This window comes from Flexivirga caeni, assembly GCF_003724155.1.
Taxonomy (GTDB): Bacteria; Actinomycetota; Actinomycetes; order Actinomycetales; family Dermatophilaceae; genus Flexivirga; species Flexivirga caeni.
Genome location: NZ_RJJQ01000005.1, coordinates 113,864 through 169,367 on the forward strand (window position 1 = coordinate 113,864; position 55,504 = coordinate 169,367).

Below are 55,504 nucleotides of genomic sequence, written 5' to 3' on the forward strand. Positions count from 1 at the left end.
CGAGCGCCGTCGCACGCACGCAGTAGTCCGTCGCGATGCCGACGACGTCCACATCAGTCACGTCGTGGCGACGCAGCCAGTCGGCGAGGGTGCTCCCGTCGTCGGCCGCACCTTCGAAACCGCTGTATGCCGCTTCGTACTGGCCCTTGCGGAAGATCGCGGCGGCATTCGCGATCACCGGCTGCACCTCCACCCGGAAGTCGGCCCCCGGGGTGCCGACCTGGCAATGCACCGGCCAGCTGTGCACGAAATCGGGGTCAGATGACCAGTGGTCGCCGGGGTCGATGTGCCAGTCGGCGGTCGCCACGATCTGGGCGTAGTCGCCGGCGTGCCCGACGGCATACGCGGCGATGCGCTCGGCGACCGCGATGCCGCCGGCGACAGCGAGCGATCCGCCCTCGCAGAAGTCGTTCTGAACATCGACGACGACCAGTGCGCGAGTCATGCCCGCAGCCTACGACGAGCCGGGCAGGCGCAGCCCCATCACCCGGCGTTCGGCGTCCAGCAGGCCGAGGGTCTGCCAGCCACGCGATCGGTAGAGCGCGACAGCCGGATCGGTGTCGATGCGCACGATCGCTCAGGGGAGGGGCAGGTAGGCGCCCATGACCTGGCGGTTGTTGTGCAGGTGCCCGAGCGTGCTCCAGCCGCGTGCCTGATAGAGGCACAGCGCCGGGTCGCTTGCCGCGAGGGTGGTCCCGAGCAGTGCCCGGCCGGTCAGCCCCTCCAGCAGGGTGTCGTGCAGGCCGCCGCCGATGCCCTGGCGCCGGTAGTCGGGGTCGACGACCAGCTCGACCAGCTCGAAGTGGTCGCGCAGCCACTCACCCGGCAACTCCGGCAGGGTGCGGGCCACCAGGTCCGGCCAGGCCTGCCCGCGGTCGCCGCGGTAGCCCCATGCGAATCCGACGACGCGCTCGCCGTCGAGCGCGAGCGCGAGGCGGAAACCGGGCCGGGCCCGGTCGCGGTCGAAGAGCTGGGTGCGCCAGTTGGTCTTGTCGGGGATGCGGCCGATCACCTCGTCGTAGAGGTCGAACATGCGGTCGGCATACGGCTCGGCTGCTGGCGCGTCGAGCAACTCGATGCTCGTCATCGGGCATTCTCCTTCTGGTCACGCTCGTACAAGGTCGGTATGACGGGCTCGCCCCGCGACATCTGTCGTGCCGTCGGCGGTAGTTCGGCGCGTGCGGTGGTATGGCGCTCGCGGGCGTCGTCCAGGGTGCCGGCGAAGACGCGTTCCCCGTGCTCCACGAGCGGAACGAGCAGTGCGCGGTCATTGGTTTCGCCGGCTGGCTCCGAGCCGACGCCGATGACCTCGGCCTCGGCGATGCCGGATGCGGAGCGGCGCCGGAGCGCATACTTGCGCCCGCCGACCGACAGCTTGTCCTTGCTCTTCTTGGCGACGCCTTCGAGGCGGCCGGCGGAGTTCTCCCGGGCCACCAGCTTGTAGACCAAACCGGCTGTGGGAGCACCGGATCCGGTCACCAACTGGGTCCCCACCCCGTAGCCGTCGACCGGTCCGGCCTGCAGCGCGGCAATGGCGAACTCGTCCAGGTCGGAGGTCACCACGATCCTGGTCTGGGTCGCCCCGAGCCGGTCCAGCTGCGCCCGGACCTCGCGGGCCTGCTGCAGCAGATCGCCGGAGTCGAGGCGCACGCCGCCGAGTTCGGTCCCCGCCACCTCGATGGCGAGGTTGACGGCGTTGGTCACGTCGTAGGTGTCGACGAGCAGCGTCGTTCCCGGCCCGAACGTGTCGACCTGTGACTGGAAGGCCGCGCGTTCGTCGTCGTGCAGCAGCGTGAACGCGTGGGCTGCGGTGCCCGTGGTCGGCACGCCATACCTGCGGCCGGCCTCGAGGTTGGAGGTCGTCGCGAAGCCGGCGATGTATGCCGCCCGCGCCGCCGCGACCGCGGCCTCCTCGTGGGTGCGCCGCGAACCCATCTCGATGCAGGGACGATCCTCGGCGGCTGACGTCATCCGGCTCGCTGCGGACGCAATTGCACTGTCGTGGTTGAGGATCGACAGCACCAGTGTCTCGAGAACCACGGCCTCGGCGAAGCCGGCTTCGACCACCAGCATGGGGGAGCCGGGGAAGTAGATCTCGCCCTCGGCATACCCCCAGATGTCCCCGGTGAAGCGGTATGACGCGAGCCAGTCGAGTGTCGGCTCGTCGACCACGCGGTGGTCGCGCAGGTGGGCGAGTTCGGCGTCGCCGAAGCGGAAGTCGGCCAGGGCATCGAGCAGGCGGCCGGTGCCGGCCACGACGCCGTAGCGACGCCCGTCGGGCAGCCGGCGGCCGAACGCCTCGAACACGCAGCGGCGTTCGGCGGTGCCGTCGCGCAGCGCGGCGCTGAGCATGGTGAGCTCGTAGTGGTCGGTCAGCAGGGCCGTGGACTGGCCGGCGGATGTCCTCACCTGCGTCACTGTAGGGCAGCGTCGCCACGGAGGGCGCCGGTTGCCTATCGTTGAGGTCGTGTCTGTTGCACCCCCGGAGCATGCGTCGCCCGATGTCGACCTCGACAGCGCCGCGAAGGAGCAGACCGACCGGCCCTGGGTGACGATCGTCTGGAACGACCCGGTGAACCTCATGTCGTATGTCGCGTGGGTGTTCCGCACCTACTTCGGCTATTCGGAGGCGAAGGCGGAGAAGCTGATGCTGGCGGTGCACCAGGAGGGGAAGGCAGTGGTCTCCTCGGGGCCGCGGGAGCGGATGGAGACCGACACCGAGGCGATGCAGGGCTACGGCCTCTGGGCGACGTTCGAAAAGGACACTTGAGATGGCGACCGCGTTCCGGCGCAAGGGATCTCGCGTGGTGGCGAAGCTCGACGGCAACGAGCGGGCGATCGTGCGCGAACTGCTTGATCAGACCCGTCAGCTGCTGGCACCCAGCGGTGGCACGGGTGACCCGGTCGAGGATCTCTTCGCGGGGCTCGGCGAGACACCCGACCCGGACGAGCTCGCTCACCGGGATCCCGCACTGGCACGGCTGCTGCCTGACGGACACCGCGACGATCCGGAGGTCGCGGCCGAGTTCCGGGCACTGACCGAAAACGGGCTGCGGCAGCGCAAGACCGCCAACCTGTCCACCGCGATCGAGGCACTCGACCAGCCGGCGACGCGCGACAAGCTCGAACTGGACCTGGGCCAGGCGCAGGCACTGCTCATCGGGCTGTCGGACGTTCGTCTCGCGCTGGGGGAGCGCCTCGGCCTGCGCACCGACGAGGACAGTGAGCAGCTGCAACAGGATCTCGCTGCGGCAGGTGCAGCCGGGGCGGACGATCCCCAGCTGGTCATCGGGCTCTACTACGACTTCCTCACCTGGCTGCAGGAGTCCCTGGCGCTCGCGCTGCGGTAAGAGCACATACGATCGAGGCACCATGAGCACCGCAGCCTCCGACTCCATCCGCACTCCCCGCCTCCGTGTCGCACCGTCGCCCACCGGCGACCCGCACGTCGGCACGGCATACGTCTCGATCTTCGACCTGGCGTTCGCGCGCCAGCAAGGCGGCAGCTTCATCCTGCGGATCGAGGACACCGACCGGACGCGTTTTCAGGCCGACAGCGAGCAGCAGCTCTACGACACGCTGCACTGGCTCGGCCTCGACTGGGACGAGGGCCCGGACAAGGGCGGGCCGTTCGCGCCATACAAGCAGTCCGAGCGACTGGATACCTATCAGCCGTATGTCGAGCAGCTCCTCGCCGACGGGCACGCCTACTACTGCTGGTGTTCCAGCGAGCGGCTGAAGGAGATGCGCGAGGTCCAGCAGAAGACCAAGCAGCCGACCGGCTACGACCGGATGTGCCTGGGCAAGACCAAGGAGGAGCGGTCGCGGCTGCCCGGCTTCACCGAGACCCCGGTCGTGCGCATGCAGATCCCCGAGGACGTGCCGCTGGAGTTCGACGACCTGATCATGGGTCGCACGAAGGCGCCGCGGCCGGACGACCAGGTGATCCTGAAGGCCGACGGCTTCCCGACCTACCACTTGGCCGTCGTCGTCGACGACCACCTGATGGAGATCACCCACGTTGTGCGAGGGCAGGAGTGGATCTCCTCCACCCCGAAGCACCTCCTGCTCTACGGGTGGCTCGGCTGGGAGACGCCACAGTTCGCGCACATCCCGCTGCTGCGCGACGAGAAGAAGGCCAAGATCTCCAAGCGCAAGAGCCCGTGGGCGAAGCTCACTTGGTTCCAGGAGCAAGGCTACTTGCCGGAAGCACTGGTGAATTTCCTTGCATTGCAAGGGCATCCGCCGATCTTCGAAGAAGATGGCACCGAGCGCGAGACCTTCACCTTCGAGGAGTTCAGCCAGCACTTCGACTGGCACAAGATCAACCCGGCGGGTGCGGTCTTCAACCTCGACAAGCTGCACTGGCTCAACGGGCACTACCTCCGGGAGCTGTCCGAGAGCGACCTGGTGCAACGGCTGCTGCCCTTTCTGCAGGACGCCGGGGCCGTCCCGGAGCCCGGGTCGGAGCCTGCACTGGGCCGGCTGCAGGAGATCGTGCCGCTCATCCAGACCCGCATCAACCTGCTCACCGACGCGGCGCCGCTGGTGGCGCCGTTCTACGTCGCCGACGACCAGCTGGAGATCGCGGACGACGCGCGTGCGCAACTGAAGGAGACCGCGCCCGGGGTGCTGGATGCGGCCGTCGCGGCGCTCGACCCGATCAGCGGGGCCGCCAGCGACGCGGACGACACGGGCCACGGGTGGACCGCGGCGAATCTCGAAGCAGCGCTGCGGGCCGCGATCGTCGACGGACTGGGCATCAAGCCGCGGCTGGCGTTCGGCCCGATCCGCACCGCCATCTCCGGCCAGCGGATCTCCCCGCCGCTCTTCGAGTCGATGGAGATCCTCGGCAAGGCGTCGACGTTGCGGCGGCTGAAGGCGCTGCGTGCGTCGCTCTGAGTCGCTCGCTCCGCCGGGAGGTTTCCGGTTGCCGGTGCGCGCCGTCCTGCTCGACGTCGACAACACCTTGCTCGACAACACGACGGCGATGCTGGCTGCAGGCCTGGCCGCGATGGCGGCGCTGTGGCCGCAGTTCACAGCGGAGCAGCACGTGGCGATGGCCGAGCGCTACCGGCTGGACCCTGGCGGCGCATTCGAGCGATACATGCGCGGCGACAACGACTACCGGGTGATGCGGGCCGAGCGACTGCGTGACGTCGCCGCCGCGTATGGCGTGCCCGTCCCGGATGATGCGCTCGAGATCTACGAGAGTGCGTTCCGGCCGGTGTTCGCGCAGGAGCAGCGCACGTTCGAGGACGTCATACCGTTCGCCGAGCGGTGTGCCGAGGCGGGCCTGCGGGTCGCGGTGCTCACCAACTCGTCCGACGAGCTCACCGCGGAGAAGTTCGAGCGGACGGGGCTCACCGGGCGGCTCGGATCGATCACGACGCGGGACACGCTCGGCTTCGGCAAGCCGGACCCGCGGGTGTTCCGGCATGCTTGCGCCGGGCTCGGTGTGGAGCCGGGTGACACGGCATACATCGGCGACGAGTGGGCGGCAGACGTTGAGGGTTCACGCGCTGCCGGACTGCAGCCGATTTGGATCACGCGAGGTGGTAGAGCCGCAGCTCCCGAGGCTGACCCGGTGCCGGTCATCGCGTCGCTCGACCAGTTGCGGGTCGGGGAGCGCGGGCTGGAGGTGCTCGATTTGGGCCGGGCGGCTCCGACCGGGTAAGGTCTCACCTCGGTTCACCTCGTCGGGGCGGTCTTTCGCGCAGACGAAGTGATACCCCCTTGGGGTATGGTGTAATTGGCAGCACGACTGATTCTGGTTCAGTTAGTCTAGGTTCGAGTCCTGGTACCCCAGCCATCGGCGAAACTCGCCGATTCGGTGGAATCCCAACCTTTCCGGTAAGGTTCTACCAGCCGCGGCCCCATCGTATAGCGGCCTAGTACGTCGCCCTCTCACGGCGGTAACGCGGGTTCGAATCCCGCTGGGGTCACCAGCACGAAAGCCCCCCGGGTCATCCCGGGGGTTTTCGCATTCCTGCGAGTGGCGCCGGGGCGGCGGAACGACGGGGCGGACCCGGGTGGGATGGTCAGTCGCCGGGCCAGGTGACGTATTCGCGTCCGGAGGGGCTGGTCCAGGTGCAGACGCCGGTGCGGGTCATTACGACTTGCCAGCCGCCTTCGTGTTTGGCGCGGTGGTGGTGGCGGCACAGGCATTGCAGGTTCCAGATGGCGGTCGGTCCGTCGGGGAAGCGGGTGACGTGGTCGACGTCGCAGCGGACCGCGGGCGTGGTGCAGCCGGGGAAGCGGCAGTGCACGTCGCGTCGGGTGACGAATCGGCGTGCCCGGGTGCTGGGGCGGTAGGTTTCGTCGGCGGTTTCCAGGGTTGCCCCGGTTCGCAGGTCGATCAGGGCGCGGGTGAGGGTGGTGCCGAGCTGGTGGCATAGCTGGGTGAGTATTCCGGCGGGGATGACGCCGACTCCTTCGATGACTGTGTCACCGACCCGCCACCCGGAGCCGGGTGACCGGGCTTGTTCGGCTGTTCTCGCGGCGTGGCGTAATGCTTTGCGGTACGTGGCGGGCAGGTGTTGCCGGTCGTCAGGGGTGCGCCAGCTCCAGTCCACCCGGGCCAGGGCGCTCGGACCGGCTGTGGCGCCTTCAGGCGAGCCCGGCGCACCCAGCCCGCCAGCAGATCGAGGCCTTCGCGGGAACTGGACCGCAGCAACTCCCGCATGCGGGGCTCGACCGACGACGACACCAGTGCAGGCGCCTTCACCGGGCCGCCGCAGGAGAACCCACCCGCCGCGCCGGCCAGCACCATCGACACCCGCCCTGGCGCCGGAACCGCGCCCGACGCCTTGGGCGTGAACCCCGCCACCCCGAGCCCAGGGCCGGCGCCGTGCCCGGTGGGGATGACGGGGATCCGCAGCACGCATGTCGTGTCCACCGTGACATTCCCCAGGAACAGCTCGGTGAACGCATCCACCCGGCACTCATCGAGGCTTTTGCTGGTGGTGGTGTCCTGGTGCAAGTGACCCGCCAACTCGTTGACGCCGGCCAGGACCCGCATGGCGTCGTAAGTGGGTAGGACGGCACGCAGCACGCTTAGCCCTGGTTCGTCGTGTGGGTACACCTGCACCCCCAGGGCGTGCGCCCGCCGTGTCGCGGCCGACTCCTCCGCCTCCGCGGGCGCCACCTGCGCCAACAAACGCCGGGCACGCCGCACCAGTTTCGTCGACGTCAGCGGCACCGGGGCTGGGACACTCGGTTCCTCACCGGTCGTGGCGTCTTGGTCGTCACCGCCACTGGCGTCCTGGCCGGGGTTCTCGTCGTCGTGGCTGGCTTGGTTGATCACGGTCAGCAGCCCGGCTTCGACTTGTCGGATCGCGTTCGGGGTGGCGCTACAGAGGACGTCGGTGACCGCGGAGACTTTGCGGGCATCCAGTACCCCGGCGGTCGCGAGGTCGAATAACCCTGGGGTGCACCTGATGACTTGAATTGCTTCGGTGAGCCGGTTGGTGGCGCCGGTCCGACCACCCCAACCGGGTGGCGACCTCCGCGGGCAACCACTCGTCCTGGTGGGCGCCGATCGGGTGCCGCACCTCCCGCGCCCCCTCACCAGAGATCATGACTTCTTCGATGGCCGCGACCTGCGCCAACCGCACTGACTGCACCGACCACGCCGTGTTCTGCACCTGCTGGCAGGCGACCGCCTGATCGATCAACACTCCGCGAGGAACATCCCGGGTCCCCTCCCGCACCTTGCCAGCAGCTGCCACCAGCAGTGCGTGCGCGGTCTCCAGCAACGCGCCCACGGGTGCACCGGTGATGACCTCACCGGGGACCAGGAATTGCTGCTTCGACATGCTCCCATCATACATTCGTACGACTCCCAGGTCAATCCCAGAATCACCGAATTCTCATATTTCCCAACACGATTCGCCCCACCCAGCGTGGGCACAGAAGCACCTGAAGAGTATCGGCTGCCACCGACACCACCCGTCCTTCACCCACCCCTGCGGGGTGTGCGTCAGGTTGTGCGGCGGCGGCAGAACCGAATCCCGCGGGCACCTCGTGTGCGGTGTGGCGCCACGAACCCGCACGCCGTCAGAGATGATCGGGGGATGCACTCGCCGGTCTGGTATGCCGCCTACGGCTCCAACCTGTGCGCCGAACGGTTCGCCTGTTACCTCGCTGGCGGCCGTCCCGAGGGAGCGTCGCGCACCTACACCGGCTGCCGTGACACAAGCGCGCCGACCGGGATCCGACCGGTCCTGTTGCCAGGCAGCGTGTTCTTCGGCGGCGTCTCGCGCGTGTGGGGCGGCGGTATGGCGTTCTACGACCCGGCGCTGCCCGGCCCGGCATACGCCGCGGCATACCGCATCAAGGCGGAGCAGTTCGCCGACGTGTGGTGCCAGGAGCGGCACCAGCCCGTGGGTGCCTTGCTGCCGCTGGACACGATTGTCGCGGAAGGGGATTGGCGTGCCGGCGAAGGTCGCTACGACCGCGTTCTCGTGGTCGGGTTCATCAACAGGGAGCCGGTGCTGACCTTCACCTTCGGCGGTCTCCGGCCACCAGCGAACCCGCCCGCGCCGGCGTACGCCGCGATGATCGCGCGTGGCTTGTCCCATGCTTACGGACTTGGTCCAGGGGCGGCGGTCACGCGTCAGCGAGCTCGGCGCTGAGAGCTTGCTGGGCCAGGCGACGCAGGGTGAGGATCAATGGGTCGGTGAGGACCGTGCCAATGGCTACCTGCCGGATGGCTGCGTCCGGATTCCCGGGCACGCTCGAGATGTCGATGTTCGCGAGCTGATCGGCAGCCTGCGCGTATCTCTCCAGGGTGTCCTGGTCGTCCCACGCGATGCCAGCCGCGACGATCGCGCGCAGTTGGTCTCCGAGTAGCGTCAGCAACGGGTCGTCAGGCTCGATCTCCCAGCCGTGCTGGGTCGCGAACTTCCTTGCGAATTCAGTCCATTCGGCGTCCGGGTGCTCCGGCAGGGCGGGTGTGATCGCACGTTGCGCGGCCCCCAGCAGGTCGTGCCTGTCGACATTCGGGCCGTCCAGGGTCTCCAGCACCTGCCGCACCCGGGCGATCGACAGACCACCCGGCTCCAGTAGGGCGCGGATGAGGCGCACGCGATCCAGATGGCTCTCGTCATACGTCGCCTGGGTGCGGCTGGTCGCGGTGCCCGAATGCAGCAGGCCCTCGCGCAGGTAGTACTTCAACGTTGCGACGGGCACATGGGTCTGGGCTGACACTTCGGAGATCCGCATGGCACAGATCTTGACATTGGATAGCGCTACTCGCCAATAATGGTGAGTGCCACTATCCAATTGACGAAGGATCACCGACGTGAAGATCACCATGACGACACACGCACACGAGGGCGACCTGGTCGTCTTCCTGATCGGGATGACGGTCCGCAAGCCGTGGCGCGTCGATCACTGGTCGCGGGTCGCCCGCGCAATGGTCGGAATGCAGCAGGAACTGCACCGCAACAAGGCTCGGTCCGAGGCCGGAGATGAAGAATGGCTGGGCTTCCTCGGCGGCTACAACTGTCTGGGACAGCGGGGTCCGGTGTCGGTGCAATATTGGCGCAGCACCGACGACCTCTACGGCTACGCCAACAATCCGGACCGAACGCACCGGCCGGCGTGGCTGAAGTATTACGAGCGCGCCCACAATCTGGCCGGCAGCGACGGCATCGGCATCTGGCACGAGACGTATGCCGTGCCCGCCGGGGGACACGAGTCGGCATACGGCAACCTCACCGACTGGGGACTCGCCGGTGCGACCGGCACCATCCCGCTGTCTCGGCGCGGTCGCACTGCACGGGAACGGCTCGCTTCGTCGGCCGCACCGCTCGCCGGCTGACGAGAGGGTCGCTCAGGCCGACTCGCCGCGCCGTTGCGTCGCGGCATGCGCCCGCGCCAGCACCTCGGTCAGCTTGTTGGCTCCGGCGACGACGGTGCCCGCGTGCAGCCGGCCCGGCTGACGGGACACCCGCTCGATCGGGCCGGAGATGGACACCGCGGCGATTACCCGGCCGGACGGGCCGCGCACCGGCGCGGACACCGAGGCGACGCCCTGCTCGCGCTCGCTGACGCTCTGCGCCCAGCCGCGCCGCCGGACCGCGGACAGCATGGTCGCGGTGAACTTCGCGCCGTGCAGACCGCGGTGCAGCCGGTCGGGCTCCTCCCAGGCGAGCAGGATCTGTGCTGCCGAACCCGCCTGCATGGTCAGTGTCGCGCCGACCGGGATCGAGTCCCGCAGGCCCATCGGGCGGTCCGCGGCCGCCACGCAGATGCGCTGGTCGCCCTGCCGGCGGTAGAGCTGCGCGCTCTCGCCGCAATGGTCGCGCAGTGCCCCCAGCACCGGCCCGGCCGCAGCGAGCAGCCTGTCTTCGCCTGCCGCGGAGGCGAGTTCGCTCAGCCGTGGGCCGAGGATGAATCGTCCCTGCATGTCGCGTGCGACCAGCCGGTGGTGCTCCAGCGCAACGGCCAGCCGGTGCGCCGTAGGCCGGGCCAAGCCGGTGTGCGCGACGAGCTGCGCGAGGGTCGATGGTCCTGCTTCGAGAGCGGAAAGAACCACGGCGGCCTTGTCCAGCACGCCGACTCCGCTAGAGTTGTCCATGCACTGATACTGACGTCTCAGCACGCGAGACGCAAGTCCTTGGCCGGAAATCGCGGTCCAGGCTCTGTTCGGTGGCAAGCGAACCGGGCGCGACGACGGCCCGGGGGTGACTCGATGAAGGAGGGTCCGGCGTGGGAAGCACGTTGGCGCAAAAGGTTTGGGAACAGCACGTCGTGCGTCGTGCGGACGGCGAGCCGGATCTGCTCTACATCGACCTCCATCTCATCCACGAAGTGACCAGTCCACAAGCCTTCGACGGTCTGCGGCTCGCCGGTCGCAGCATCCGCCGACCGGACCTGACCGTCGCGACCGAGGACCACAACGTGCCGACCACGCCGGGCCCGATCTCGGACCCGGTGAGCCGCACCCAGGTGGACACGCTGCGCACGAACTGCGCGGAGTTCGGCGTGCGGCTCTTTCCGATGGGCGACGCCGAGCAGGGCATCGTCCACATCATCGGGCCGCAGCTGGGCCTGACCCAGCCAGGTATGACGGTGGTCTGCGGCGATAGCCACACCTCGACGCACGGGGCCTTCGGTGCGCTGTCGTTCGGCATCGGCACCAGCGAGGTCGAGCACGTCCTGGCCACCCAGACGCTGCCGCTGAACCCCTTCAAGACCATGGCGATCAACATTGATGGCGAACTCCCCGACGGGGTCACGTCCAAGGACATCATCCTGGCCGTCATCGCCAAGATCGGCACCGGCGGGGGACAGGGCTACGTGCTCGAATACCGCGGCTCGGCAGTGCGCAACATGTCGATGGAAGCCCGAATGACCATGTGCAACATGTCGATCGAGGCCGGTGCCCGCGCCGGTATGGTCGCACCCGACCAGACCACCTTCGACTATCTCAAGGGCCGCGAGCACGCACCGACCGGTGCCGACTGGGACGCCGCGGTCGAAGCGTGGTCGCAGTTGCAGACCGACGACGACGCGGTCTTCGACGAGGAGGTCCACCTCGACGCGAGCCGGCTGACGCCATTCGTCACCTGGGGCACCAACCCCGGGCAGGGTCTGCCGCTGTCGGCGAATGTCCCTGACCCCGAGGAGTTCTCGGGCGAGAACGAGAAGGCCGCCGCGCAGCGCGCCATCGACTACATGGGCCTCACCCCGGGCACCCCGCTGCGGGACATCACCGTCGACACCGTGTTCCTCGGCTCCTGCACCAACGGCCGCATCGAGGACCTGCGTGCGGCCGCGGAGGTCATCAAGGGCCGCAAGGTCGCCGACGGCGTCCGCATGCTCGTGGTGCCCGGATCGGCGAAGGTGCGCTTGCAGGCCGAGTCCGAAGGCCTGGACAGGGTTTTCGCCGACGCCGGTGCCGAATGGCGCCTCGCGGGCTGCTCGATGTGCCTGGGCATGAACCCCGATCAGCTGGCCGTGGGGGAACGCAGCGCGTCGACCTCCAACCGCAACTTCGAAGGGCGCCAGGGCAAGGGCGGCCGCACCCATCTGGTCAGTCCGCTGGTCGCCGCCGCCACCGCAGTCCGGGGCACGCTGTCCAGCCCGGCCGACCTGACGCCTTCGGCCTGACCGGCTGAGAGCGAGGAGAACACATCATGGAGAAGTTCACGCAGCACACCGGCGTCGGAGTTCCGTTGCGGCGCAGCAATGTCGACACCGACCAGATCATCCCGGCGGTCTATCTGAAGCGGGTCACCCGCACTGGATTTGAGGACGGCCTCTTCGCGGCCTGGCGCGGCGACGAGACCTTCGTGCTGAACAACCCTGCGTTCGCGTCCGGTTCGGTGCTCGTCGCCGGCCCCGACTTCGGCACCGGCTCGTCCCGTGAGCACGCGGTGTGGGCGTTGATGGACTACGGCTTCCGCGTCGTGCTCTCGTCGCGCTTCGCCGACATCTTCCGTGGCAACTCGGGCAAGGCCGGTTTGCTTGCCGCGCAACTGCGGCAGGAGGACATCGAGTTGTTGTGGAAGCTGCTGGAGAACGAACCCGGCATGCAGATCACGGTCGATCTTGAGCAGCGAACCGTGACCGCGGGGGAGCACGTCTTCGGATTCCAGGTCGATGACTACATCCGGTGGCGGCTGCTCGAGGGCCTCGACGACATCAGTCTGACGCTGCGACACGCGGATGACATCACAAATTTCGAAGCCGCTCGTCCGAGCTGGAAACCCACGACGCAAACCGCCTGACGCGGACCTTCGATTGACCTCTCGCGCAGGCGCCTCCACCGGGCGCCTGCGCGAATTGTATTGTGCCCCAGTGCATTCCAGCGTATGGCGGCACGCAGCCGCCCGCATCCAGGCGCTCACGTGGGCGCCTGCGTGGCCCGCCACGGCGCGCCTGCAGACCACCAAAGCTGTTGTGCCGTGGGCAAATCGAGTGGCGTTGCTGGTTGCCGAGTCGCCGCAGTGGGCATACCGTCTGTCTCAATCGAGCGTCAGCTTGAGGACTTGCAACCGGACGCCCGGTCGAACGCCGGCACCACCCGAAGGGGAACAGACCCATGAACAAGGCAGAACTCATCGAGAGCCTGGAGACTCGTCTCGGCAGCAAGAAGGCTGCGAGTGACGCGCTGGAGGCTGTCGTGGATGCGATCATCCGCGAGGTCGCCAAGGGCAACAAGGTCGGCATCACCGGCTTCGGCACGTTCGAGAAGGTCGCGCGTGCTGCCCGCACCGGACGTAACCCGCGCACCGGCACGACCGTCCGCATCAAGAAGACCTCGGTGCCGAAGTTCAAGCCGGGCACCGCCTTCAAGACCGTTGTGGCCAACCCGCGTTCGCTGCCGAAGACCGGCAACGCCGGCGGCCGTGCGTCGAGTGCCGCCGCGCCGGCCAAGGCTGCGGCGAAGACGACGACCGCCAAGAAGACTGCGGCCAAGAAGTCCGCCGCCAAGAAGGCGGCCCCGGCCAAGGCCGCGGCGAAGACGACCACCGCGAAGAAGTCCGCCGCCACGAAGGCGACCCCGGCCAAGGCCGCGGCGAAGACGACCACCACGGCAAAGAAGGCCCCGGCCAAGAAGACGACGGCCAAGAAGACGACGGCCAAGCGCGCCGCACGTCGCTGAGATCTCGCACGTCATACGGCGGCGGTCCACCCGAGGGGTGGGCCGCCGTTCGCGTGCGGTCAGCGAATCCGCTGGCCCGGACCGATGCCGTCGATCCACAGCCGGGTGACGCCACTGCCGCCGACCTCAATGCTGACTCGCTGACCGACCCGGAGATGCCGCAACGACGAAGCGGCGAACGTCGCCGCGTCGACGGTGATCAATCGTCCGTTGTCGGTCAGCACACTGCCGGAGCCGGTGGATTCGTCGAAGGCGTGCACGGTTGCCTGCATGGCGACAACTGTACGGGGCGGTGCCCCTCCGGTGGCGGGCCGACGACCCGGCTCAGCGGTCGGTGCCCAGCACCCCGGCCGTGTGCGCCCCGACGCCGAGTTCGACCGCGCGCGCAAGGGATTCGTCGTCGTCCACGTCCGTGCGCAGGCGGGGCAGATCGAGTTCCAGGACCGTCGCCGACCGTGCGTGCCGCGCGGCGGATCCAGAGCCGAAGCGCGGCACCAGGCGTGCCGCGTCGTGGTGGCTGATGAGCACCGTTCCGGTGTCGTCGTGGTCCGGCACGACGGCTGCCTCGACCGCCGCGCAGGCGGCCAGGCCCTCGGCGAGCGTGTCCGGTGTGAGCGCCGGGAGATCACCCAGCAGGACGGCAGCCGGGACGTGCGGTGTTGTGCTGCGGACGGTGTCGATCCCCGCGACGATCGCCGGGTTGAGGCCACGGCCCGGATCGTCGGTGAGGACGGCTCCTCGGCGCTCCAGGTGCCCGCGGACCTCGGGATCGGACGTCACGACCACGACCTGTGCAGCCGGCACAACCTGCAGCGCAGCGTCAAGCGTGTCCAGCGCGATGGCGAGCGCGAGTTCCTGGCGCCGGATGCCGGCGGGCGTGCGCAACCTGGACTTGCCGTGCGCGCTGTGCTTCACCGGAACGATCACGTGCCAGGTCGAGGTGACTGCGGACTCCACGAGATGATGCTCTCAGACCGCACGACACGCACGTCGGGGCGGTTCGCTTCCGCGGCAGGGTCGCGGTGGGATTAGATACCAGCATCCCTCCCCGCGCAGGTCGCGGGAGCACTGCCCGTGCGGGCCGCAGGTTAGGAGCAAGCACTCGTGTCGCGTCCCCCGATGAGCGAGCACATCGAGCCGATGTACTCCAAGGTGATCTCGACGCTCTACCCGGTGCTGCAGCGCATCACGTTCCGGGACTGGGCGGGTATGGCGAACATCCCCACGGAGGGGGGCTTCGTCGCGGCGTCCAACCACATCTCGAACATGGACCACTTCCCGCTCGCGCACTACCTGGTGTCCGTCGGCCGTGCCCCGCACTACCTGGCCAAGTCGTCGCTGTTCAAACCACCCGGCGTGCGGCAGATCATGCAGGGCACCGGGCAGATCCCGGTCTATCGCGGGACGGCACAGGCGACCTCGGCCCTGGCCGCGGCGACCGAGGCACTGCAGCGCGGCGCGTGCGTGTGCGTCTACCCCGAGGGCACCATCACTCGTGAACCCGATTTCTGGCCAATGGTCGGCAAATCGGGCGCTGCGCGACTGGCGCTGGAGAGCAACGTCCCCTTGGTGCCCATGGCGATCTGGGGCACCCGCGAGATGATGTGGCCATACCGCGACAAGCTGCCGAAACTGTTGCCGCGCAAGCTGGTCCACGTGACAGCGGGCCCGGCGATTGATCTGGACGACCTGCGGGATGGCCCGATCGACGCCCAGAAACTGCGCACCGCGACCACTCGGCTGATGGCCGAGATCACCCGCTTGCTCGAAGGCATTCGTCACGAGCAGGCACCCGCGACACCCTTCGATCCCCGCAACCAGCCGCCGGCTCGTGACGGAGACACGGGCACCGCGCCGGCCGAGGAGACCCGATGACCCAGGTCGCGATGCTCGGCGGGGGCAACTGGGGCACGGCATACGCCGCCATCATGGCTGACGCCGGCTGCTCGGTGCGCTTGTGGGCGCGCCGGCAGGACGTCGTCGACGAGATCAACACCAGCCGCGTCAACTCCGGCTACCTGCCGGATCGACAGCTCCCGGAGTCGCTTTCGGCAACGACGTCGTATGCCGAGGCGCTCGACGGCGCGGAGATCGTCGTGCTCGCCGTGCCGTCGCAGACCCTGCGGGCCAACCTCACCGATTGGTGCGAGCTGCTTCCGCACGATGCGCCGGTCGTGTCCCTGATGAAGGGCATCGAGCTGGGCACCGGCGAACGCATGAGTCAGGTGATCGCCGAAGCCGGGCAGGTCGAACCCGACCGCATCGTCGTCGTGTCCGGCCCGAACCTCGCGACCGAGATCGCCGCGCGGCAGCCGGCGGCAGCGGTCGTGGCCGCGTCGAGCCCGCGCATGCGTGCGAAGGTCGCGGAGGCGAGCGCCACGGCATACTTCCGCCCCTACCTGGGCACCGACGTCATCGGCACCGAGATCGCCGGCGCGACCAAGAACGTCATCGCGCTCGCGGTCGGCATGGCGTCCGGGATGGGCATGGGCGACAACACGATGGCGAGTCTGCTCACCCGCGGACTGGCCGAAACCGCCCGGCTGGGAACGGCTCTCGGCGCCGACCCGCAGACCTTCCTCGGCCTTGCCGGGGTCGGTGATCTCGTCGCGACCTGCGCCTCATCCCTGTCGCGCAACCGCACCTTCGGCTACCGCCTCGGCACGGGTATGTCGCTCGCCGAGGTCGTGGAAAGCACCAAGCAGACGGCGGAGGGCGTCAAGTCGTGCGAGTCGATCCTGCAGCTCGCCGAGAGTGTGGACGTCGAGGTCCCGATCGTGGAGAACGTTGCAGCGGTCGTCCACGAGGGACGGGACCCGCGAGCCGTCGTCGGCGCCCTCATGTCGCGCTCGCGCAAGCTGGAGAACTAACCGAGCGCGGCGGCCAGGTCGGCCCAGAGGTCCTCGACGTCCTCGATGCCGACGGACAGCCGCACGAGCGCTTCGGGCACGCTGGCCGGCTCGCCGGCATGCCGGCGGCGGCGTTCGAGCGACGACTCCACGCCACCGAGACTGGTCGCGGGCAGCCACAGCCGAACGTCCCGCTCGAGCCGCTCAGCGGCGGCCCGGCCGCCCTTCGGCTCCAGGCAGATGATCGCGCCGAACCCCGGATAGCGCACCTGGGACACCGCGCCGTGCGCCGTCAGTCGGCTCACGAGCTCGGCGGCGGTCGCGCAGGCCCGCTCCATCCGCAGGTGCAGCGTGCGCATGCCGCGCAATGCCAGCCACGTCCCGTGCGGTCCGGGGATGGCGCCACGCAGGGTGCGGTGCCCGCGCAGGCGTTCGTGCAGTGCGTCATCGGTGGTGACGACGGCGCCCAGCACGACGTCCGAGTGGCCGGACAGATATTTGGTGACCGAGTGCACCACCAGGTCGGCACCGACCTCGAGTGGGCGGGCCAGCAGCGGGGTGTTGAAGGTGTTGTCGACGATCGAGAGCACCTCCCGGTCGCGTGCGGCGGCCAGCACCGTGGGCAGGTCACAGACCTCCAGCATGGGGTTGGTGGGGGATTCGAGCCAGATCGTGTCCGCGCCGTCCAGAGCCGCGACAGTGGCCGCGGTATCGGTCGGGTCGACCCGGCGCACGGACAGCCGGCCCTCGGCGGCCAATTGGTCGAGCAGCGTCGTGGTGCCGTTGTAGACGTGCTGCGGGACCACGACCATCCCGCCCGGAGGGGTGAGCAGGATGCACGCGCTGATGGCCGCCATACCGCTGGAGAACGCGAGTGCGCGGCCGCCCTCGAGGTCGCCGAGCACCTGCTCGAAGCTGGACCAGGTGCGGTTGCCGAACCTGCCGTACGTCGGGCCGGCGCCCGCGACATACGTCGAGCTCAGTTCGATGCCCGGCCCGACCGGCGCACCTGGAGTGCGCGCGGGGCGGCCGGCGGTGACCACACGGGTTGCGGCGGAGTATGCCGCGGCGTTCTCGGTGTCCATGACGACACCTTGGCACGCCGACGCATCACGGAGCACGAGCGTCCACGCCCGCGCGGTTAGGCTTACGGCAATGAGCGAGAGTTCTCCGGCGGGCACCGCCGGCAATCAGCGCAAGCCAGTCGTCGCAATCGTTTTCGGCGGCCGGTCCAGCGAGCACGCCGTCTCGTGTGCGACCGCCGCCAGCGTGCTGCGCGCCATCGATCGCGACCGGTTCGACGTCGTGCCGATCGGCATCGCCCAGGACGGCCGGTGGGTGCTGGTGGCCGACGACCCGGAGCCGTTGCAGCTCACCGCGCAGCACACGCCGAGCGTGCAGGGCGAGACCACGGCGCTGATCTCGACGGACCCGGCCGCACGCGAGGTGCTGATCTTCCCGCCGGACGAGCCGCCGCGGACCCTCACCGCCGTCGACGTGGTGCTGCCGCTGCTGCACGGACCGTTCGGTGAGGACGGCACCTTGCAGGGCGTGCTGGAGCTGGCCGACACCCGCTACGTCGGCTCCGGCGTCGCCGCGTCCGCGGTGATGATGGACAAGGCGCTGATGAAGGTCGTCTTCTCGGCGGCGGGGCTGCCGGTCGGGCCGCACGTCGTGATCACCGACAAGGAATGGCGCCGCGACAAGGCGGCGTGTCTCGACAGCGTCAGCAGCCTCGGGCTGCCGGTCTTCGTCAAACCCGCCCGGGCCGGCTCCAGCGTCGGAGTGGTCAAGGTCGACGCGGCAGACGATCTGGAGACGGCGATCGAGACGGCACGCGTCTCCGACCCGAAGGTGCTGGTCGAAGCGGCCATCCCCGGCCGCGAGGTGGAGTGCGGCGTGCTGGAGGGCCACGGCGCGGAGGCGCCGCGAGCGAGCCAGATCGGTGAGATCACCGTCACCGGGGACCGCCATACGTTCTATGACTTCGAAGCGAAATATCTCGACGACGCCGCGCAGCTGACCTGTCCGGCCGATCTCCCGGGCGACGTCGCGGACGAGATCCGCGCGCTGTCGGTGAAGGCGTTCGACGCAGCCGGCTGCGAGGGGCTGGCCCGTGTCGACTGGTTCTACGACCCAGGTGGCCGGCTGATGCTCAACGAGATCAACACCATGCCGGGCTTCACCCCGCAGTCGATGTTTCCGCGCGTCTGGGCGGAGTCGGGCTTCGACTATCCGTCGCTGATCACCGAGCTGATCGAGCTCGCGCTGGAGCGTCCGACCGGGTTGCGCTGAGGCGCTGCCGCGACCTCACCCGAGGCAGCGATTGTGGCCCTGCGGGATCTGCCTGGCCGCTTGGGTGAAGGCGCCCAGCGGCGGGAAGGCGTTGTACTTCGTCGGCACGAGCACCTCGAGGGCGGGGGAGCGCCCGAACGTGATGTAGCGCGTCCCGTCCGACAGTTTGGTCCCCACCCAGTCGATGTCGTCGACGGTGACGCAGGGTGCGGTCGTCGGCCCCGGGGAGGTGACACCGCAGCGCGCGATGATCGCCGGGTTGCCCCACGCGTGCACGGTGTCCGACTTCGTGCTGACCGCACGCGACTTCTGATCGGCCACCGTTGCCGGCCACTGCCGAGAGGCCTTGACACACAAGGGATTTGCGGCCTGGTCGGCGGGGGAGGCATGGACCGTGCCCGTGCCGCATGCGGCAAGTGACACGGTCAGCCCCAGTGCACCTGCCGCAGCGAGGAACGGCCGGCTCAAGGGTGGACGACGGTGCACGTCAGCGTGCGCATGATGCCGGCTGTTTCCTGGATCTTCGCGACCACGAGCGAACCGAGCGCGTCCAGGGTCTCGGCCTCGGCGCGGGCGATGACGTCGTAGGGACCCGTGACGTCGTCACAGGACGTGACGCCGGGAATCTCGCGCACCGCGGCAGCGACCGCAGTGGCCTTGCCGAGGTCTGCCTGGATGAGGATGTAGGCCTGAACCATGACGATCTGCTCCCGAGTCGATGCGTGGCCCGCGCGGTGCGGGTGTGCGGCGGGACCGCCGCGTCCTCGCCAGACGCTACCGTGCAGTGCGATGTGTGCGGCGAGGAAGGGTGGAACCAGGGTATGACGGACACACCGGCTACGCGCACGCTCGCGGACGTCGAGGAACAGGACCTGCTTGCCATCGTGCTGCCACGGTTCAGCACTCGCGACGGCGTGCTGATCGGGCCCGGGGACGACACCGCGCTGCTGCGCGTCCGGTCCGGGGACGTGCTCGCGACGACCGACACCATGGTGCTCGGCCGCGACTGGCGCGACGAGTGGTCCAGCGGCGCGGACGTCGGCCACAAGCTCGTCGTCCAGAACGTCGCGGACATCGCCGCGATGGGCGGGCGGTGCACCGGGCTGCTGGTCACGCTGGTGGCCGACCCGCAGACTCCGCTGCGGTGGGCGACCGACTTCACCGCGGGTGTCGAGGAGGCCGCCGGTGCCGCCGGCGCAGCGGTGCTCGGCGGTGACCTGTCGTCGGCCCCGGCCGGTGTGCGCATGGTGAGCATCACGGCCCTCGGCGAGCTAGACGGGGACCGTGCGGTGTTGCGCGGAGGCGCGCGCCCGGGGGACGCTCTCGCCATACACGGCACGCTGGGGCGGGCGGCGGCGGGCCTGGTGCTGCTGGAGCGCGGCACTCCCGACGAGGCGCCGGATCTGGTTCTCGCGCAACGCCGTCCGCGATTGGACTATGCGCAGGGAGCGATCGCGGCACGCGCGGGAGCGACCGCGATGCTGGACATCTCGGACGGGCTGCTGCGCGACGGCGGACGCATCGCGCGCGCCAGCGGCATACGGATCGACGTGGATCGGGACGCGCTCGCGGGCGACATTGCCGCACTCGTGCCGGCCGTCGGACCGGAGGCGGCACGGGGCTGCGTGCTGGCCGGCGGTGAGGAGCACAGCCTGCTGGCGACCTTTCCGCCCGGCGTGCTGCCACCGGGCTGGCGCGCCATCGGTGCCGTGACGGAAGGGACGGGTGTGACTTTCGGTGGTGAGGCGGTGACCCGGCTCGGCTGGGATCACTTCGGTCCGGCCGCGCCCGGCTGAATCGCGACATAGCCCCGGCATACGCAACGGGCCGTCCCCGACAAGGGGACGGCCCATCGCGTGATGCTCAGGACTAGCGCTTGACCTTGCCCGCCTTCAGGCAGGAGGTGCAGACGTTGAGTCGCTTCGGGGTCACACCAGCCTCGCCCACGAGTGCCTTGACGCGCTGGATGTTGGGGTTCCAGCGGCGCTTGGTGCGGCGGTGTGAGTGCGAGATGCTGTGACCGAAGCCGGGTCCCTTGCCGCAGACGTCGCAGGTGGCAGCCACGGTGAATCTCCTTGGATAAGTAGTCGAACGTTCCGGCCCACAGGCGCGCCACGAGGACGCTTCATCTGTGGGAACCGCACAATCGTAGCCGAGGGCGGCCGTGCGGACCAAAACGAGCGGATGCGCAGGCGGTTTCGACGCACACATTAGGCTCGTGACGATCCAGCCATCGACCGAAGGGTGTCAGCTTTCCATGCCGCTCGCCGAACTCGACCTGGCTGCGCTGCGCCGGTGGGTGATCACGGCGCGCGCGGACCTGGACGCGTACGCCGAGGCGCTCAACCGGCTCAATGTCTTCCCGGTGCCCGACGGTGACACCGGCAGCAACCTGCAGATGACCATGCGTGACGCGGTCGACGCCCTCGACGAGGAGGGCCCAGACGACATCGGTGCCGCAGCCGCCGCCATGGCCCGGGCGACGTTGGTGTCCGCGCGCGGCAACTCCGGGGTCATCCTCAGCCAGCTCGCCAAGGGCGTCGCCGAGGTGGTCGCCGAGGCCGGTCGGCAGCCGCTCGGCCCAGGGCAGCTTGCGGCGATCCTGACTCGCGCGGCCGAGCTCGCGCAGGGGGGAGTCTCGGCCCCCGCGCCCGGCACCATCCTGACCGTCGCGGCGGCTGCCGCTTCCGCGGCGAATGCCGCGGAAGAGCGCGGCTGCGACCTGACTGGCGTCACCGATGCCGCTGCGGCGGGCGCCACGGACGCCCTGCTGCGGACGCGCACGGAGAACGACGTGCTGCGTCGTGCCGGTGTCGTCGATGCGGGAGGCGCCGGCTATCTGCTGGTGCTGGAGGCGTTGCAGCGCGTCATCCACGGGCAGGGCGGGCTGGCGCTCACCGACGGCGCAGTCCCCGAATGGCTGCGGGTCAGCAGCGCGCAGGCACCGGACGCCGGGTGCGGCGCCGAGGGCGCAGGCGGGCCGGCATACGAGGTCATGTACCTGCTGGACGAGGCGACACCGGAAGGGGTGGCGGTGCTCCGCCGGACCCTGCACAGTCTCGGCGATTCGCTCGTCGTCGCGGGCGGACCCGACCGCTACACGGTGCACGTGCACGTCGACGACGTGGCCGCCGCGCTCAACGCCGGTGCGGCCGCCGGACGGCCGCACCGCTTCCGGGTCACCCGTTTCGCCGACGAGGTCGCCGCGGATGTCGCGCCCGTACGGCCGGACGTGGCAGTGCTCGCGCTCGTCTCCGGCGTGGGTATGGCGCAGCACGTCCGCGCCAGTGGTGGCGTCACGCCGGTGCGGGACTGGCACGACGAGCACGCCCTGCGGCGCGTGCTGGGCCGCCAGACGCTGATGTTGTGCACCAGCCCGCAGGCGCGCGAGGCGGCCGAGGCGCTGGCGGGGGAATGCGAGCTGGAGATCGTCGGCGACAACGCCGCGGACGTGGTCGCGGCGTCGGTGGTGGTCGACCCCGGTGACGAGTTCCGGCGCATCTGCCGCGACGCGCGAGAGGCCGCGGACGGTGTGCTGAGCGTCCGGGTTGTCGGTGATCCCGGCCAGGATGCCCTCATGCACGAGCTCGTCGATCTGCTGGCGGAGTCGACCGCCGAGTTGCTGACCCTGGTCGCGGGCGACGCGCTGCCCGATGACCGTCTGGCGCAACTGGTCGAGGCAGCCCGTGCCGACCACAGCTACCTCGGCATCTGCCAGATCACCGGTGACGGTCCGGACACGCTGCTCACCATCGGGGTGGAGTGAGTGGCCGTCACGCGAGCGACCCGGTTGACCGAGGTCGTGGGAAAGCTCGGCACCACGCTGGACAAGCAGCGCGGGCTGCGCACCGTCGGCGACCTGCTCGACTTCCTGCCGCGCCGCTACCTGGACGCGAGCAAGAGCGGCCGGCTCGCCGACTTCCAGATCGGCCAGGACGCGGTGCTGGTGGCCACCGTCGTGGCTGCTCGCACCCGGCCGATGCGCGGCCGGAAGGGCCTGATGCTGACGGCGGTGATCCAGGACGCGGACGGGCAGCGGGCGTCGCTGGTCTTCTTCCGCGCCTTCGGGCACGTCGACCGGCTGGTCCAGGGCGCGCACGGCGTCTTCCGCGGCAAGCTGCAGACCTACGGCAGCGACCTCCAACTGGCGCATCCGGACTACACGCTCTTCGCCGGCGGGGCGGACGACCCGATCTACCGCGGCGGCCTGATCCCGCTCTATCTCGCGGTCAAGGGCGCGACCGACATGCAGTTGTCGCAGGCGATCCGGCTGGTGCTGGAGCAGGTCGAGCTCGACGATCCGGTGCCTGCCGCGGTCCGCCAGGGGCACCGGTTGCTGGACCTGCACACGGCATACGACCATCTGCACTTCCCCCGGGACGACCCCGACTGGGGACGCGCGAAGCGCCGCCTGCGGTATGACGAGGCGCTCGTCATCCAGACGGTTCTCGCGCAGCGCCGGGCGGCGGCCAGACAACTCGAAGCGACCGCGCGCGAGCCGGTGTCCGGCGGCCTGCTGGAGGCGTTCGACGCGAAGCTGCCGTTCGAGCTGACCGACGGGCAGCGCCGGGTCGGCGAGCAGATCGCCCACGACATGGCGCAACCACATCCGATGTACCGCTTGCTGCAGGGCGAGGTCGGCTCGGGCAAGACGATCGTGGCGCTGCGGGCGATGCTCGCCGCGATCGACGCCGGCGCACAAGCGGCCCTGCTTGCGCCGACTGAGGTCCTCGCGCAGCAGCACGCCCGCTCGATCGGCGCGATGCTCGGCGAGCTGGGGCAGGCCGGCATGCTCGGCGGCGCCGACAACGCGACTCGTGTCGCCCTGTTGACCGGCTCGATGACCAAGTCGCAGCGCGAGAAGGTGCTGCTGGAGATCGCGACCGGTCCGGTCGGCATCGTCATCGGCACCCATGCGCTCATCCAGGAGCACGTGATGTTCGCCGACCTGGGGCTGGTCGTCGTCGATGAGCAGCACCGCTTCGGAGTCGAGCAACGAGATGCGTTGCGCGCCAAGGCACTTCGCCCGCCGCACGTGCTGGTCATGACGGCGACGCCGATTCCGCGGACTGTGGCGATGACGGTATTCGGCGACATGGACACCTCCGTGCTCAGCGAACTCCCGCGCGGCCGGCAGCCGATCGCGAGCCACGTCGTGCCCGGCAACCGCGAGTCGTGGATGGCACGCACCTGGGAGCGCGTTGCCGAGGAGGTGCGCTCCGGTCACCAGGCCTACGTCGTCTGCCCGCGCATCGGCGACCCGATGGACGGCTCGCTCGAAGTCGGTTTCGAGGACGGTGCCGTGCCGGAGGCCGAGACCTATGACGAGGGCGAGGAGCCGGAGACGCCACGCGAGCTGATCGGCGTGCACCAGCAGCTCGAGCGACTGCGTGGCGAGCCGGCGCTGGCCGGGTTACGCATCGAGATGCTGCATGGCCGGATGAGCACCGAGGACAAGGACGCAGTGATGCAGGCGTTCGGCGCCGGAGACATCGACGTGCTGGTCTCGACCACCGTGATCGAGGTCGGCGTCGACGTGCCGAACGCCACGGCGATGGTCGTGATGGATGCCGACCGCTTCGGCATCTCGCAGCTGCACCAGTTGCGCGGCCGGGTCGGACGAGGCGACGCCGGGGGGCTGTGCCTGCTGGTGACGGAGACCGAGAACCCCGAGACCGTCGAACGACTCGAGGCCGTCGCCGCCACCACCGACGGCTTCCGGCTGGCCGACCTCGACCTGTCGTTGCGGCGGGAGGGAGACGTGCTCGGCGCCGCACAGAGCGGCACCCGATCAGGCCTGCGCCTGCTGCGGCTGAGCCACCCGTCCGACGTCGAGCTGATCGACCTGGCCCGGCAGGACGCGACCGACATCGTCCGGGACGACCCGGAGCTGGCCGGTCACCCGGAGCTGGCGAAACTCGTCGCCGAACGCATCAGCGCGGAGCAAGCCGCCTTCCTGGAGCGCGGATGACCCGCATCATCGCCGGGACGGCCGGAGGCCGCAGGCTGCTGACACCGCCTGGCTCCGGCACCCGGCCCACCTCCGACCGGGTCCGTGAGGCAGTCTTCGGCCGGCTCGAACACCTCGACGCGCTCGCCGGTGGCCACGTCCTCGATCTGTATGCCGGCTCCGGCGCCCTCGGCCTGGAGGCCGTCTCGCGCGGGGCTGCCTCCGCGCTGCTGGTCGAGGCCGACCGCAGGGCGGCGGCGACGATCACGCAGAACGCCCGGGAGCTCGGACTCACCGGAGTCCAGGTGCGGGCCGGCCAGGTCGAGATCGTCGTCGCGGCGCGCCTGGCGCCGCCGGCCGATCTGGTGTTTGCCGACCCGCCATACGCGCTGGGGGAGGACGAACTCGCCGGCGTGCTCGCGGCACTCGTGGGGCACGGATCGCTCGCGGTCGACGCGCTGCTGGTGATCGAGCGGTCCAGCCGATCACCCGAGCCGATCTGGCCGCCCGACGTCGAACTGCTGGGCCCGCGCCGGTATGGCGAAACAACCTGCTGGTTCGCCGAATTCGTGCCCGAAGGAGACACGGCGTAGGCGCGTCATACGCCACGGCCGGTTAGAGTTGCGGCACATGACCGGCAATCCCAGAAGATGTGTCTGCCCGGGGTCCTACGACCCGATCACCAATGGGCACCTCGACGTGATCGCCCGCGCCGCCGCGCTGTATGACGACGTGGTCGTCGCCGTCCTGCACAACACCGCCAAGCAAGGGACGTTCACGCCGCAGGAGCGACTGGAGCTGATCCGCGAGTCCACCGGTGAACTGCCGAACGTGCGGGTCGGGGATTTCGGGGACCGGCTGATCGTCGACGTCTGCCGTGAACTCGACGCCGGAGTCCTGGTGAAGGGGATCCGGGGGCTCACCGACTACGAGTACGAACTCCCGATGGCGCTGATGAACCGCGAGATGACCGGTGTGGAAACCCTGCTCCTGCCGGGCGATCCGGCGCTGTCGCACTACTCCAGCTCGCTGATCCGGCTGATCGCGGCGCGCGGCGCAGACATCAGCGAGATGGTGCCCGCGCCGGTGGTCGGTCCGCTGCTGGAACGTCTCAGCGGCTTCGACGCCTGACGGTGATGGTCATTGCGCGGCCGGTTCGTCGCGCCGGGGGTCGCCGATCTGGGCGCTCGCGGCCAGCGTGCCGATGATGCCGATGAGGATGTAGGCCACGAGGCACAGCATCGGGCCGCCGATGCCGCGTCCGCCGAAGTAGACGATGTCCCGCACCGCCGTGGTGCCTGCTCCGTTGGGGATGAACGGTCCGATCGTGCGCCAGAAGGCGGGCAGCAGGTCGTATTGGTAAGGGCCGCCCGCCGAGGGGTTGCCGAGCACCACGAAGATCAGGATGGTGACTCCGATGCCCACCGTGCCGACGAGGGCGTCCATGAAGAGTGTGATGACCGCGCTGGAGAGCACGAGGAGCGTGCCCACTCCCCACAGGGCGGCGAAGTGGCCGGTGAGCGCGCTTAGCCACTGATCCACGATGAGTGCGCCGGCCAATCCGGAGACGATCGAGTAGGGGACCACCAGGAGGATCCGGCCACCCGCCTCGGCGAGGTTGCGGACCCGGCCGCCGCTCATGACCCCGATGGCCGCCGCGACCAGATAACCGCCGACGATCCAGCCGATCACCAGGTAGAACCCCGTCAGGCCGCGGGCGTCGTGAGCTTGCAAGGGGACCAGGTCGACCGTCGTGGCGCTGCGGTGCTGACTCGACTCGACCTGGCCGACCACCTGCTCCACTGCGGTCACGACCGCCGCGCCGCCGCCGCTGGCGACATACAGCGTGTCGGTGGTGCTGTGCGGGTTCATCACCAGTGCGGCGCTGCGATCGCCGGAGGTGACCGACTCCCTCGCGCTGGTCTCGTCCGCTGCGGCATGGGCGCGCAACGGGGTGCCGTCGATCCCGTTGATCTGCTCGACCAAGTGCGCCGATTGCGCACCCGCCGCGATCGAGATCGGGATGTGCTGCGGCCGGGGTGCGTGGAAAGCGCCGACGTAGCTGAGGATGAAGCCGAGCTGGAGGACGAGCACTCCGACGAGGAGGGCGAGGGTGCGCGGCGCGGTGATGCGCCGTAGCTCCCGGCCCAGGGTGGCCGGTGTGTCCTGCGGTGTGGTCATGGTCGTGTCCGTCTCGGCGATCTCGTCCGGCATGGGGTCCCTCCCTGGTTTCTACATCTGTAGTAAGAGTACGCCGTCCTCCGGTTTGGGCTACCGGGCCCGACCCGGTAGCCTTACTCCTCGGTCTTGTCGTCTTCGGTGAGATCGTGCCATGCCTCCTGCGACATACCCCGGAAAGATGCACACGGATTCGCGACGCCCGCTTGCCCTTGACACCAAGGAGCTTCCGCGGCGACCCGGACGGATGCTCGAAGGGGAGGTCGAGGTGGCGGCACCAGAGCACTTCGGCACCGACGTGATCAGCGTGCCGGAAGGTCAGCAACTGACTCTCCGGCTGCGGCTGGAGTCGGTGATGGAGGGCGTGCTGGTGACCGGCACGGTCCACGCCACGGCGACCGGTGCTTGCGTGCGGTGCCTGGAGCCCGTCGATCTGCCGATCGACGTCCCGTTTCAGGAGCTGTTCGCCTACGCCGATCGGGCCGCCCACCACCACGAGGTGGAGGACGGCGACGAAGAAGACGTGCACGAGCTGGACGGCGACCTCGCCGACCTCGAGCCCGTGCTGCGGGATGCGGTGGTGCCCGCACTGCCGTTCCAGCCGGTATGCCGGGAGGACTGTCCCGGGTTGTGCTCCGAATGCGGAGCGCTGCTCGCGAACGATCCGGCGCACCACCACGAAGTGATCGACCCCCGGTGGTCGGCGCTGGCGGACCTCGCCGGCGACGCCACCGAATCCGACGAGAAGAGGAACTGACGTGGCCGTCCCGAAGCGGAAGATGTCGCGCGCCAACACCCGGTCCCGCCGTGCGCAGTGGAAGGCGACGCCGGTGGCGCTGTCGACCTGCCCGCAGTGCGGTGCCGCCAAGCAGTCGCACGCCGCGTGCCCGTCCTGTGGCGTCTACAAGGACCGCCACTACAGCGCCGCGGAGCGCACCGAGCACCAGGCCTGACGGCAGGTTCGACCGGCGTGGCCCAGAGCAAGCGGCAGCGTCACGAACAGGCGCAGCGGCCCGTCGGCGACCTCGCACGGATCCTCCAGGAGCGATCCGGCGCGGCCGTCGACGAGTCGCTGCTTTCGCGCGCCCTGACCCATCGGTCCTACGCCTACGAACACGGCGGCATACCGCACAACGAACGCCAGGAGTTCCTGGGCGATGCGGTGCTCGGTGTCGTCGTGACCGATCACCTCTACCACGAGCATCCCGACCTGCCGGAAGGCCAGCTGGCCAAATTCCGTGCCGCCGTGGTCAATTCGCGCGCGCTTGCCAAGGTCGCCCGTGAGCTGGAGCTCGGGTCCTACCTCATGCTCGGTCGTGGCGAGGCCACGACCGGCGGACGGGACAAGGACTCGATCCTGGCCGACACCATGGAGGCCGTCATCGGAACGGTCTACCTGTCCAGCGGGATCCCCGGCGCGACCGCGCTGATCCACAGCCTGATGGATTCGCTCATCGAGCAGTCCGCGACGCTCGGAGCGGGGCTCGACTGGAAGACCTCACTGCAGGAGATCTGCTCCAGGCTCGGCCTCAGCGTGCCCGGCTACCAGGTCGATGAGGACGGTCCCGACCACGACAAGACCTTCACCGCGACGGTCCTGGTGTCCGGGGAGCCGCTCGGCCAGGGTGTCGGCCGCAACAAGAAGGCCGCAGAGCAGCAGGCTGCGGAGATCGCCTGGAAGGCGCTCAAAGAGCGGGCCGACGCGGCGTCGGCGGCAGCGGTTTCCGTCCCGGACTCGGGTTCGACAGCGGCTGCGGTCGCTGCTGGCAGTGCCTGAGCTGCCGGAAGTCGAGGTCGTCCGGCGCGGCGTCGCCACTCACGTGGTCGGCCGCGCGTTCACCGAGGTTCACCTTTCCGGGCATCGCGTTGCCCGGCGACATGTTGCGGGTCCGCTCGATCTGGCCGATCGGTTGCGCGGACAGTCGGTTTCGGCGGCTCGGCGGCGCGGGAAGTATCTCTGGCTCGAGCTGTCCGGCGCGCATGACGGTGCGGCCGCTGCGGACGGTGTGGCCGGCTCGGGGGAGGCCCTCGTCATACATCTCGGGATGAGTGGTCAGCTGCTCGTCGAGGCACCGGACGCGCCGCGGGAGAAGCACGCGCACGCGGTGTTCGACCTGTCCGACGGGCGGCAGTTGCGCTTCGTCGACCAGCGCACCTTCGGCGGTCTGCAGCTCGTGCCGCTCACCGACGATCCGTTCGGGCCGGGCACGGTGCCGGCTATCATCACCCACATCGCGCCCGATCCCCTCGAAGCGGCGTTCGACCAGCACTCAGTGTCCCGCGCGCTGCGCCGCCGGCATACCCAGCTCAAGCGGGCCTTGCTGGACCAGTCACTGGTTTCGGGCATCGGCAACATCTACGCCGACGAGGCCCTCTGGCGCGCACGCCTGCATGGCGAGCGCGCCACCGAGAAGCTCAGCTCGGCGGCGGTGCGCGACGTTCTCGGGCACGCGACCGAGGTGATGACCGAGGCGCTCGGGCGCGGCGGCACCAGCTTCGACAGCCTGTATGTCGACGTCAACGGCGCCAGCGGATACTTCGAACGATCGCTGAATGCCTATGGCAGACAAGGAAAACCGTGCCGTCGCTGCGGCACGCTGATGGTGCGCGAGTCGTTCATGAACCGCTCGTCGTTCAGTTGCCCACGCTGCCAGCGGAGGCCTTTCGTCCGGGTGCGCTGACGTGCGGTGGTGCGTGCGCGGCGGTGGCACGTGCGTGCGCAAGTGGCAACGGTCGCCGGTTGGGTCCCGTGGTCGCGACCGTCGCGCCTTCGGGACCGGTTTCCCGCAGACCTTGGTCGGTGTCAGTTATAATCGACACATGGTCGCGGTTCGGCGTACTCGAGCTTTCGATCGCTGGATCGATGACTTGAAGGATCGGAGTGGGCGTGCACGTATCCTGCTCCGAATTGACCGGCTTGGCGAAGGCAATCCGGGTCAGGTGGCACCTGTTGGAAACGGGCTGTCGGAGTTGAAGATCAAGCGGGCCTGGCTACCGGGTCTACTACGTTCAGCATGGTGACGAGGTGATCCTCCTGCTGTGCGGCGGGGACAAGTCGAGCCGGGCCAAGGACGTCGAAGCGGCACGGCAACCCGCGCAGGAGTGGCGAGCGGACCAGCAGAAGGGAAAGCAGGCATGACCATTGATGCGAAGTACCAGCCGTTCGATGCAGCCGACTACATCCGTGACATCGATGACGTGGCGGCGCTGCTGGAGGCCGCGCTGGAGGACTCAGCAGATGATCCCAGTGCACTCCCCGCGGCGTTGGGGATTCTCGCCCGATCGGGCAACATGAGTGAACTGGCCAGGCGGGTGGGGATGAGCAGGGATGGTCTCTATCGCGCGCTGTCCGAAGAGGGCAACCCGACATGGGCGACAATCCTCAAGGTCACCCAGGCACTGAACCTCCGACTTGAGGTGCACCCGGTCGCGTGAGCAGGGTCACGCGTTCATCCGACGCTCCGAGGCGATCGCTTCGGCAGGGTTAGTAGCGCCGGACCCCGTCCCGTTGTCGCGACCGTCGCGCCTTCGGGACAGGAATCCCGCAATTCTCCGTCCCGTTCTCGCGACCGTCGCGCCTTCGGGACGCGGGGAGGCCGCAACTGCGGACGCCACCGCCCACCCGCGCCCAGCCGGCTGACGGTGGCTGCGACTAGGTTGCTGCCATGAGTGAGTTGCACCCGCAGACCCTGCCGCCCGCCGACACCGCGCTCGACTGGGTGACCAGCACCTGCGACGGCGGGCTGACGCGGGCGCAGGGGCTCGTCGAGGCGTTCAAGGCCAGCCCGTCCGGGAGCGCGCTGGAGACGCTGCAGGCGTGGAACGACATACATATCGCACTGGCCGACGCGGCAGGGATCGCCGGGGTCTACTCCGAGGCCGACCCGTCCAGCGCGGTCCGCGACGCAGCGGAGGCGGCCATGCAGCGTCTCGATGCGTTCTCCACCGCGCTCGGCATGGACCGCGAGGTCTTCGCCATCCTCGACGCAGTCGACCCCTCCGGTCTGGACGATGCGGCACGCCGCTTCCTGGATCGCGCGCTGCGCGACTTCCGGCGCAGTGGCGTCGACCGCGACGACGCGACCCGAGCGCGGCTCACCGAGCTCGCCGAGCTCGAACTGAAGGCCAGCCAGGAGCACAGCAAGAACATTCGTGAGGGCGTCCGCTCGATCACCGTGCCGCCCGAGGCGCTGGCCGGTATGCCGCAGGACTGGCTCGACGCACACCCAGCCGGTGCGGACGGGCTGGTCACCGTCACCACGGACTACCCCGACGCGATCCCGCTGGTCACCTTCTGCAGCGACGCCTCGACCCGTATGGCGATGACCCTGGAACGTCTCAACGTCGCCTGGCCCGACAACGACGCGGTGCTGCAGCGGCTGCTCGAGCTGCGCGCCGAGCATGCGAAACTGCTCGGCTACGCCACCTGGGCGGACTACGACGCCGAGGTCAAGATGATCGGAAATGCTTCTTCCATCGGCGAATTCATCGACAAGATCACCGTGGCAGCGGCCGACAGCGCCGAGCGGCACAAGGCGGTGCTGCTGGCCCGCTTCCGGCAGGACGTCCCCGACGCGACCGACATCACCTCGGCCGACCTGACCTACTACTCCGAGCTGGTGCGCAAGGAGCAGTACGCCGTCGACGCCCAGCTGGTGCGCACCTACTTCTCCTTCGAGAAGGTGCGGCAAGGCTTGCTGGAGGTGACCGGCCGGCTCTTCGGCATCGACTTCGCGCCCGCCGATGCGGTCACCTGGCATGCGGATGTGGCGGCATACGACGTGCTGCGCGACGGCACCCGGGTCGGCCGCATCTACCTCGACCTGCACCCGCGGGACGGCAAGTTCAAGCACGCCGCACAGTTCGACCTGCGTGGCGGCCTGCGCGGGCGGCAGCTGCCCGAGGGTGTGCTGCTGTGCAATTTCGGACGGGGTCTGATGGAGCATGACGAGGTGGTGACCCTCTTCCACGAGTTCGGCCACCTGATTCACCACGTGCTCGGCGGCGACCAGGAGTGGATCACCTTCTCCGGGGTCGCGACCGAGTGGGACTTCGTCGAGGCGCCCAGCCAGATGCTGGAGGAGTGGGCGTGGGACGCCGACGTGCTCGCGACCTTCGCGACGACCGAGCAGGGCGAGACGATCCCAGCCGAACTCGTCGCCAAGATGCGCCGCGCCGACGACTTCGGCAAGGGGTTCCAGGCACGCACGCAGATGTTCTACGCGGCGCTGTCGCTCAACCTGCATCTGCGCCGGTATGACGACCTGACCGCCGTCGTGCGCGAACTGCAGGGGCGCTATTCGGTCTTCCCCTACGTGCCGGACACCCATTTCCACTGCTCGTTCGGGCACCTCGACGGTTACAGCTCCGGCTACTACACCTACATGTGGTCGCTGGTCATCGCGAAGGACATGTTCAGCGCTTTCGACTCCGCCGACCTGTTCGACCCGCAGGTCGCGGGCCGCTACCGCGACCTGGTGCTGGTGCCCGGCGGTCGCAAGGACGCGGCAGACCTGGTGGCGGATTTCTTGGGTCGCCCCTACACGTTCGACGCCTACGCGGCCTGGCTGGCCGAGTGACGGGTGCGGCCCGCGTCGCGCGATCGGCCCGGCAGTGAGAGTCTTTGCACATGGCGCAGAACTCTTCGGTCGTGGACCAGGTCAACAAGCAGCTCTTCATCGGCGGTGAGTGGCGGGACGCCACCGGCGGCCGGACGTTGGGAGTCGACAATCCGGCGACCGGCAGTGAACTGACCCGGGTCGCCGACGGCTCGGTCGAGGACGGAGCCGCAGCGCTGACCGCCGCCGCCGAGGCCCAGGCCGAGTGGGCGCGGACGGCGCCGCGAGACCGCAGCGAAATCCTGCGCACGGCATACGAATTCATCGTCCGGGACACCGACATCTTCGCCGAGCTGATGACGCTGGAGATGGGCAAGCCGCTCGCGGAGGCGCGCGGGGAGGTCACCTACGGTTCGGAGTTCTTCCGCTGGTTCGCGGAGGAGGCCGTGCGGATTTCGGGTCGCTACTCGGTCGCGCCCAACGGCGCGACGCGGTTGATGACCATGAAGCAGCCGGTCGGCCCGACGCTGATGATCACCCCGTGGAACTTCCCGCTGGCGATGGGCACCCGCAAGATCGGCCCGGCGATCGCGGCCGGCTGCACGATGGTCGTCAAGCCCGCGGCCGAGACGCCGCTGACGATGCTCTACCTCGCGCAGGTGCTGACGGAGGCCGGCCTGCCGGGCGGCGTGCTGAACGTGATCACCACCTCCACCAGCGGCGAGGTGATGGAGCCGCTCATCCGCGATCCGCGGTCGCGCAAGCTGACCTTCACCGGCTCGACCCCGATCGGCCGCAAGCTCATCGAGCAGTCGGCGCAGCAGGTGCTGCGGGTGTCCATGGAGCTCGGCGGCAACGCGCCGTTCATCGTTTTCGCGGACGCCGACATCGACGCAGCGGTCGAGGGCGCCATGCTGGCCAAGATGCGCAACATCGGCGAGGCGTGCACCGCCGCCAACCGATTCTTCGTGCACGCCGACGTGGCGGCCGAGTTCAGCGAGAAGTTCGCCGCGCGGATGGCCGCGCTCACAGTCGGCGACGGTATGGCGGACGGCGTCGACGTCGGACCGCTGATCAACGCCAAGGCGGTAGACAAGGTCACCTCACTGGTTGCTGACGCGACCGGCCGGGGCGCCCGCGTCGTCACCGGCGGGGAAAAGGGCGACGGTCCCGGCTTCTTCTTCCCGCCGACCGTGATCACTGACCTGCCCGGTGACGCCGGGATGGCGCGTGAGGAGATCTTCGGCCCGGTCGCCGCCATCCAGACGTTCACCGATGAGGAGGACGTCATCCGCCGGGCCAACGACACCGAATACGGCCTGGTCGGCTACTTCTTCACCAAGGACTACGCCCGCGTCATCCGGGTGAGCGAGGCCCTCGAATACGGCATGGTCGGCGTCAACCAGGGCGTGGTGTCCAACCCGGCGGCTCCGTTCGGCGGTGTGAAGGCGAGCGGGTACGGCCGCGAAGGCGGGTTCGAGGGCATCGACGAATACCTGGAGACCAAGTACGTCGGTCTCGCGCTCTGAGCGGAAGACTCGTTCCTCATCTTCCGCTCGATCATCGCTGTGGATAACTTCTGCGCGACCTGACCATCGGGTCCTAACCTCGTCGGACGAGGGAAGGAGCGTCCGATGCAGAAACTCGTGGTTGGTCCCGGGTCGCTCGAGTCGGCTGCGGGGCTGTTGCGCAGCGCCCAGGCCGACAGCGACACGCTCCTGGCGCGCGCGATCGTGGCGGACCTCGCCGACGGTCTCGCGGCGACCGGGAGCGGAGCGGCCGTCGACCTGCTGCCGCACGTGGTGGCGTTGCTCGGCGAGCACACGACGGTCCTGTGCGACGGACTGCAGGCCGCCGCAGGCGCCTATCGGCGCGCCGAGTGGCTTGCCCAGGTCGCGGTCGGCGGTGCGCGATGACCGCGACCGCCGAAGACCCGGACCTGTTGCTGCGCGCCGCGCGGCGCTGTCGTGCATTGGCTGCCGTGCTGGCCGCTGTCGAGTCGGCACTGCTGCGTTGCGAGACCGCGTCGTGGTCCGGCGCCGCTGCGGTCGCGTTCGTCCACCGCGCGGCCGCACACCGCCGGTCGGTCTCCGACGCATTGTGCGCCGTCGAGCGGCTGGGCGCACTGGTGGCGGCATACGCCCGCACCGTGCAGGACGAGCAGGTGCGCCAGCGCCAGGCGGACCTGCCGGACGCGGCGCGCGCGGCAATCGATCACCGAATCACCCTGCAGCGCAGCCAGTTTCGCCGCGATCTGGCCGTCGTCGAGTCGGCGCTGGCCGACCTACGGCTGCGGTTGACCACACCCGGTGACGGTCACCGACACCCGCCGCCCGGCCGCACGAACCCGCCGCCGAGGCGGTTGCCTCCCGAACGGTGGAAAGGCCCGATCATCCCGCCGCAGCTGCCGCGGCCACGGCGCGCGCACATCGCACCCGTTGTCTGCGCGCGCTCGGTCCGCGGCGGTCCGGCGTGAGGAACCAGCGAGCGACCGAGGTGACGCCGCTGGTGCAGTTCACCGACGAAGAGTTGCTACTGCTCGGCGCGGAACACCCGGTGGTGGATGCGCCATACCTGAACACTCTGCAGCCAGCCGAGCGCGCCCTCGCAGCTCGCGTCGCCTACCGGTCGTTGTGCTCGCACGGCGCGATCGCGGTCGACGACGGCAGCGGCCTGGAACTGCCGGAGTCACACGTCACCATGCTGCAACTGCGGGCGGCTGCGACCACGGTGCTGGTCGTCAGCCGGGCGACGATGTGCGATGGGGTGATGCGCTATCACCATCTCGGCGCCGATCGGATGGTCGTCGAGGATGTCAGCGACGCCGGAGCGCACGAATTCCGGCTGGTGCCACAGCACGCACTGGCCGCCACACTGCGACAGTTCTGCGCGGTTGACGGCGCAGCGGATGGGCACGGGCCGCCGGTCACCGTGACCGAGGCCGGGTTCGCGACCGGTGATGCAGCGGCCGAACTCTGGGGCGAGGGCCTGGCGCAGTTCGACGCGACCGTATGGCGCGCCGACCCATCCCACACTGCGCCCGCTCCGGTGCTGGGATACCTGCTCGGCACCGGCGGCAGCTGGCGGGTCGACCGGGACGGCCTCGCCGGTGGCGCAGCTGCGACCGTGCGGCTGACCGCCGTCGGTGCCGCGGAGGTAGCCGATTCGATCCTGCACACGTTGCTGACCGACCCCGCCGGCGCCTCCACCGTCGGGGAGGGTGCCGAGGCGCAGCCGGACGCGAATGGCATTTAATGACTGGGTGATCGAGTCCGCACCACCCCCAGTCCCCGCCCGCCGGTCGGTTGCGATCCTCGGTTCGACCGGGTCCATCGGCACCCAGGCAATCGACCTCATCACCCGCAACCCCGACCGGTTCGCCATCGCCGCGCTCACCGCCGGTGGCGGGCAGCCGCGGCTGCTCGCGCAGCAGGCGGTGCAGACCCGAGTGCCGCTGATCGGGATCGCGTCCGGCGATCCGGCCGAGTTCGCGCAGCTGATCGAGGAGGCGGCGCGCGCGGCGGGCGTGACGTCATACCGGCCGGAGGTGGTCGTCGGGGACGACGCGTCGGAGCAGGTTGCCGGCAGCGGCGCGGACGTCGTGCTGAACGGCATCACCGGTTCCATCGGGCTGCGGCCGACACTGGTCGCGCTCGAATCCGGATCGACGCTGGCGCTCGCCAACAAGGAGTCGCTGATCGTGGGAGGGCCGGTCGTCAAGCGTGCCGCCCGGCCCGGTCAGATCGTGCCCGTCGACAGCGAGCACTCCGCGATCGCGCAATCGCTGCGCGCCGGCACCGAGCGGGAAGTGCGCCGGCTGATCGTCACGGCGAGCGGCGGTCCGTTCCGCGGCATGCCGACCGATGAGCTGAAGCAGGTCACGCCCGCGCAGGCGCTCGCGCACCCGAACTTCGCGATGGGCAAGGTGATCACCACCAACTCCGCGACGCTGGTCAACAAGGGGCTCGAGGTGATCGAGGCGCACCTGCTCTTCGACATACCGTTCGAGCGGATCGACGTCGTGGTCCACCCGCAGCAGTTCATCCACTCGATGGTGGAGTTCGTCGACGGCGCGGTCGTGGCCCAGATCGGCCTGCCCACCATGCTGGTGCCGATCTCGCTCGGGCTCGGGTGGCCCGACCGGGTGCCCGACGCCGAGACGCCGATCGACTGGAGCAAGGCGTCGGACTGGCGGTTCGAGCCGCTGGACGAGGTCGCGTTCCCTGCCGTGCAGCTCGCCCGGCACGTGGGGACGGCCGGCTCGACATACCCCGCGGTCTACAACGCGGCCAACGAGGAAGCCGTGGCGGCGTTCCATGCCGGGGCGCTCGACTTCCCGGACATCGTCGGCACCGTGCAACGCGTCGTCGACGATCATGCGGCGAGCTCCGGGGAACTCACCGCCGGCGACGTGCTGGCCGCAGAGAGGTGGGCCCGAGCACACGCACAGGAGATCCTCGCCCGGCGTTGAGATCCGCATGAGACGCTAGGGCACGTGTTGTTCCTGCTCGGCGTCCTGATCCTGCTGCTCGGCATCGGGGTCTCCATCGGCCTGCACGAGCTCGGGCACCTCACGCCCGCGAAGCTCTTCGGTGTCAAGGTCACGCAGTACATGGTCGGTTTCGGGCCGACGTTGTGGTCCCGGCGCCGTGGCGAGACCGAGTATGGCGTGAAGGCGATCCCGCTCGGCGGCTATATCCGGATGATCGGCATGTTCCCTCCGCGTCCCGGCGAGGACGAGGACTACGTTCGTGCCTCGTCGACCGGCCGCTTCCGGCAGCTGGCCGACCAGATGCGTGAAGACGCCTACGAGCACATCGCCCCGGCGGACTCGGACCGGGTCTTCTACAAGCTGCCGACCTGGAAAAAGGTCGTCATCATGTTCGGCGGGCCGTTCATGAACCTGGTGATCGCCTTCGTGCTGCTGGTGATCATCGCCAGCGGCATGGGACTGCCGGTGCAGAAGACCGTCGACATTGCGGCAGTGCAGACCTGTGCGCCGACCGCTGCCGGAACGGTGCCGGCGTCCTGCGCGCCGGCGGAGCGGACGGCCGCCGCGGGCAAACTGCGTGCGGGCGACCGCGTCGTCTCCATCGACGGTAAGCAGGTCACGACCACCACGCAGTTCACCGACGTCGTGCGCGCCCACCCGGGTGACACGATCCCGGTCGTGGTGCGGCGCGACGGATCCCTCGTGCAGTTGCGGCTCACCCCGCGGCTGCAGCGGATGCCGCGGCTGGATTCCAACGGCAACGAGGTCGTCAACTGGAAGGGCCAGCTCGAATACGCCGACGTGGGCGTCGTCGGAGCGTCGATCGGCGGCACCTCCGTGGACGAGCGCCAGTCGCTTCCGCAGGCGATCGGCACCTTCGGTGGCGCGCTGAAGCAAACCTCGTCGGTGTTCCTCAAGATCCCGCAGAAGATGGTCGGCGTGTGGAACGCGGCATTCAGTGGCGGCACGCGCGACGAGAGCAGTCCGCAGTCTGTGGTCGGCGTGGGCCGGATGGCGGGTGACGCCACCGAGTCGAAATACGCGTCGCTCAAGGACAAGGTCATGCTGCTGCTGATGATCCTGTCGTCGCTGAACCTCGCGCTCTTCGTGTTCAACCTGGTGCCGCTGCTGCCGCTGGACGGCGGGCACATTGCGGGCGCCCTGTGGGAAGCGGTCAAGCGCCGGATCGCTCGCATGCGTGGCGTCACTGGGCCGGTGTACGTCGACGTTGCCAAGGCGCTTCCCGTCGCGTATGGCGTCTCCATCGTGCTGCTGGTGATGTTCGCGCTGCTGGCGTATGCCGACATCGTCAATCCGGTGAAACTGGGCTGACGGCATACGGGCGGATGCGGCACGCTCGTGGGTATGACGAGCAGCAGCGACCTGTGGGACGCCGAAACCGCTGAGATGTATGACGACGAGTCGTCATACATGTTCGCACCGGGAGTACTCCGCCCAACGGTGGACTTCCTGGCCGAGCTTGCCGGTGACGGCCCGGCGCTGGAGTTCGCGATCGGCACGGGTCGCGTTGCAATCCCGTTGATGGACAGGGGGATTGCGGTTTCCGGTATTGATCTGTCGGCCCCGATGGTGGAGCAGTTGCGTGCGAAACGCGCCGGGCTGCCGGCCACGGTTGGTGACATGGCAACGACGACGGTCGAGGGCAGGTTCAGCCTGGTTTATCTGGTGTTCAACAGCCTGGGGAACGTCCGAACCCAGGACGAACAGGTCGCGGTTTTTGCGAATGCAGCACATCACCTGGCGCCCGGCGGGCGTTTCGTCATCGAGTTGTGGGTGCCCGGCATCCGGCGCTTTCCGCCGGGACAGGCTGCTGTGCCGTTCCACATCGGTGACGACCACGCAGGCTTCGACACGTATGACCTGGCGACCCAGCAGGGCACGTCCCACCACTACACGCGGCGACGCGACGGCAGCTTTCGCTACGGCGTGAGCAATTTCCGCTATGTGTGGCCGGCCGAATGCGACTTGATGGCCAGACTCGCCGGTATGACGCTCGAGCGGCGTCTCGCCGACTGGGACGGCAGCGAGTTCACCGGCGACAGCGAGTCGCACGTGTCGGTGTGGCGTATGCCGGGCTGAGGTGCCCGGCGGGGGTGTCCCGTAGGCGCGACGGTCGAGGGTCCGGGACGCGAAAACTGCGGAGACCTGTCCCGAAGGCGCGACAGTCGCGAGTAGGGGACGGGAAGCCGGGCTGGGGTCATCCCGAGCTTGACAGTCGCTCAACTGTAACTACTAGTATGTACAGCGTGACCCGATCGAACGACACTCGCACGGCGCTCATCGAGACGACCAAGGCGCTGCTGTGGGAGCGCGGCTATGCAGCCACCAGCCCGCGCGCGATCCTGGAGCGGGCGCACGTCGGCCAGGGCAGCATGTACCACCACTTCTCCGGCAAGGAGGAACTCGCGGTTGCAGCTTTCGAACGCGGCGCGGCGGGAGTCTTGCAGCGTGCGCGCGACGTGCTGGCCACCGATGGAACACCGTTGGCCAGGATCTCGAATTACCTAATGCTGCAACGGGAAATCCTGCGCGGCTGCCCGGTCGGCCGGATGGCCGGCGATGCCGACGTGCTGGCGTCGGCGGAACTCGCGGCAATTCTGACTGCCGCTTTCGGGCAGCTCAGAGAGTTGATCGTGTCGGTGCTGCAGGAGGCCGTCGATGCCGAGGAACTCGCGCACGACGCCGATCCCCGGGATCTCGCGGACACCGTTCTCGCCGTCGTCCAGGGCGGCTATGTGCTGGCACGCGCCGCCGGCGACGTGGCACCATTCGAGCGGGCGGTGCGAGGAGCGGTGTCACTGTTGGAAGTTCACTCAGCGGATGGAGCTGCTCGATGAAACTCATGGACTCGACGCCGTCGGAGTTCACCGGAGATCCACGGTTCACCGGCACTGCTGCGGGCGTGCACGTGATGCCCGGCGACCCGCAATTACACGCCTACTCGATGCGATTCGAGCCCGGCGGACGCACTGCCTGGCATTCCCACGAGCGCGGCCAATTGCTCATCTGCACGGCCGGATCCGGCTGGGTCGGCATCCGGGACGGCCAGCTCCTGAAGCTGGCACCCGGCGTGATCGTGTGGACCGAGGCAGGCGAAGAACACTGGCACGGCGCCAGTGCCGGGGCCTCGATGGAGCACATCGCCGTGCAGACCGAGACGCCGGAAGCAGACCGCGTCGTATGGCGGGATGCCTTGTCCGACAACGAATTTGCCGGCGGTGTGGGGTGAGCGACAACGTGCTGGATCCGCACCTCTGGCCGCAGCTGCTGCTGCAATATCCGATCACCCTGCCGACCGACTACGACATGCAGATCATCGAGGAGCGGGTTCGGACGCGCGGACCGGCATTCGACGACCGCGCAGGGTTGATCTGCAAGGCATATTGCGTTCGGGTAGCGGACTCAGCCGAGTCGCCGGTCAACGAATACGCGCCGTTCTACCTCTGGGGTGACTCCGCTGCCGCAGCGCAATTCCTCTGGCGCGGCGCAGGATTCGACGGCATCGTTCGAGATTTCGGGCGTCCCGCCATACACACCTGGGGGCCCGAAGCTGCGGCAGCCGGTGCCGTGCCTCCGGGCGCCGTGACGTACGCCACCGTGCGTTCGACGCCGATTGCGCAGAGCGCTGACCTGGTCGAGGTTGCTGCGACTCTGGCCGCACGGGTCCGCGACGCCGGCCGTCAGCCCGGGACGCACCTCGCGGTCGCCGGCATCGACCCTTCGTCCTGGCGTGCAGTGGAGTTCATGACCACCGATGGTGCTCCTGTGGTGGATGAGCACACGACTAGCTATTGCGTGCTGCACGTGAGCCAGCCGGGGCCGGACCGGTGACCGTTCGCGTTCGCACGGTTCTCGGTGACGTCCCGGCCGAGCGCCTCGGAGTCACGGACGCGCACGACCACTTCTTCTTCCGGTCGCACCTGCTCCCGGGCGTCGAACTGGACGATGCCGGCGCGGCGCTCGCGGAGGCGCAGGCGTTTGCCGCTGCCGGAGGACGGACGGTCGTGCAGTGGACGCCGCGCGGTCTCGGCAGGCACCGCGCGGAGCTGGCAGCCCTCGCGAGCGCGACCGGCATCAACATCATTTCGGCGACCGGCCGGCATCGCCGGGAACACTATGCTCCGGCGACCGAGGAGTCATTCGACGAATTGCGCGATGCCTTCGGTGCCGACATCGCAGACTCGTCCGCACCGTGCGGGGTGGTCAAGATCGGCACGGGCTACCACCATCTCGACGAGTGGGAACGGATCTCGCTTCAGGCTGCCGCGATGGCTCACCGGGAGACCGGTGTTCCCATCGCCATACATCTCGAGCTCGGAACGGCGGGTGAGCAGGTCATCGAGGTGCTGACGGACGCCGGAGCCGCGACGGACGCGATCATCCTGGGCCATGTCGGCCGGCACCCGGAGGAGCGAAATCTGTTGCGGCTGGCCGACTGTGGTGTCTTCATGTGCTTCGACGGGCCATCGCGAGCGAACCACCGGACGGACTGGCGGACACCGGATTGCATCCGGCGCCTCGTCGAGCGGGGCCATGGGGATCAGCTGCTGATCGGCGGCGACACCACCACGGCGGCAGCGCGTTCGGTCACCGCCGGGCCGGGTATGCCGCATTTGCTCACTCGCTTCGGGGCCGACCTGCGACTCGAGATCGGTGACGAGGCGTATGACGCGATCACGGTCGCCAATCCGCGGCGGGCCTTTGCCTTACGTGATCGCTGAGCCGACCGCGGTTTGGCGCAGCTGCGTGTCGAGCAGGTCGATCAGCACCCGTTCCGGATAGCGGTCGGTCACCGCTGCCAGCCGGGTGCTGCTGGACTGGGCGTTCGGGGAGCGAGGTCTGCACCGGGTGGAGTGGCAGTGCCGAGCGGACAACACCCGCAGCATCGCCGTCGCCGGCCGGCTGGGTATGACGTTGGAAGGTCAACTGCGCCAGGCGTGGCTGAATGGCGGCACCTTCCACGACAAGCACATCTGGGCGATCCTGGCGGCCGAGCACCGGGCGGGGTGAACCTGTCCCGTAGGCGCGACGGTCGAGGGTCCGGGACGCGAAACGCGCGAAGCCTGTCCCTTAGTCGCGACGGTCGCGAGAACGGGACGCGGTCGGGATGTCGTCTTCCAGCCGGTCGCCGAACTGCTCGACCCGGTTCTCCCGCTCGGCGAAGACGGACGCGCCGGGTTTGTTGCCCCACTTCCACTCGTTGAAGAAGATGTTGAGCACGACGGCGCTGATTGCCGCGGAGCTGATGCCGGAGTTCATGATGACCTGGAACCAGTCCGGGAACTTGTCCCAGAAGGTCGGCATGCCGACCGGGATGAGACCGAAGCCGAACGCCACGGAGACGATGACCAGGTTGAGCCCGTTGCCGTAGTCGACGCGCGCGAGGGCGCGGATGCCGCTGGCGGTGACCGAACCGAACAGAATGATGCCGGCGCCGCCGAGCACGGGGAACGGGATGCCCGCGATCACCGCACCGACGACCGGCATCAGGCCGAGCAGCACGAGGACGCCGCCACCTGTCGCGACGGCGAAGCGGCTCTTGATGCCGGTGAGCGCGACCAGCCCGACGTTCTGTGCGAATGCGCTCGCCGGGAAGCTGCCGAAGAACGGCGCCACGGTCGTCGCGGCCATGTCGGCGCGCAGCCCAGCCGCCACTCGCTTGTCGTCGACCTCGGTCCCGACGATCTCGCCGATGGCAAGGATGTCGGCCGTGGTCTCGGTCATGATCACGAAGATCACGATCGTCATCGAGATGATCGCGCCGATCTGGAAGGTCGGTGAGCCGAAGTGCAGGATCTGTGGCAGCGCCACGATGTCCGCGTGCTTCACTCCGGAGAAGTCGGCGCGGCCGGTCACGATGGCGAGGAGGGTGCCGATCGCCATACCGATCAGGATCGACAGCCGGGAGATCGCTCCCTGGAAGAGCCTGCTGATCAGCACGATGATCAGCAGGGTGATGCCGGCGAGCCCGATGTTGCCCGGGTCGCCGAAGTCCTTGGCGCCTGAGTTGCCGCCCATGCACCAGGTGAACGCCGTCGGCAGCAGCGAGGCACCGATCACGGTGATGATCGAGCCGGTCACGACAGCCGGGAAGAAGCGCACCACCTTGGCGAAGTAGGTCGACGCGATGACGCCGATGATGCCGGCGACGATGATGGCGCCGAGCACCGGCCGGACGCCGTCCTTGCTCGCGATCGACACCATGGTCGAGACGCTGGCGAACGAGACGCCCTGCACGATGGGCAGCCGGCTGCCGACGGGGCCGACCCCGAGCGTCTGCAGCAGTGTTGCGAGGCCGCTGATGAACAGACCTGCGGTGACGAGCAGCGCGACGTCCGACGCCTTCAGGTGCGCGGCTCCGCCGATGATGATGGGTGGGGCGATCACTCCGCCATACATGGTCAGGATGTGCTGGGTTCCGTAGACCAGCAGCCGGCCGGGACCGTACATCGTGTCCTCGGGCCGGCCCTGATACTTCGGGTTCGTTTCGCGTCGTAGGAGTTTCACGGCGCCATCCTTCAGTCGGTGCCCGCGTATGACGAGCCTGCTCTCGCAGTGCGGAATCTGAATTTCGGTAGATGAAAGAGTGACACAGGCAACGTGCGGCGTCAACAGGTTGTTGAATCGTGGACCACGAGCCGTTGGTGGCCGCGGCGGGAGGGCGAGTAATACTGAGGAGGTGACAGTTTCCCTCGGTATGCCGAGCGCCCCCGCTCCCGTCCTCGCCCCCCGCCGCACCTCCCGCAAGATCAAGGTCGGGAAGGTCGAGGTCGGCGGAGATGCCCCGATTTCGGTGCAGTCGATGTGCACGACCCCGACCACGGACGTCAATGCGACTCTGCAGCAGATCGCCGAACTCACCGCCGCCGGATGCGACATCGTCCGCGTGGCGTGCCCGAGTCAGGACGACGCCGACGCACTGCCCGCCATTGCGCAGAAGTCACAGATCCCCGTCATCGCCGACATCCACTTCCAGCCGAAGTACGTCTTTGCGGCAATCGACGCGGGCTGTGCTGCGGTCCGCGTCAACCCCGGCAACATCCGCCAGTTCGACGACCAGGTCAAGCAGATCGCCCAGGCGGCCAAGGACGCCGGCGTCTCGATCCGGATCGGCGTCAACGCCGGCTCGCTCGACAAGCGACTGCTGGAGAAGTACGGCAAGCCGACACCGGAGGCGCTCGTGGAATCCGCGGTGTGGGAGGCCAGCCTCTTCGAGGAACACGACTTCCACGACTTCAAGATCTCGGTGAAGCACAACGACCCCGTGGTGATGGTGCGGGCCTACCAGTTGCTCGCCGGACGCGGGGACTGGCCGCTGCACCTCGGAGTGACCGAGGCGGGCCCGGCCTTCCAGGGCACCATCAAGTCCGCGACGGCCTTCGGCGCGTTGCTGTCCCAGGGCATCGGAGACACCATCCGGGTATCGCTGTCGGCCCCCCCGGTCGAAGAGGTGAAGGTCGGCAATCAGATCTTGCAGTCCCTCAACCTGAAACCCCGCAAGCTGGAGATCGTCTCCTGCCCGTCGTGCGGGCGCGCCCAGGTCGACGTCTACACGCTGGCCGACCAGGTGACCGCCGGCCTGGAGGGTATGACGGTGCCGCTGCGCGTCGCCGTGATGGGCTGTGTCGTCAACGGGCCGGGCGAGGCCCGCGAGGCCGACCTGGGTGTTGCCTCGGGCAACGGCAAGGGCCAGATCTTCGTCAAGGGCGAGGTCATCAAGACCGTGCCGGAGTCGGAGATCGTTGAGACCCTCATCGAGGAGGCCATGCGTATCGCCGAGGAGATGGGCGAGCCGATCGACGAGGACTCCGCGGGTAGCCCGAGCGTCACCGTCGGCTGATCCGGCGCGTTCGCCGGCCAGCGGGATGCTGCCGAGCGCTCCGACCGCGTGCCGGTCCGGGGCGGGGGATAGGGTGCCGCCCTGGAAAGGGAGACTTCAGATGACACAGCCGCCGTCGGGTCCGTACGGGCAGCAGCCGGCATACAACCCGCAGCCCTACCCGGGGCAGCAACCGCAACCGCCGTACGGCCAGCAACCCCCATACAACCCGCAGCCCTACCCGGGGCAGCAACGTCCCGGGGAATTCCAGTTCGGCCAGCCCTACGCTTTCCAGAAGCCGACGAAGGTGCCGCTGAGCTCGGGAGCGCGGACGATCGGCTGGCTGACGGCCCTCGCGGCGCTGCTCGCGATCGCCGGCTGTTTCGCACCGTGGGCGACGATCGACCTGGGCATCCTCGGCCACGTGTCGGTGAACGGCTTCGGTCAGGTGTCCGGCGCCGTGCACGAGTCGCCGGACGAGGTGAAGGACGGCGCGGTCGTCATGTCCATGGCGATCATCGTGATCGTGCTCGCTGTGCTGCGCGGCCTCGGCAAGACACCACGCGCGGCGGCTGTCGTCGCGCTCGTGCTCGGTCTGCTCTGCCTGCTGACGACGGGATACGACTTCAACGACATTTCGGGTGATACCAGCGGTGCTCAGGTCGGCTGGGGGCTGTGGCTCGCGCTCGTGGCGAGCATCGTCATGTCGGTGCTCGGGGTCGTCGGCATCGTCAAACGGCGCTGATCCGCGGTGCGCTGCCTCCGGCTGCCACGACCGCGTCGGTCCGGCGCGCTGGTCCGCTTCCTCCGCAGGCGTTCCGCGACCGGCTTGATCGTCGGCTGGCTGGCGCTGCTGGTCAGCTTCGCGCCCAGCCTGCTGCCGCGGCCCTGGTATGTGCAGGCGGTCGCGACCGCCATCTCGGCACTGACCGGGTATGCCGTAGGCGCACTGCTCGGTTCGATCGGTTCTGTCGCGGGTGGCTGGCTCGGTGTGCGGATCGAGATCCGCGACGACCGGCACCGCACCCGAGTGCATCTGGTGCTCTGGGCGCTCGCCGGCCTCATCACGGTCACGCTCTGGTTCGCCGGATTCCGGGGGCGCCGGCACAGCGCCCGTCTGGTCGGGTTGCACGCCCCATCCCTGGGCGGCGATGCGGTGTCGCTGATTGCAGCCCTGCTGCTCACCGGTGTGGTGATGGGCCTGATCTGGACGATCCGCGGAGTCTTCCGGGCGTCCCGGTTCGTGCTCGGCTTCGCGCTTCCTAAACCGGTTGCCGGACTCGTGGCAGTCTGCCTCGTCGCGGTCAGCGGAGCCTGGCTGACTCGCAGCGTGATCGCCGCCCGCGGATTCGAGGCGCTGTCGGCGTCGGCGGCGCACGTCAACAACAGCCCGCCGCAAGGGCTGCACGCGCCGACGTCACGGCTGGTTTCCGGCGGCCCGGGCGCGACGCAGCCCTGGCGGGACCTCGGCCGCGAAGGCGAGATCTATACGGCGCACACCCCGACCGCGGCGCAACTGCGCGCGCTGACCGGCCGGCCCGCCATCCCACCGATCCGGCTGTATGCCGCGCCCGAGACGGGCGCCGTCGACGCGCACGAGCTGGTCGACACCATCGTGCGGGAGATCGACCGCACCGGCGCACTGAACCGCAAGTACCTCAACGTGGTCGGCACTACTGGCAGCGGCTGGGTCGACGAATACAACGTGCGCAGCCTGGAAGCACTGACCGACGGGAACGTCGCGACGATCGCCGTGCAGTATTCCTTCCTGCCGAGCATCGCCCAGTTCCTCACCAACCGGTCCCTGCCCGCGCATGTCGGCGCGGAACTGGTCGAGCGGATCATCCGGCTGGTTGACGCCCGGCCGGCCCCGCATCGCCCGAAGCTGCTGCTGTCCGGTGAGTCGCTCGGCGCGCTGAGCACCGAGTCGGCCTTCACCACCGGCACAGAGGTGCTGGACTCCGTGGACGGAGCGTTGTGGAGCGGCACGCCGAACGCCACACCGCTCTGGCGCAATCTGACTGCCGCGCGCCAGAAGGGCAGCCCGGAGGTCGCACCGGTCATCGACAACGGGGCCAACATCCGCTTCGCCGGGAACCCGCAGCAGATCACCACCGATGCCTACGGCCGGCCGCTGGCCACGTGGGGCTACCCGCGCGTGCTGTTCATGCAACACCCGTCCGATCCGATCGTGTGGTGGGACCCGTCGCTGCTCTACCGGCAGCCGGCGTGGACCCGGGAGCGGGCCGGGTTCGACGTCGACAAGGACCTCTCCTGGTATCCGCTGGTGACCTTCTGGCTGACCACCGTCGACCTGATCTCGGCCAACGACACCGGTGGCGGGCACGGTCACCGGTACCGCGCCGAGCTCGTCAACGGCTGGGCGGCCGTGCTCGGCGTGTCGGTCACGCCCGCCGAGAAGGCGAAGATCGTCGCATCCGTGGAGTCCCTGACGACCTGAGACCGTCCTGAGTCCGGTCGGGCGAATCGTTCGGCTGATTTCGGTGTGCGGCAGGGCGCCGGGTGAAAGGCTGTAGCCGTGTTACGGACGCTGAGCGGAGCGCGGTCCCTCGGGCCCGGCGACTTCTCCGAGGCGTTGGACCTGTGCGCGGTCGATCCGCTGGCCAACGTCTTCGTGGCGGCGCGCCTCCTGGAGGGCGGTCCGGCGTTCGCGGCGGCGCTGCTGGGCGTCGACGAGGGCCGCCGGCTGCGTTCGGTGTGCTGGACCTCGGCGAATGTCGTGCCCATCGGCGCGGACGATGCGGCGCTGGACGCGTTTGCCGGGCGGCTGCGGCGCAAGCGGCGGCGTTGTTCGTCCATCTTCGGCGACGCGGAGCAGGTGCTCGGCCTGTGGGCGCGGCTGGAGCGCCACTGGGGTGACGCCCGTTCGGTGCGGCGGGATCAGCCGATGATGGCGGTCTCCGCGCCGCCGAGCACCGGCTGCGACCCGATCGACGGGCGAGTGCGCCCCGCTCGGCCGGACGAGGTCGACCTGGTGCTGCCCGCCTCGGCTGCGATGTTCACCGAGGAGATCGGCTATCCGCCATACGTCGGCTCCGATCGCGACTACCGGCGGATGGTCAGTGCGCTGATCGGCGCCGGGCACACCTACGTCATCATCGAGGGCGGCCGCGTCGTCTTCAAGGCGGACATCGGCTCCCTCGCTGCCGGAGTTGCCCAATTGCAGGGCGTATGGGTCGCTCCGGACTCTCGCGGTCAGGGGCTGGCGGAGCCGGCCATGCGCGCGGTCGTGCAACACATCCTCGAGACCACCGCGTCGACCGTCACGCTCTACGTCAACAACTACAACGAACCGGCGCTGCGCACCTACCACGCGGCCGGGTTCCGTCAGGTCGGGACGTTCGCCACCGTCATCCTGTGACCGGCTCGTCGTCGATCCACCACTCGGGCGGATCGACGCCGTAACGGCGCGGCGCCGACGGGAAATCGAGCGGCACGCCGTTGGCGAACGCCGGTGGTCGCACGTATTCGATTGTCCCGTATGGCGATCGGGCCGTCGCCGACCACAGCGGGCAGTCGGGTCCGTCGAACTCGAACTCCGGATCGAGCTCCGGCGCCGGATGCGCCAGCAGCCAGTCACCGGTCCGGGCCAGCGCCAGGCGCGCACTCGCGCCGCCCTCGTGCGGGCGACGCGCCAGCAGCCGCATGGCCGTGGTCGCCATCAGATATCCGGTCGCGTGGTCGAGTGCCTGCACGGGCAGCGCGCCGGGCGCGCCGGAGGCGTCCGCGTAGGTGGTGGCGATGCCGCTCACCGCCTGGACAATGCTGTCGAAACCGCGCTGGCCGCCCCACGGGCCAGTGTCACCCCACGCGGACAGCTCGACAACCACCAGGTGGGGATGATCCGACAGCAGGCTGGCTGCGTCGAGGCCGAAGCGGGCGAGCGCACCCGGCCGGTAAGCACTGAGCACGATGTCGGCCGAAGTAGTGAGTTCCCGCGCCCGGCGAAGGTCCTGCGCGGTGGTGAAGTCGAGTTCCGCCGTCCGCTTGGCGAAACCGGTGTCCAGGTGCTGGTCGAGCAGCTCCGGCCGGGCCGGATTGTCGATGCGCAGGACGTCGGCACCGAGTGCTCCGAGGAAGCGGGCGGCGGTCGGCCCGGCGATCACCCGGGTCAGGTCCAGCACTCGAATCCCCTGCAATGGCAGGGAGGCCGACGTTTCGAGCGGGCGTCGCCCTCCGGTCGGCATGCCGAGGCTGATCAGCGGCCGGTCGGCGATGGCGGCCACGTGATGCGGGTGCTCTCGCCATACCTGGGCAGTGCGCACCGCGCCGGCGATGCCGCCGGCGGCGCGCAGGGTCTGCTCCAGTTCGAGCGCCTCCCGCCCCCGGATGGCAGCGGCGAGTTCCTCCCGGCTGGTGGCGTGCAGCTGGCTGCGCAGCACCGCGGCGTGATGCGGGTAGTTGGCGTGCAATCGGATCCAGCCGTCCCTCGTGCGATAGAAACCGGACAGGGCACCCCACGGCTTCACCGGCTCGTCGTCGACCCGGAGCCGGCCGATGGACCCGAACGAGGCAGCCACCAGGCCACTGGACACGAAACACTGCCAAGCTGAATCACGGTAAAAAGCAAGGGAATTGGCGGCCGATGCGGCAGCCGCGACGCTCGCGACCGCGAGACCTTCGACGTCCAGCGGCCCGTCCCAGATGCGGCGCGGGCCGCGGGCCAGCGGGTCGGTGGCCCAGGGCAGCGGCAGGACCGGCCAGGCCGGGGTGTCGGGATCGGTCACGGCCGGCTGACGAGGTCGGGGTAGAGCTCCGCGGCGTACTTCTCGTCGCGGTAGTGCTCGTCCACCGCGGCTGGGTCGTCGCCAGCCCGCCACAACTGCTTGGCGACGTCGGCATACCGCGCGACCGACTCGGGGTGCCAGCTGGCCGGGTCCCACGCCTTCGCGCGCATCAGCGCCTTGGGGCAGTGGTAGAACACCTCCTCGACGTGCACCACGAGCGCGAGCAGCGGCCGGTGACCCTTGACCACGAGGTCGTCGAAGAACGGTCCGTCGGTGACCAGCTGCGCAACACCGTTGACCCGCAACGTGTCCTGGCGACCGGGTATGACGAAGACGAGCCCGACGTGCGGGTTCGCCAGGATGTTGTGGAAGCCGTCCATGCGCTTGTTCCCGGCACGTTCCGGCAGCACCAGCGTGTGCTCGTCGAGGACGTGCCCGATGCCGGCCGGATCGCCCTTCGGTGACACGTCGCACCGGCCGTCCGGAGACGCGGTGCCGACGAACACCAGCGGCGACGCGGCCAGCCAGTCCTTGTCGAGGGGGTGCAGCCGGTCGCGCACCTTGTCCCGGACAGCCGGGTCCGGGACGCCGAAGGCCTCGAGCTGCTCCGTGGACGTCACGGTCGGTAGGTCCCGGTACCCGTCGGGGAACCGGGGGGCGGACACGTCGGGCGAAAGCGTTGCAGCCATGAGTCGACGGTAGCCCTCCAGCGTGTGCCGGTGCGTAGCCTGGGGCCATGGCGCACGACGTGGACCCCTTCGGACGCACTCCGGCCAATCAGCCTCCGCCGCTGACCGGGCACAACACGGTCGACGGAGATGCGGCCCTGCTCAGCGCGATCCGGGCGCAGGGGGGTGCGGCGGCGGGCCGGATCATTGACTCGCTGCAGGAACTCGGGCAGCGTGCCGGCTCGGCCGAGGCACGCGAGCACGGGATGCTCGCCAATCGTCATGAGCCGGTGCTGCGCCCGGTCGACCGCTACGGCGCCCGGCTCGACGAGGTCGACTTCCACCCCAGCTGGCACTGGATGATGCGCCAGGGCATCGGCTTCGGGCTCGCGGGGGCACCGTGGGTCTCGGCGGACCCACTGCCGCACCTGCGGCGCGCCGCGGCATACATCGCGTGGAGCGCGATCGAGCCGGGGCACGGCTGCCCCATGACGATGACGTATGCCGCGGTGCCCGCGCTGCGCGCCGACCCGAGGCTCGCCGACCAGCTCACGCCCGGATTGGCTTCTACCACCTACGATTTCGGGCTACGTCCGCTGGCGCACAAGCGTGGCCTCCTCGCCGGCATGGGCATGACGGAGAAGCAGGGTGGCTCCGATGTGCGCACCAACGTCACCGTCGCGCTGCCGGGTGCCGACGGCAGCTACCGGCTCACCGGGCACAAGTGGTTCACCTCGGCACCGATGAACGACCTGTTCCTGGTGCTCGCGCAGGCGCCGGGTGGCCTGACCTGTTTCGTGGTGCCGCGCGTGCTGCCGGACGGCACCCGCAACGGGTTGCACATCGTGCGGCTGAAGGACAAGCTCGGCAACCGCTCCAACGCGTCCAGTGAGCTGGAGTTCGTCGACACGTTCGCGTCCCGGCTCGGTGACGAGGGCGCGGGCGTGCGCACCATCATCGAGATGGTGGCGGCGACCCGGCTCGACTGCGTGCTCGGCTCGGCGTCCCTGATGCGGCGCAGCGTTGCCGAGGCGGTCTGGCACGCGCAGCACCGCAGCGCCTTCGGCGGTGTGCTCGCCGACAAGCCGGCTATGCGAAATGTGCTGGCAGACCTCGCGGTCGAGTCGGAGGCTGGCGCGGCGCTCGGATTGCGGCTGGCGCGAGCGGCCGACGCGCCCGACGACCCGGGAGAGCGCGCGTTGCGCCGGATTGGGCTGCCACTGGCGAAGTTCTGGGTGTGCAAACGCACCCCGGCGCACGTCGCCGAGGCGCTCGAAGTGCTGGGCGGCAACGGGTATGTCGAGGAGTCCGGCCTGCCGCTGCTCTTCCGCGAGTCGCCGCTCAACTCGGTGTGGGAGGGCAGTGGCAACGTCAACGCACTCGACGTGCTCCGGGTGCTGCAGCGGCAGCCGGAGGGCGTGGACGCATGGCGGGACGAGGTGGAGGCGGCCGGTTCGGCGGATTTGCACGACGGCGTCGTCGAGGTGCTGAAAACCATTGCGAACCTTGCCGACCCGCAGAGTGCGGAGTATGTCGCCCGCTGGCTCGCCGCCCGTATGGCGGTGCTGTTGCAGGCGTCCTTGCTGATCCGGCAGTCACCGCAGGAGGTCGCCGACGCGTTCCTCGTTTCTCGCGTGCTGGGCCAGCACGCCGGGGTGTTCGGGACCCTGCCAGCGGGACTCGACACGGCGGCGATTGTCCGCCGCGCCGCGCCATACCGCGAATGACGGCTTCCTCGGCGAGTGACGGCGCAATTGCACCGTCACTCGCCGAGTCCGCCGTCACTCAGGGTTCGGGCTCGTGCCCGGGTCAGCGGTGCTTCAGTGGTGCCGGTGATGCCGCGGCGGCGTGACGCTGGCGATCGAGCCGTTCTGGCGCAGCAGCACGCGTGACGCCTCCGGTCGGCAGAAGTCCAGCAGGGACGCGAAGGAGTGCGCGCGTGCGTCGAATGACCCGTTCCGCAGCTCCGGCAGGCGCCAGTTCTGCTCGATGAACTTGATGATCGACGCCTGTTCCAGCGGGGCGTGCCCGATGTAGTTGACCTTGCTGTATGGCGAGATGACCACGAACGGCAGGCGCGGTCCGGGCCCGCAGCGGTCGTCCTGGGCGCCGGTGCGGCCGGCCGGCTCCTTGACCTTCTTGCACATCGGCTCGTTGAGGGCTGGATCGTGAGCGCCGGTCAGCACCCGCGAACTCCGGTGGTCGTACCAGCCGTCCGAATCGTCATACGTGACAACGATTGCGGTGCTCTTCCACTCCGGCGACTTCTCGATCGCGTTGATCTCCGTGACGAGGAAGTGCTGCTCGTCGATCGGGTCCGAGTAGCCGGCGTGGCCGTCCTGGTAGGCGGGTGCCTTGAGGAACGATACCGCCGGCATGTCACGGTGCCGCAGCGCCTTGTTGAACCAGCTCAGGTCATACTGGTGGTTCGCCCGGCCGTCCCGCCCGACCTCGGCCAGCGACCTCGGCGCCAGGTGGTGCGGATTCGCCGTAGCCTTGTAGTACTGGAACGGGTCGTGATGCGGGCTGTAGTCGACCGACCGGCCACCGCCGACATTGGCGTGCCCAGCGTCGCACTTGGCGTAGGTTCCCTTGCCCTTGTATGGCGTGGTCGGCGCGAAGCCGCCCTGGAACCAGCCCCACGAGATATGCGCGGCGTCGAGGTCGTCGCCGATGTTCGTGCCGGTCATCGCAGCGAGGTTGTTGGTCGAGGTGTGGTCGTTGTCGGAGCAGTCGTCAAATGCGGGGTCGGTGTCGGTGGTCTTGGTCCCGATGCCCTTGGCATTCGGGTGCGAGACGACCTGGCTGTCGTTCACCCGCGCACCGGTCTTGGAATTGACCGCGTACGCGCCGTACGTCTGGCCGGCGATCAGGTTGAGCGCACCCGGCGTGGACGGCCCGTAGGTCGAGTCGTACATGTTGTCGCTCATCGCATAGTGCTGTGCGTAGTTCCAGAGCCCGGTGACGGTGTTGCCGTCGAAGTAGCCCATTGCCAGACCGGGTGCGCCATACTCGCCGGTGCAGGTGTCGACGCTGGTGTTCTGGACGAACTTGTCGTTCTTGCCGCCGTCCACCGCCTTCTGCTCCGGGTGGTAGGAGTGGTTCTGGTCGCAGGTCACGGCCTCGGCGGGGGAGAGCCGGAAAGGCTTGTAGAGATTGGGGTTCGAGCGGATCAGGCCGGCGCTCTGCTCGGTGTTGGCGCGAGGCGTATGACGTGCCGCCGTGAACTTCGTGCCGTCGGTGTTCGCCGCGTGGGGGTAGGTCCCGAAGTAGTGGTCGAAGGAGACGTTCTCGTCGAACAGCACGACTACGTGCTTGATCGGCGTCGTGGTCCGCGAGTGCGGCGGCCGGTGATGGTGCGCCGGCGTCGCGGCATGTGCCGTCGTCTGCGCTGCAACGGTCGCGCCCGCGGCGAGCAGCACAGCGCTCGCCGATGCGACGGCGAGCAGTGCGGGTTTCTTCTGCACGGTTTTCCTTCCAGGGGGTTTCGGTGGTGCGGTTGTCGCTACGCGAGCAGAGCGCTCCCGTAGAAATCTGTGGTGTCGCGGACGCCCGGCGGTGCGAAGAAGTAGCTGCCGCCGACCGGGGTGATGTAGTCGACCAGCGGCTCGTCCACCAACCGCTTCTGCACCGCGACGAACTGGCGGTCCAGGTCGGCGTTGAAGCCGCCGAACATCAGGCCCATGTCGAGGTTGCCGACCGCGTCCACGCCGGCGTCGTAGGAGTAGCCGCGACGCAGGAACTGTGAGTTCGCGGTCTCCGGGGTGCGCGGATTCGCGACCCGGATGTGACTGTCCAGGGGTATGGCGTTGCCGTTCGGGTCGTTCGAGTAGTTCGGCAGCGACTCCTCGCCGCCGCCGGTCAGTGGTGCGCCCGAGTCCTTGCGCCGGCCGAACATGCGCTCCTGCTCGGAGGTTGAGACCCGGTCCCAGAACTCCACCAGCATCCGGATCCGGCGCATCACGTAATAAGTGCCGCCCGCTGCCCAGGACGGTTCCCCCGCACCGGCCCAGACCAGTTCGCCGACCTGTGCGGCGTTGCCGGTGTCCGGCCCGGCGATGCCGTCCTTGAAGCCGAGCAGGTTGCGCGGGTGACCGGCGGGTTTGGGGGAGGAGGTGAATCCGTCCTGCTTCCAACGGATCTGCATGCCGCCGCGGGTGGCACGGCATACATCACGCAAGGCGTTGGTGACGACGTCGCGCTCGTAACCCTGCAGGGTGAGGAGCAGGTCGCCGCCGCACCAGGCGGGGTCGAGCTGGTCGTTCGGGAAGGTGTCCATCGGGCGCAGCCGGCGCGGCTTCGCATCCGCGAGGCCGAACTTTTCGGTGAACACGCCCGGCCCGAACGCGAGGATCGCCTCGAGCGCGTGGCGTGGCGCGCTCGGCCCGAGGATGCCGCTGCCATCGGTGCCCGCGATGCCGGCGGGTGTCGGCACGCCGCCGCCGATCAGCGCTCGCACGTGCTCGGTGAGGGTGCGCAGCAGGCCGGTCAGCTCGGCCTTGTTCGAGACGAGCAGATCGAACGACACGATGGTCGCCTCGGGCAGCGGGTCGCCGAGCACGGCGGTCTGGTGAGCGCCGTGGAAGGGGAGGATCGGTCGCCATGGGTTGCCGCCACCGGCTTTCCCGATCGGGTGATCTCCCGACACCGGACCGGACGGCAGTTGCGGGTTGGTCGCGGAGGGTGTGGCGTGGGCTGGGCAGGCAGCGAGAGCGGCAGCAGCGCCCGCGCCGCCGGTCGCGAGACCCGCACGGAGGAGCATGGTGCGTCGGCTGAGATTCGGCATTCAGAAAACCCTCGGTTCGAGCATGGCGGGGATGGGCGAGAGCAACTCGGTCAGTTCGGCGACGTCGCCGTCGACGAGTTCGTGTCCCGTGCTGGGCGGCTGGTCCGGAGTCGTGACCTGCCAGCTGGTCTGGGCGGCGACATCGGCTCGGGTCTTCGCGAGCTGTTTGACCACGGCGGCATACCCCGGATATCGCGGTGCGACAAGCGGTTTCAGCCGCCGCAGCAGCTCGGCACTACCCGCGAGCTGGCCGCGTACCTCGGTGAGCTCGTCGTGAGCGCCATAGTCGTTGTGGCCGGTGAGCGTCTGGTTGAGCGAGCCCTCGGTGATCTCGTGCGAGCGCAGCACGACACTGAGCGGGTCGAACTCCGTGCTGCTCAAGGTGGTTTCGAGAGTGTTCAGGTCCTTGGTCAGCTGGTTGCCATACTTCGTCAGCGACGCGAGCGACTGGCCGTGCCAGAGGCCGTATTCGAGGCGCAGCAGGCCGGTCCAGTGCGGGTCGTGCACGCCCTGTGGCCAGGG

60 protein-coding genes, 2 tRNA genes and 1 pseudogene (2 of these 63 cut by a window edge) are annotated in these 55,504 nt (G+C 69.1%); 42 read left to right on the forward strand and 21 right to left on the reverse strand.

The annotated features are described in order from the left end of the window. From EFY87_RS07355 to EFY87_RS07365, 3 genes are all read right to left on the reverse strand, one after another. A protein-coding gene (locus tag EFY87_RS07355) for an isochorismatase family protein (RefSeq protein WP_123270825.1) crosses the window boundary here: on the reverse strand, positions 1-445 show its 5' portion. 119 nt of this gene lie to the left of the window's left edge; 445 of the gene's 564 nt are visible here — the first part of the coding sequence; it begins with the start codon at positions 443-445; its stop codon lies beyond the left edge, outside the window. A gap of 132 nt (positions 446-577) precedes the next feature. Then, positions 578-1,087, reverse strand: coding sequence for a GNAT family N-acetyltransferase (locus EFY87_RS07360; protein WP_123270826.1), 510 nt, complete (start codon positions 1,085-1,087; stop codon positions 578-580). Continuing rightward, positions 1,084-2,409, reverse strand: coding sequence for a nicotinate phosphoribosyltransferase (locus tag EFY87_RS07365; protein WP_220093549.1), 1,326 nt, complete (start codon positions 2,407-2,409; stop codon positions 1,084-1,086). Before EFY87_RS07365 ends, EFY87_RS07360 begins: the two co-directional genes overlap by 4 nt. Positions 2,410-2,467: 58 nt before the next feature. Between EFY87_RS07365 and clpS the strand changes: the two genes are divergently transcribed. The 6 genes from clpS (at position 2,468) to EFY87_RS07395 (ending at position 5,948) form a co-directional block, all read left to right on the forward strand. Beyond that, positions 2,468-2,770, forward strand: a complete 303-nt coding sequence (gene clpS, locus EFY87_RS07370) for an ATP-dependent Clp protease adapter ClpS (RefSeq protein ID WP_123270897.1) — start codon at positions 2,468-2,470, stop codon at positions 2,768-2,770. Position 2,771: 1 nt separating this feature from the next. Then, entirely contained in the window at positions 2,772-3,350 is a 579-nt protein-coding gene (locus EFY87_RS07375) for a DUF2017 domain-containing protein (RefSeq protein WP_123270827.1), read from the forward strand. Positions 3,351-3,372: 22 nt separating this feature from the next. Further along, a complete protein-coding gene (gene gltX / locus EFY87_RS07380) occupies positions 3,373-4,902 on the forward strand; it encodes a glutamate--tRNA ligase (protein ID WP_123270828.1) in 1,530 nt (509 codons plus the stop codon). Further along, the gene (locus EFY87_RS07385) at positions 4,889-5,677 is read left to right on the forward strand and encodes an HAD family hydrolase (protein WP_123270829.1); all 789 of its coding nucleotides are present in this window, start codon (positions 4,889-4,891) and stop codon (positions 5,675-5,677) included. The genes gltX and EFY87_RS07385 overlap by 14 nt, the downstream gene beginning before the upstream one ends. 60 nt (positions 5,678-5,737) lie before the next feature. After that, a tRNA-Gln gene (locus EFY87_RS07390) sits at positions 5,738-5,812 on the forward strand. Between the two features lie 60 nt (positions 5,813-5,872). After that, positions 5,873-5,948: transfer RNA gene (locus EFY87_RS07395), tRNA-Glu, on the forward strand. A 93-nt stretch (positions 5,949-6,041) separates the two neighbouring features. Here the strand turns inward: EFY87_RS07395 and EFY87_RS07400 are convergent. The 3 genes from EFY87_RS07400 to EFY87_RS07410 all read right to left on the reverse strand — a co-directional run bounded on the left by EFY87_RS07400 (position 6,042) and on the right by EFY87_RS07410 (position 7,817). Beyond that, positions 6,042-6,269: an HNH endonuclease signature motif containing protein gene (locus EFY87_RS07400; protein ID WP_123270830.1), complete on the reverse strand. Its 228-nt coding sequence runs from the start codon at positions 6,267-6,269 to the stop codon at positions 6,042-6,044. A gap of 89 nt (positions 6,270-6,358) precedes the next feature. Next, on the reverse strand, positions 6,359-7,306 hold the full coding sequence (locus EFY87_RS07405) for a hypothetical protein (RefSeq protein WP_123270831.1): 948 nt from the start codon (positions 7,304-7,306) through the stop codon (positions 6,359-6,361). A gap of 46 nt (positions 7,307-7,352) precedes the next feature. Further along, positions 7,353-7,817 carry a hypothetical protein gene (locus EFY87_RS07410; protein WP_123270832.1) on the reverse strand — a complete coding sequence of 155 codons (465 nt, stop codon included), beginning with the start codon at positions 7,815-7,817 and terminating at the stop codon, positions 7,353-7,355. Positions 7,818-8,075: 258 nt separating this feature from the next. On the opposite strand from EFY87_RS07410, the gene EFY87_RS07415 reads away from it, so the two are divergent. Then, on the forward strand, positions 8,076-8,636 hold the full coding sequence (locus EFY87_RS07415; RefSeq protein WP_123270833.1) for a histone deacetylase: 561 nt from the start codon (positions 8,076-8,078) through the stop codon (positions 8,634-8,636). Here the strand turns inward: EFY87_RS07415 and EFY87_RS07420 are convergent. After that, positions 8,611-9,225, reverse strand: a complete 615-nt coding sequence (locus EFY87_RS07420; protein WP_123270834.1) for a MerR family transcriptional regulator — start codon at positions 9,223-9,225, stop codon at positions 8,611-8,613. The two genes, EFY87_RS07415 and EFY87_RS07420, sit on opposite strands and share 26 nt — an antisense overlap. Positions 9,226-9,304: 79 nt before the next feature. Here EFY87_RS07420 and EFY87_RS07425 point away from each other — a divergent pair, with 79 nt between their 5' ends. After that, complete coding sequence (locus tag EFY87_RS07425) at positions 9,305-9,826, forward strand: DUF4188 domain-containing protein (protein WP_245988525.1); 522 nt, start codon at positions 9,305-9,307, stop codon at positions 9,824-9,826. A gap of 12 nt (positions 9,827-9,838) precedes the next feature. Here EFY87_RS07425 and EFY87_RS07430 read toward each other — a convergent pair whose 3' ends face one another. Next, positions 9,839-10,585 (reverse strand): IclR family transcriptional regulator, encoded by a 747-nt coding sequence (locus tag EFY87_RS07430; protein ID WP_123270835.1) that lies wholly within the window; start codon positions 10,583-10,585, stop codon positions 9,839-9,841. Positions 10,586-10,716: 131 nt separating this feature from the next. On the opposite strand from EFY87_RS07430, the gene leuC reads away from it, so the two are divergent. The 3 genes from leuC to EFY87_RS07445 all read left to right on the forward strand — a co-directional run bounded on the left by leuC (position 10,717) and on the right by EFY87_RS07445 (position 13,618). Beyond that, positions 10,717-12,120, forward strand: a complete 1,404-nt coding sequence (leuC, locus tag EFY87_RS07435) for a 3-isopropylmalate dehydratase large subunit (RefSeq protein WP_123270836.1) — start codon at positions 10,717-10,719, stop codon at positions 12,118-12,120. 26 nt (positions 12,121-12,146) lie between these two features. Then, the gene (gene leuD / locus EFY87_RS07440; protein ID WP_123270837.1) at positions 12,147-12,740 is read left to right on the forward strand and encodes a 3-isopropylmalate dehydratase small subunit; all 594 of its coding nucleotides are present in this window, start codon (positions 12,147-12,149) and stop codon (positions 12,738-12,740) included. 314 nt (positions 12,741-13,054) lie between these two features. Further along, positions 13,055-13,618 (forward strand): HU family DNA-binding protein, encoded by a 564-nt coding sequence (locus EFY87_RS07445; RefSeq protein ID WP_123270838.1) that lies wholly within the window; start codon positions 13,055-13,057, stop codon positions 13,616-13,618. Positions 13,619-13,677: 59 nt separating this feature from the next. On the opposite strand, the gene EFY87_RS07450 is transcribed toward EFY87_RS07445, so the two are convergent. Both EFY87_RS07450 and cofC read right to left on the reverse strand, forming a co-directional pair. Further along, positions 13,678-13,890 (reverse strand): hypothetical protein, encoded by a 213-nt coding sequence (locus EFY87_RS07450; protein ID WP_123270839.1) that lies wholly within the window; start codon positions 13,888-13,890, stop codon positions 13,678-13,680. A 52-nt stretch (positions 13,891-13,942) separates the two neighbouring features. Next, positions 13,943-14,575 carry a 2-phospho-L-lactate guanylyltransferase gene (gene cofC / locus EFY87_RS07455; RefSeq protein ID WP_123270840.1) on the reverse strand — a complete coding sequence of 211 codons (633 nt, stop codon included), beginning with the start codon at positions 14,573-14,575 and terminating at the stop codon, positions 13,943-13,945. A gap of 162 nt (positions 14,576-14,737) precedes the next feature. On the opposite strand from cofC, the gene EFY87_RS07460 reads away from it, so the two are divergent. Together EFY87_RS07460 and EFY87_RS07465 are read left to right on the forward strand one after the other, a co-directional pair. Next, positions 14,738-15,493 (forward strand): lysophospholipid acyltransferase family protein, encoded by a 756-nt coding sequence (locus tag EFY87_RS07460; RefSeq protein ID WP_123270841.1) that lies wholly within the window; start codon positions 14,738-14,740, stop codon positions 15,491-15,493. Then, entirely contained in the window at positions 15,490-16,488 is a 999-nt protein-coding gene (locus tag EFY87_RS07465) for an NAD(P)H-dependent glycerol-3-phosphate dehydrogenase (RefSeq protein ID WP_123270842.1), read from the forward strand. The genes EFY87_RS07460 and EFY87_RS07465 overlap by 4 nt, the downstream gene beginning before the upstream one ends. Here the strand turns inward: EFY87_RS07465 and EFY87_RS07470 are convergent. After that, the gene (locus tag EFY87_RS07470; RefSeq protein ID WP_123270843.1) at positions 16,485-17,552 is read right to left on the reverse strand and encodes a trans-sulfuration enzyme family protein; all 1,068 of its coding nucleotides are present in this window, start codon (positions 17,550-17,552) and stop codon (positions 16,485-16,487) included. The genes EFY87_RS07465 and EFY87_RS07470 overlap by 4 nt on opposite strands. A gap of 70 nt (positions 17,553-17,622) precedes the next feature. Between EFY87_RS07470 and EFY87_RS07475 the strand changes: the two genes are divergently transcribed. After that, a complete protein-coding gene (locus EFY87_RS07475) occupies positions 17,623-18,762 on the forward strand; it encodes a D-alanine--D-alanine ligase family protein (protein WP_123270844.1) in 1,140 nt (379 codons plus the stop codon). 15 nt (positions 18,763-18,777) lie between these two features. Here the strand turns inward: EFY87_RS07475 and EFY87_RS07480 are convergent, their stop codons facing one another. Both EFY87_RS07480 and EFY87_RS07485 read right to left on the reverse strand, forming a co-directional pair. Continuing rightward, positions 18,778-19,230, reverse strand: a complete 453-nt coding sequence (locus EFY87_RS07480; protein WP_123270845.1) for a DUF3515 family protein — start codon at positions 19,228-19,230, stop codon at positions 18,778-18,780. Next, positions 19,227-19,460 (reverse strand): Lrp/AsnC family transcriptional regulator, encoded by a 234-nt coding sequence (locus EFY87_RS07485; RefSeq protein ID WP_123270846.1) that lies wholly within the window; start codon positions 19,458-19,460, stop codon positions 19,227-19,229. Before EFY87_RS07485 ends, EFY87_RS07480 begins: the two co-directional genes overlap by 4 nt. A 123-nt stretch (positions 19,461-19,583) precedes the next feature. Here EFY87_RS07485 and thiL point away from each other — a divergent pair, with 123 nt between their 5' ends. Then, positions 19,584-20,558, forward strand: a complete 975-nt coding sequence (thiL, locus tag EFY87_RS07490; protein ID WP_123270847.1) for a thiamine-phosphate kinase — start codon at positions 19,584-19,586, stop codon at positions 20,556-20,558. A 73-nt stretch (positions 20,559-20,631) separates the two neighbouring features. On the opposite strand, the gene rpmB is transcribed toward thiL, so the two are convergent. After that, complete coding sequence (gene rpmB / locus EFY87_RS07495; protein WP_123270848.1) at positions 20,632-20,826, reverse strand: 50S ribosomal protein L28; 195 nt, start codon at positions 20,824-20,826, stop codon at positions 20,632-20,634. Between the two features lie 154 nt (positions 20,827-20,980). On the opposite strand from rpmB, the gene EFY87_RS07500 reads away from it, so the two are divergent. From EFY87_RS07500 to coaD, 4 genes are read left to right on the forward strand one after another with little or no spacing between them, the layout of a single operon-like run. Beyond that, entirely contained in the window at positions 20,981-22,528 is a 1,548-nt protein-coding gene (locus tag EFY87_RS07500) for a DAK2 domain-containing protein (protein WP_148043281.1), read from the forward strand. Continuing rightward, entirely contained in the window at positions 22,529-24,733 is a 2,205-nt protein-coding gene (locus EFY87_RS07505; protein ID WP_123270850.1) for an ATP-dependent DNA helicase RecG, read from the forward strand. Further along, positions 24,730-25,305, forward strand: a complete 576-nt coding sequence (rsmD, locus tag EFY87_RS07510; RefSeq protein WP_123270851.1) for a 16S rRNA (guanine(966)-N(2))-methyltransferase RsmD — start codon at positions 24,730-24,732, stop codon at positions 25,303-25,305. The genes EFY87_RS07505 and rsmD overlap by 4 nt, the downstream gene beginning before the upstream one ends. A 37-nt stretch (positions 25,306-25,342) precedes the next feature. Continuing rightward, the gene (gene coaD, locus EFY87_RS07515) at positions 25,343-25,843 is read left to right on the forward strand and encodes a pantetheine-phosphate adenylyltransferase (protein WP_123270852.1); all 501 of its coding nucleotides are present in this window, start codon (positions 25,343-25,345) and stop codon (positions 25,841-25,843) included. A 9-nt stretch (positions 25,844-25,852) separates the two neighbouring features. On the opposite strand, the gene EFY87_RS07520 is transcribed toward coaD, so the two are convergent. Continuing rightward, entirely contained in the window at positions 25,853-26,926 is a 1,074-nt protein-coding gene (locus tag EFY87_RS07520) for an ABC transporter permease (protein ID WP_220093550.1), read from the reverse strand. A gap of 145 nt (positions 26,927-27,071) precedes the next feature. On the opposite strand from EFY87_RS07520, the gene EFY87_RS07525 reads away from it, so the two are divergent. The 18 genes and pseudogenes from EFY87_RS07525 to EFY87_RS07615 form a co-directional block, all read left to right on the forward strand. Continuing rightward, the gene (locus tag EFY87_RS07525; protein ID WP_245988526.1) at positions 27,072-27,647 is read left to right on the forward strand and encodes a YceD family protein; all 576 of its coding nucleotides are present in this window, start codon (positions 27,072-27,074) and stop codon (positions 27,645-27,647) included. A 1-nt stretch (position 27,648) separates the two neighbouring features. Further along, on the forward strand, positions 27,649-27,843 hold the full coding sequence (gene rpmF / locus EFY87_RS07530) for a 50S ribosomal protein L32 (protein ID WP_123270854.1): 195 nt from the start codon (positions 27,649-27,651) through the stop codon (positions 27,841-27,843). Positions 27,844-27,860: 17 nt separating this feature from the next. Further along, positions 27,861-28,667 carry a ribonuclease III gene (gene rnc / locus EFY87_RS07535; RefSeq protein ID WP_181445462.1) on the forward strand — a complete coding sequence of 269 codons (807 nt, stop codon included), beginning with the start codon at positions 27,861-27,863 and terminating at the stop codon, positions 28,665-28,667. Then, a complete protein-coding gene (gene mutM, locus EFY87_RS07540) occupies positions 28,660-29,571 on the forward strand; it encodes a bifunctional DNA-formamidopyrimidine glycosylase/DNA-(apurinic or apyrimidinic site) lyase (protein WP_123270855.1) in 912 nt (303 codons plus the stop codon). The genes rnc and mutM overlap by 8 nt, the downstream gene beginning before the upstream one ends. A 454-nt stretch (positions 29,572-30,025) precedes the next feature. Continuing rightward, positions 30,026-30,325 (forward strand): addiction module antidote protein, encoded by a 300-nt coding sequence (locus tag EFY87_RS07550; RefSeq protein ID WP_123270856.1) that lies wholly within the window; start codon positions 30,026-30,028, stop codon positions 30,323-30,325. Positions 30,326-30,555: 230 nt separating this feature from the next. Continuing rightward, entirely contained in the window at positions 30,556-32,469 is a 1,914-nt protein-coding gene (locus tag EFY87_RS07555; RefSeq protein ID WP_123270857.1) for a M3 family metallopeptidase, read from the forward strand. A gap of 50 nt (positions 32,470-32,519) precedes the next feature. Next, on the forward strand, positions 32,520-33,977 hold the full coding sequence (locus EFY87_RS07560; RefSeq protein WP_123270858.1) for an NAD-dependent succinate-semialdehyde dehydrogenase: 1,458 nt from the start codon (positions 32,520-32,522) through the stop codon (positions 33,975-33,977). A 105-nt stretch (positions 33,978-34,082) separates the two neighbouring features. Further along, a complete protein-coding gene (locus tag EFY87_RS07565) occupies positions 34,083-34,364 on the forward strand; it encodes a hypothetical protein (RefSeq protein WP_123270859.1) in 282 nt (93 codons plus the stop codon). After that, positions 34,361-34,924, forward strand: a complete 564-nt coding sequence (locus EFY87_RS07570; protein ID WP_123270860.1) for a hypothetical protein — start codon at positions 34,361-34,363, stop codon at positions 34,922-34,924. The genes EFY87_RS07565 and EFY87_RS07570 overlap by 4 nt, the downstream gene beginning before the upstream one ends. After that, positions 34,921-35,703: a hypothetical protein gene (locus EFY87_RS07575; RefSeq protein ID WP_123270861.1), complete on the forward strand. Its 783-nt coding sequence runs from the start codon at positions 34,921-34,923 to the stop codon at positions 35,701-35,703. The genes EFY87_RS07570 and EFY87_RS07575 overlap by 4 nt, the downstream gene beginning before the upstream one ends. Next, a complete protein-coding gene (gene dxr, locus EFY87_RS07580; RefSeq protein WP_123270862.1) occupies positions 35,693-36,919 on the forward strand; it encodes a 1-deoxy-D-xylulose-5-phosphate reductoisomerase in 1,227 nt (408 codons plus the stop codon). The genes EFY87_RS07575 and dxr overlap by 11 nt, the downstream gene beginning before the upstream one ends. Before the next feature lie 24 nt (positions 36,920-36,943). After that, positions 36,944-38,272 carry a M50 family metallopeptidase gene (locus tag EFY87_RS07585; protein WP_181445463.1) on the forward strand — a complete coding sequence of 443 codons (1,329 nt, stop codon included), beginning with the start codon at positions 36,944-36,946 and terminating at the stop codon, positions 38,270-38,272. Positions 38,273-38,305: 33 nt separating this feature from the next. After that, positions 38,306-39,040, forward strand: coding sequence for a class I SAM-dependent DNA methyltransferase (locus EFY87_RS07590; protein ID WP_123270863.1), 735 nt, complete (start codon positions 38,306-38,308; stop codon positions 39,038-39,040). Positions 39,041-39,207: 167 nt separating this feature from the next. After that, positions 39,208-39,798, forward strand: a complete 591-nt coding sequence (locus tag EFY87_RS07595; RefSeq protein WP_245988527.1) for a TetR/AcrR family transcriptional regulator — start codon at positions 39,208-39,210, stop codon at positions 39,796-39,798. Beyond that, on the forward strand, positions 39,795-40,190 hold the full coding sequence (locus EFY87_RS07600) for a cupin domain-containing protein (RefSeq protein WP_123270865.1): 396 nt from the start codon (positions 39,795-39,797) through the stop codon (positions 40,188-40,190). The genes EFY87_RS07595 and EFY87_RS07600 overlap by 4 nt, the downstream gene beginning before the upstream one ends. Next, on the forward strand, positions 40,187-40,792 hold the full coding sequence (locus EFY87_RS07605) for a DUF4865 family protein (RefSeq protein ID WP_220093551.1): 606 nt from the start codon (positions 40,187-40,189) through the stop codon (positions 40,790-40,792). Before EFY87_RS07600 ends, EFY87_RS07605 begins: the two co-directional genes overlap by 4 nt. Then, the gene (locus EFY87_RS07610; RefSeq protein WP_123270867.1) at positions 40,789-41,682 is read left to right on the forward strand and encodes a phosphotriesterase family protein; all 894 of its coding nucleotides are present in this window, start codon (positions 40,789-40,791) and stop codon (positions 41,680-41,682) included. The genes EFY87_RS07605 and EFY87_RS07610 overlap by 4 nt, the downstream gene beginning before the upstream one ends. An 82-nt stretch (positions 41,683-41,764) precedes the next feature. Next, a pseudogene (locus EFY87_RS07615) lies at positions 41,765-41,971 on the forward strand (GNAT family N-acetyltransferase); the annotation flags it as partial. Positions 41,972-42,031: 60 nt separating this feature from the next. On the opposite strand, the gene EFY87_RS07620 reads toward EFY87_RS07615, so the two are convergent. Next, the gene (locus EFY87_RS07620; RefSeq protein WP_220093552.1) at positions 42,032-43,468 is read right to left on the reverse strand and encodes a nucleobase:cation symporter-2 family protein; all 1,437 of its coding nucleotides are present in this window, start codon (positions 43,466-43,468) and stop codon (positions 42,032-42,034) included. A 172-nt stretch (positions 43,469-43,640) separates the two neighbouring features. Here EFY87_RS07620 and ispG point away from each other — a divergent pair, with 172 nt between their 5' ends. The 4 genes from ispG to EFY87_RS07640 all read left to right on the forward strand — a co-directional run bounded on the left by ispG (position 43,641) and on the right by EFY87_RS07640 (position 48,162). Then, on the forward strand, positions 43,641-44,801 hold the full coding sequence (gene ispG / locus EFY87_RS07625; RefSeq protein WP_123270870.1) for a flavodoxin-dependent (E)-4-hydroxy-3-methylbut-2-enyl-diphosphate synthase: 1,161 nt from the start codon (positions 43,641-43,643) through the stop codon (positions 44,799-44,801). Between the two features lie 100 nt (positions 44,802-44,901). Then, a complete protein-coding gene (locus EFY87_RS07630) occupies positions 44,902-45,525 on the forward strand; it encodes a hypothetical protein (RefSeq protein ID WP_123270871.1) in 624 nt (207 codons plus the stop codon). An 84-nt stretch (positions 45,526-45,609) separates the two neighbouring features. After that, positions 45,610-47,241 (forward strand): alpha/beta-hydrolase family protein, encoded by a 1,632-nt coding sequence (locus EFY87_RS07635; protein WP_158607542.1) that lies wholly within the window; start codon positions 45,610-45,612, stop codon positions 47,239-47,241. 78 nt (positions 47,242-47,319) lie between these two features. Continuing rightward, a complete protein-coding gene (locus tag EFY87_RS07640; RefSeq protein ID WP_181445464.1) occupies positions 47,320-48,162 on the forward strand; it encodes a GNAT family N-acetyltransferase in 843 nt (280 codons plus the stop codon). Here the strand turns inward: EFY87_RS07640 and EFY87_RS07645 are convergent. Both EFY87_RS07645 and EFY87_RS07650 read right to left on the reverse strand, forming a co-directional pair. After that, positions 48,152-49,528 (reverse strand): CoA transferase, encoded by a 1,377-nt coding sequence (locus tag EFY87_RS07645; protein WP_245988528.1) that lies wholly within the window; start codon positions 49,526-49,528, stop codon positions 48,152-48,154. The genes EFY87_RS07640 and EFY87_RS07645 overlap by 11 nt on opposite strands. Next, the gene (locus tag EFY87_RS07650; protein ID WP_123270873.1) at positions 49,525-50,217 is read right to left on the reverse strand and encodes an MSMEG_1061 family FMN-dependent PPOX-type flavoprotein; all 693 of its coding nucleotides are present in this window, start codon (positions 50,215-50,217) and stop codon (positions 49,525-49,527) included. Before EFY87_RS07650 ends, EFY87_RS07645 begins: the two co-directional genes overlap by 4 nt. A gap of 47 nt (positions 50,218-50,264) precedes the next feature. Between EFY87_RS07650 and EFY87_RS07655 the strand changes: the two genes are divergently transcribed. Next, positions 50,265-51,923 (forward strand): acyl-CoA dehydrogenase family protein, encoded by a 1,659-nt coding sequence (locus EFY87_RS07655; protein ID WP_123270874.1) that lies wholly within the window; start codon positions 50,265-50,267, stop codon positions 51,921-51,923. Between the two features lie 93 nt (positions 51,924-52,016). Here the strand turns inward: EFY87_RS07655 and EFY87_RS07660 are convergent, their stop codons facing one another. The 3 genes in view from EFY87_RS07660 to EFY87_RS07670 are tightly spaced (at most 38 nt apart) and all read right to left on the reverse strand, a layout consistent with a single transcriptional unit that may run on beyond the window. Beyond that, positions 52,017-53,663 (reverse strand): phospholipase C, encoded by a 1,647-nt coding sequence (locus EFY87_RS07660; RefSeq protein ID WP_220093553.1) that lies wholly within the window; start codon positions 53,661-53,663, stop codon positions 52,017-52,019. Between the two features lie 38 nt (positions 53,664-53,701). Next, positions 53,702-54,982, reverse strand: coding sequence for a Dyp-type peroxidase (locus tag EFY87_RS07665; protein WP_123270875.1), 1,281 nt, complete (start codon positions 54,980-54,982; stop codon positions 53,702-53,704). Further along, positions 54,983-55,504, reverse strand: the end of a protein-coding gene (locus tag EFY87_RS07670; RefSeq protein WP_123270876.1) for an EfeM/EfeO family lipoprotein. 675 nt of this gene lie beyond the right edge of the window; 522 of the gene's 1,197 nt are visible here — the last part of the coding sequence; the start codon falls outside the window, past its right edge; the stop codon is at positions 54,983-54,985.

What these genes read in the sequence shown, in the direction of transcription:
- EFY87_RS07565 (WP_123270859.1), top strand. Translation starts at nt 34,083, where the DNA reads ATGCAGAAACTCGTGGTTGGTCCCGGGTCGCTCGAGTCGGCTGCGGGG.
- EFY87_RS07665 (WP_123270875.1), bottom strand. Translation starts at nt 54,982, where the DNA reads ATGCCGAATCTCAGCCGACGCACCATGCTCCTCCGTGCGGGTCTCGCG.
- EFY87_RS07375 (WP_123270827.1), top strand. Translation starts at nt 2,772, where the DNA reads ATGGCGACCGCGTTCCGGCGCAAGGGATCTCGCGTGGTGGCGAAGCTC.
- EFY87_RS07550 (WP_123270856.1), top strand. Translation starts at nt 30,026, where the DNA reads ATGACCATTGATGCGAAGTACCAGCCGTTCGATGCAGCCGACTACATC.
- rsmD (WP_123270851.1), top strand. Translation starts at nt 24,730, where the DNA reads ATGACCCGCATCATCGCCGGGACGGCCGGAGGCCGCAGGCTGCTGACA.
- thiL (WP_123270847.1), top strand. Translation starts at nt 19,584, where the DNA reads ATGACGGACACACCGGCTACGCGCACGCTCGCGGACGTCGAGGAACAG.
- EFY87_RS07655 (WP_123270874.1), top strand. Translation starts at nt 50,265, where the DNA reads ATGGCGCACGACGTGGACCCCTTCGGACGCACTCCGGCCAATCAGCCT.
- EFY87_RS07460 (WP_123270841.1), top strand. Translation starts at nt 14,738, where the DNA reads ATGAGCGAGCACATCGAGCCGATGTACTCCAAGGTGATCTCGACGCTC.
- EFY87_RS07570 (WP_123270860.1), top strand. Translation starts at nt 34,361, where the DNA reads ATGACCGCGACCGCCGAAGACCCGGACCTGTTGCTGCGCGCCGCGCGG.
- EFY87_RS07430 (WP_123270835.1), bottom strand. Translation starts at nt 10,585, where the DNA reads ATGGACAACTCTAGCGGAGTCGGCGTGCTGGACAAGGCCGCCGTGGTT.
- leuD (WP_123270837.1), top strand. Translation starts at nt 12,147, where the DNA reads ATGGAGAAGTTCACGCAGCACACCGGCGTCGGAGTTCCGTTGCGGCGC.
- EFY87_RS07475 (WP_123270844.1), top strand. Translation starts at nt 17,623, where the DNA reads ATGAGCGAGAGTTCTCCGGCGGGCACCGCCGGCAATCAGCGCAAGCCA.
- EFY87_RS07485 (WP_123270846.1), bottom strand. Translation starts at nt 19,460, where the DNA reads ATGGTTCAGGCCTACATCCTCATCCAGGCAGACCTCGGCAAGGCCACT.
- EFY87_RS07555 (WP_123270857.1), top strand. Translation starts at nt 30,556, where the DNA reads ATGAGTGAGTTGCACCCGCAGACCCTGCCGCCCGCCGACACCGCGCTC.
- EFY87_RS07415 (WP_123270833.1), top strand. Translation starts at nt 8,076, where the DNA reads ATGCACTCGCCGGTCTGGTATGCCGCCTACGGCTCCAACCTGTGCGCC.
- EFY87_RS07520 (WP_220093550.1), bottom strand. Translation starts at nt 26,926, where the DNA reads ATGCCGGACGAGATCGCCGAGACGGACACGACCATGACCACACCGCAG.
- EFY87_RS07650 (WP_123270873.1), bottom strand. Translation starts at nt 50,217, where the DNA reads ATGGCTGCAACGCTTTCGCCCGACGTGTCCGCCCCCCGGTTCCCCGAC.
- EFY87_RS07470 (WP_123270843.1), bottom strand. Translation starts at nt 17,552, where the DNA reads ATGGACACCGAGAACGCCGCGGCATACTCCGCCGCAACCCGTGTGGTC.
- EFY87_RS07525 (WP_245988526.1), top strand. Translation starts at nt 27,072, where the DNA reads ATGCACACGGATTCGCGACGCCCGCTTGCCCTTGACACCAAGGAGCTT.
- EFY87_RS07465 (WP_123270842.1), top strand. Translation starts at nt 15,490, where the DNA reads ATGACCCAGGTCGCGATGCTCGGCGGGGGCAACTGGGGCACGGCATAC.
- coaD (WP_123270852.1), top strand. Translation starts at nt 25,343, where the DNA reads ATGACCGGCAATCCCAGAAGATGTGTCTGCCCGGGGTCCTACGACCCG.
- EFY87_RS07445 (WP_123270838.1), top strand. Translation starts at nt 13,055, where the DNA reads ATGAACAAGGCAGAACTCATCGAGAGCCTGGAGACTCGTCTCGGCAGC.
- EFY87_RS07630 (WP_123270871.1), top strand. Translation starts at nt 44,902, where the DNA reads ATGACACAGCCGCCGTCGGGTCCGTACGGGCAGCAGCCGGCATACAAC.
- EFY87_RS07420 (WP_123270834.1), bottom strand. Translation starts at nt 9,225, where the DNA reads ATGCGGATCTCCGAAGTGTCAGCCCAGACCCATGTGCCCGTCGCAACG.
- EFY87_RS07360 (WP_123270826.1), bottom strand. Translation starts at nt 1,087, where the DNA reads ATGACGAGCATCGAGTTGCTCGACGCGCCAGCAGCCGAGCCGTATGCC.
- EFY87_RS07600 (WP_123270865.1), top strand. Translation starts at nt 39,795, where the DNA reads ATGAAACTCATGGACTCGACGCCGTCGGAGTTCACCGGAGATCCACGG.
- EFY87_RS07450 (WP_123270839.1), bottom strand. Translation starts at nt 13,890, where the DNA reads ATGCAGGCAACCGTGCACGCCTTCGACGAATCCACCGGCTCCGGCAGT.
- dxr (WP_123270862.1), top strand. Translation starts at nt 35,693, where the DNA reads ATGGCATTTAATGACTGGGTGATCGAGTCCGCACCACCCCCAGTCCCC.
- gltX (WP_123270828.1), top strand. Translation starts at nt 3,373, where the DNA reads ATGAGCACCGCAGCCTCCGACTCCATCCGCACTCCCCGCCTCCGTGTC.
- EFY87_RS07410 (WP_123270832.1), bottom strand. Translation starts at nt 7,817, where the DNA reads ATGTCGAAGCAGCAATTCCTGGTCCCCGGTGAGGTCATCACCGGTGCA.
- EFY87_RS07590 (WP_123270863.1), top strand. Translation starts at nt 38,306, where the DNA reads ATGACGAGCAGCAGCGACCTGTGGGACGCCGAAACCGCTGAGATGTAT.
- EFY87_RS07560 (WP_123270858.1), top strand. Translation starts at nt 32,520, where the DNA reads ATGGCGCAGAACTCTTCGGTCGTGGACCAGGTCAACAAGCAGCTCTTC.